Source organism: Sanguibacter sp. 25GB23B1, from assembly GCF_040012415.1.
Lineage (GTDB): Bacteria > Actinomycetota > Actinomycetes > Actinomycetales > Cellulomonadaceae > Sanguibacter.
On the sequence record NZ_JBDYKL010000040.1, the window covers coordinates 1 to 45,989 of the forward strand.

A 45,989-nucleotide genomic window follows, 5' to 3' on the forward strand; every position below is an offset into this window, starting at 1 on the left:
GGCGCCAACCCCGCCCGCGCCGCATACACCGCAGCCGTATACCCCGCAGGACCCGAACCGATGATGATGACCTCGTGGGTGGGCACCTCGTGAGTGGGCGTGGACGCTACGGTCACTGTCGTTCCTTCAATCCGGTCGAGGGGTGGTCTGTCTAGCGTCGTGAACACCAGGACGGGAGCCGTTGTTCCCGCCCGGGGAGACGCCTCAGGACGCAGAGCGTGCGGTGGGCGCTCCCACGTCAGGAGAGCGCGATCTCGAAGAGCTCGACGCGGTACTTGCCCGTGGGCATGGCGGGAAGATCTGTGAACCACAGGACGATCGTCTGCGTCGTGACCGGTGCCGAGAGGGTGAGGACCGTCTCGGGAGCGAGCGGTCCCGAGGCGAGGACAGGTCCCTCCGTCGGTGTGGACGGGTCGGTTGCCCGCACCTCGACGTTGCCGCCGATGCTGTTCGTCGTGAGGAACACGGTCGAGACGTCTGCAGGCTGGGCGAGCGTCACGGCGTAGCCGATACCCGTCTTGTAGCCGCCGAACTGTGAGCTGTTGAACGAGCGCGTGTACCAGGAGGTCGTGGAGTCCCCGTCGATGGCCGCGTCCTGGAGCTCAGGGTGCTCGTTGTTGTCGCCGAGCGGGTCGAGCTGGGCACCCGACGCGATGACCGGGACGACGACGGGAGCCGCGGGCGGAGGTGCGTCCGTCGGTTCGGCCCCGGGCTCGGTCCCCCCGTCGGGCACGGCGTCGGCGTCGTTCTCCCGCGCATCGAAGGAGACGATCGGCGGGACGAGACCGTCGCCCAGCGCATTCTTGGCCCAGAGACCGCCGAAGATGACGACGACGAGCATGAGGACGAGCACGAAGGCGGTCGGGTTGAAGCGGAGGTGCTTCGCACGGTCCTTCGTCGAGACCATCGACTCGAAGGTCCGGTCGATCGCACCCTGGTTCGTCGCGCTCGGCTGTGGCTCGGCCAGGGTGTCCAGGCCGCTGGACGAGCGGACCGTCGCCGTCTCGGCACCGGTCGCTGAGCCCTGAGCGGCGACGGGTGGTGCGTCGGTGGGCGTGAAGGACGGCGGCAGCACGGCGGGAGCATCCACGGTGGGCTGCGCGGCTGCCGCAGCGGCTGCCGCCGACGCCGCCATCGACGTGCGCACGACGGGGCTCCCGCCGACCCGCGGGATACGACCGGTCGCCGGGCGACGCACCGGACCGGCAGGCGGGGGAGTACCCGGCATCGAGGATCCGGCGAGGGTCGAGGAACCGAAGGTCGCGCGGACCGACTGACGCTGCACACCGGGTGCGGGCGGAGGGCCGGGGATCTCCGGGACCACCTTGTCGTCGGCGTTCTGTGGCACGTCGTCCTCATCCCAAGGTTCGAGTTCCTGCACGAGCTGTCCGGGCGTGTGCGGCCCGTCGTCGTTCGGGCCCAGCGTCACGACACACAGCGTGTCGAGGTCGTTCGGTACGTCAGGGACGACGTCCCGTGGTGCCGGTATCGGCTGGCCGGCGCCGAGGAGCCCAGCAGGGACAGGGGCACCGGGGTGCAGTGCGGCGACGTCGAGACCCGCGGCCGGAAGTGTCCCGGTGAGTGCGTAGTGCAGCAGCGCGACGAGCGCGACCGTGTCGCGGCGTGATGCCTCGTCGCCCGTCGGTGCAGCCCCCGCGTGGGTGCCGAGAGCACCGTCGAGCCCGAGGCCCGTGACGCGTACCGCACCCTTGTGGACGCGGATGGCCGACGGGCGGAGCGCACCGTGGTGGACGCCGCGTCGGCGAGCCGACTCGAGCGCGCGAGCCGCGTCTCCGATCACCGCTCGTGCCTGCGCCGCGCTCAACGGGCCCGTCTCGACGAGCTCCGCGAGGGTGCGGCCGAGGTGCGGCTCGGTCACCACGAAGTTCCGCGAGGCGTCGTGGAGCACGTCGAGGACGCGGGTGAGTCGGGCGTCAGACACGAGCGCTGCGCGCCTCGCGGCGTCGAGCGTCAGGGCAGCCGTGTCGCCGTCCACGAGGCTCACGCGCACGGGTCGGTCGAGGATCTGGTCAACGGCTTCCCACGCCCGGACACCGTCGAGGTCGCTCGGGATCTGGTCCTCGAGGCGGTACCGGGCGACGACCAGAGTTCCTCGTTCAACGCTGTCCACGCAAGGGCCCCCGTTCACGCGTCGTCAGGTCGGTTCGGCAATCAGTCGGCATCGCCAACATGGTACGCGTCTCAGGCCGCTCGCCGTCGTGAGAGCTTGCGCATGATCGGCGCGACGAGACCCTGGAGCTCCTCGACGCGCATGATGCGCAGTGCGAGGACGTACACGGCCGTCATGGTGACGCCGACGAGCAGCGTGACGGCGAGCGCCTGGAGGAACGAGTCGTCGGGCTCGAAGCCCCAGACCTTGAGCACCCCCCACCCGATCCCACCTGCCACGGCAGCCGCGATGACGAGCTGGACGTGGAGCCGGAGGATGCGCGGCAGGTCGAGCCCGTCCATCTTCGTCACGAGGCCCCTCATGCGGAGCAGGACCGCCACGAGGTTGGAGAGCGACATCGCACCGGCGACGGCGACCACCCACCATTCGCCAGGCAGGAAGAACGTCGAGGCGTACGCACCGGCTCCGAGGACGATCGTCACGGGGATCTGGATGAGGAAGACCGTCTTGCCGTCCTCGAACGCGAAGTACACCCACTTCATGAGCACCATCGCGCCCAGCGGGACGAGACCGAGGGCCATGGCGAGCATGACGCGCCCGACGACGACGACGTCGTCGGGGCGCAGGCTGGGCACGAGCAGCTTCATGGCCGGTTGAGAGAGGACGACGAGGGCTGCTGTCGCAAAGACTGTGAAGACGCCGATGACGCGCAGCCCGCGCGACACGCTCTCCCGCACGGACGCGAGGTCGCCGCGCGCCGCAGCCGCGCTCATGCCCGTGAACAGCGCGGTCGCGACCGACACGGTCACGAGGGAGTGGGGCAGGAGATAGACCATGAGCGCTTGCGTGTAGGCGCCGTTCCCGGCGACGGCAGCACCGGTATAGCCCTCGGCCAGTGCGGCGCTGGGCGCGGCCGTCGCGATGCTCGTCGTCACCCACACGGCGACCTGGTCGAGGATCACGGCGGCGAACGTCCACATGCCGACCCGCCCGACGGACCGCAGGCCCACCCCGCGGACCCCGAACCGCAGGTGCCAGCGGAAGCCCGAGCGCCACAGCGGCACGATGAGGACGAGCGCCTGGCACACGACGCCGAACGTCGCGACGCCGCCGAGGAGCGCGATCTGCGGTGTGCCCCAGTCGGAGAGCGACGCGTTGGCGTCCTGGCCGCCGAAGACGAGGAGGAACGCGCCGAAGCCGATGATCGAGATGACGTTGTTCATCGCAGGCGCCCACATGAACGGGCCGAACTGGCTGCGGGCGTTGAGGACCTGCCCGAGGATCGAGTACAGCCCGTAGAAGAAGAGCTGGGGGATGCACCAGAACGCGAACGCGACCGCGAGGGACGTCTGCGCGGCGGACCAGCTCGACCCGTTCGTGTAGATCCACACGGCGCCCGATGCTCCGGCCGTGCACAGGACGGTGAGCAGCAGCAGCGCCGCGGTCGTGATCGTGAGGAGCTTGTCGAGGTACTCCTGCGCGTTGTCCGAGCGGTACGCCTTCATGACCTGCGGGACGATGACCGCGTTGAGCACGCCCCCGGCGATGAGTGCGAAGAGGATGTTCGGCACCTTGTTCGCGATGTCGAAGGCGTCGGCGATCTTCCCGGTCGATCCGAGGATGGCGACGAGGAGGACGTTGCGGACGAGCCCCAGCCCGCGGGACACGGCTGTGCCCGACGCCATGATCATTGAGCTTCGCCCCATGGAGCGGGTGCTGACCGGTTGCGCGCTCACAGGGTTCTCCCACTGTCGTCGGGGTGCAGTGGACCTCGAGGATGCTCTGGGTCGACGATCGGCGGCGGCCCGTCGGGTTGAGCGTCGAGGAGGACCGACAGCTCGCCGGTCTGCTCGCTCAGCTCGAGCTGCTCGACCACAGCAGCCGACGCCCGACGGTCGGATCGGCCTCGGTGGATGGTCCGCCAGACACCTCCCGCGAGGAGGAGGACGAGCAAGCTCGTGACGACGACGGTGCCGACGGTCTCCCAGTCGGCGCGGACCCGCACGCCGAAGGTGTACGGCTGGGCCACGACTGCACCGTTCGGTGCGAGGATCTGCACGGAGACGGTGACATCGCCGCTTCCGATGGCCTTGACAGGGATGGTCACGGACGCGTCGGAGCCGGCGGGGACGGTGACCGTCACCGACTCCTCGGCGACGAGGCGAGGGTCGTCCGGCGCGAGCGCGACGACGACCGTGGCGGGTTGTTCGAGAGAGCTGTGGATGTCGACCGGGATCGAGCTGCCCGTGCTGATGAGCGTGAAGTCGCTCGTGCCGAGGACGGTGATCGAGGACGTGATGGCCGCCGCCTCCGTGCGGATGTTCGTGATCGCCTGTGCCCGTCCGGCGCTGTCGGCGCGCCAGCCGATCGAGCTCGTCGCGAGGATCGCCTCGTCGAGCGGCTCGGTGAGAGCGAGCGGGTCCGGGACGACGGTGGCGAACTCGGCGACGTCCGCGCTGATCCCGCGGAGGCTCTCCATGGCTGCGGGGTTGAGCTCGTTCTCGCTCGCGCTGGGCTCGGGAGGGCTCGTGCGTGAGACGCCCGGGTCTGGGCTGGCGGCGAGCGTCGACACGGGCTCGAGCGACGTCCACGGGGCGCTCCCCATGGCTGCGACCTGGGCGTGGGCGATCGCCGGTGCGGCGGACCAGTCGCGGGGGACGGTCACGAGGACGTGGCGCTGGTCACCAGGTCGTTCCCGGGAGATGACGGCCAGCTCGGCGAGCACGCGCTGACGTGCACCGGCCGGCGTCGCCTGCACGGGGGAGGTGAGGAGGGAGCTGAGGGTCGCGTCGGGGACGAGCACCGTGGCGTCGCCGGCGGCCGTGCTCGCCGTCGCGCGTCCGGTCGGCGTGTACGTGAGGTCGGCGTCAGGGACGGAGGCGTCGCTCCCGACGACGACGTTCGGGGCGCCGGCCCGGACGGACAGGTCGATGGTCGCCTCGTCCGGGTCCGTCTCGGCAGGCCAGGAGAGGTCGGTGCGCCACGCGGAGAGAGTCGGGGGTAGCGGGCTCTGTGCCGGCGCGGGCTGGCCTGCATCGGCGTAGGCGCCCCAGTCCTGGTCGAAGCGGGGCAGTGCATACGTCTCGTTCCCGGCGGTCTGCGCGAGGAGGGACTCCACCCATGTCGCCGTCGGATCGGTGGCGTCCGGTGTGGCCGGGTCGGTTGCCTTGACCGACGGTTCGGTGCCGGGTGCACCGCTCGAGGAGCCGTCCGTCGCCGGGTCGAGCCCGGGCGTGGCGAGCTCGGGGTCGACGGCGAGAGTGACCCCGGGGATGTCCTTCGTGCTGGCGAGGAGGTGCGCGAGCCGGCCACCGGGAGCGGTCTCCACGGCCAGCTTCTCCTGCGCGGCCTCGGGGGCGAGGGGATCGACGGGTGGACCGACGACAGGGACGAGGACGCTCACCTGCACCGGGTTGACCGCCGCGTCGTCGACCGGGAACCACACGACGTAGGTGCGGAGCACGCCCAGCGGGTCGTCCGTCGCGGAGTCCGCCGTGTCCCCGTTCACCGAGACGGCGAGCCCCCGCGGGCCCCAGCCGCTCACCCCGGAGCGCAGCCGCATGGAGTCCGCGGGCGCTTCCAGGGGCACGGCGGCCTTCGCCCCGGGTGCGAGCGGGCCGGGGAGGGAGACGGTCGCCAGCTCGGAGCCGATGCCCGTGCCGAGGTCGGCCTCCTCCCACGCGACGAGGGAGTTGCGCGTGGCGAACGGGAAGCGCGACACGCTCAGGGTGACCTCGGGCGAGGTGATCTCTCCCGCGCCGGTGTTCTCGATCTCGACGACGACAGAGAGTGTGTCTCCGGGGCGGGTGACCTCGGGCGACAGAGCCGTGAGCCGGACGTCGACGACTCCGCCGTCCTCGTCGGGAGCGGCCTGCGCGGGAGGAGAGGGGAGGACGATGCCGAGCAGGACGCTCGCTGCGAGGGCGAGCACGGCCAGCGCCGCGCGCACCCGGGCGGCGGGGGACGAGAGGCCGACGCCGGAGGCAGCGTGGGTGCGGGGAGGACGTGTCATCGCTGGGTCGGGCTGTCCTGTCCGGCATCCGTCGGACGGGTGAGGAGGTCGAGCGCGGCGGCCGCGAGGCGCCGTTCGTTGGGGTAGCTCAGCGTGGCAGGGAGGTCGCCGAACGCCACCCAGGCCACGTCCTCCGCCTCGCTGTCGGGGTCGCCCTCGACGGTGAGGAAACCGCCGACCGCCTGCAGCAGGAAGTGGTGGACCACCTTGTGCACGCGACGGTCGTCGCCCGTGAACCAGTAGTCGATGACGCCGAGACGTCGCTGGATCGAGCCCGTGATGCCGGTCTCTTCGGCGATCTCGCGCACCGCGGCCTCCTCGGCCGTCTCGTCCCCTTCGAGGTGACCCTTCGGCAGGCACCACTCGAGCCGGCCGGCGCGGTTGCGTCGCGCGATGACGGCGGCGTGGTGCAGCCCGTCGAGGACCTCGACGACGAGACCACCGGCGGACGTCTCCTCGACGACGGGCAGGTCCGAGGTGAGGGCGCCTCCGTGGACGCCGTGCGCGCCGTGGCCCGTCGGCGGGCGGTGGGCCTGCGGGTTGATCCGCAGGGGGTGACCACCCGGCGGCGCGGGGACCTGTGAGCGGCCCTCGGAGTGCGCGGCAGTGGACATGTCGGCCACTTTATCTTTATCTGGCAGGCTTTGATGTTGTGCCAGAGCCAGAGAGCGTCCCCAACCTTGATAATCCGGTCGACGAGGCCGTCTCAGCGGGTGATGTCGCTGCGGACGTCGCCGCTCTGCAGCGGCGGGCGACTGCCGTTCTGGCCCGGCTCGCGCCGGCGGTGGGTGAGCTCGGGACGATCTTCGCAGCCGCAGGGCACGAGATCTCCCTCGTGGGCGGACCCGTCCGCGACGCGTTCCTCGGCCGGGCGAGCGCCGACCTCGACTTCACCACGTCGGCGAGCCCCGAGCAGACAGAGACCTTGCTCGCGCGATGGGCCGACGCCCACTGGGACATCGGGAGGGAGTTCGGCACGATCGGCGCGAAGAAGCTCGCCACGGCCGACCACCCCGAGGTCGTCGTCGAGGTGACGACCTACCGGACGGACGAGTACGACCCCGCGTCGCGCAAGCCGCTCGTCGCGTTCGGCGACTCGCTCGAGGGCGACCTGTCTCGGCGCGACTTCACCGTCAACGCCATGGCGGTCCGTCTTCCCGACCTCACGTTCGTGGACCCCCACGACGGGCTCGTCGACCTGGCCCGGGGCGTGCTGCGGACGCCGATCGAGGCCGTCCGGTCGTTCGATGACGACCCGCTGCGGATGATGCGCGCAGCGCGCTTCGCCGCACAGCTGGGCTTCACCCTCGACCCGGACGCGCGCCACGCGATCGAGGACATGGCCGAGCGCATCACGATCGTCTCTGCCGAGCGGGTGCGGGACGAGCTGAACAAGCTGTTCGTCTCCCCGCAGCCGAGGCTCGGTCTCGACGTGCTCGTCGAGACCGGTCTGGCCACCCACGTCCTGCCCGAGCTGCCCGGCATGAAGCTCGCGATCGACGAGCACCACCGCCACAAGGACGTGTACGAGCACTCGCTGACGGTGCTCGACCAGGCGATCGACCTCGAGACGGGACCGGACGGTGCGGTCCCTGGACCGGACCTCGTGCTGCGCATCGCTGCGCTGCTTCACGACATCGGCAAGCCCGCGACCCGGCGGTTCGAGCCGGGCGGCACCGTGAGCTTCCACCACCACGAGGTGGTCGGCGCGAAGCTCACCGCCAAGCGCTTGCGTGCGCTGCGCTATGACAAGGAGACGATCAGCCAGGTGTCGCGGCTCGTCGAGCTGCACCTGCGCTTCCACGGCTACGGCGAGGGGACGTGGACCGACTCCGCCGTACGTCGGTACGTCACGGACGCCGGGCCGCTGCTCGAGCGGCTCCACCGGCTGACGCGCGCGGACTGCACCACGCGCAACCGTCGCAAGGCCCAGCGGCTCTCGACCGCGTACGACGAGCTCGAGGCGCGCATCGACAAGCTTCGGGGCGAGGAGGAGCTGGCATCGATCCGTCCCGACCTCGACGGGGAGCAGATCATGGAGATCCTCGCCATTCCTCCCGGTCGCGACGTCGGTGCGGCGTACCGCTTCCTCATGGAGCTCCGGCTGGACCGTGGACCGCTCGGAGAGGACGCCGCCCGCGAGGAGCTGCTCGCCTGGTGGGCTGACCGCGAGGCCTGATCCCGTCGCTCGCTCCATGTTTCACGTGGAACACGACCGTGCGGATCCCACCACGACCGTGTCCAGGAACCATCAGGGCCGACCTCGCCCGCCCAGCGCACCGATGCAGACTGGGCGGGCGATCGGTCCCCCGACACCCCCGCCGTCCCGTTCCGAGGAGCAGGACGCGCTCTCATCCTCGGTGCGCGACGGGCGCCCGGGCAACGCCCGAATCGTTTCAGCACGCCGGTCGTCTCAGCGTGCGGTCCGGGCACCCCACCGACCGAACACGATCGCTGCGACCGCATAGGCACAGGCGATACCGGCGAACATCCCGGGGGAGTAGCCGGAGTCCGGGAGAGTCACCGCAGCGAGAGCGGCGGCCCCGATGAAGCCCGTGTTGTAGAGCACGTCGTACAGAGCGAACGCGCGGCCGCGGTAGGCGTCGGGCGTGTCCCGCTGGACGATCGTGTCCACCGCGATCTTCGCGCCCTGAGCAGCGAGCCCGAGTGGCACCGCGCACGCGAGGAGCGTCACGAGCGTCATGCTCACCGCGAGGACAGCCTGGCTCACCGCAGCCAGCACGAGGCACAGGACGATCCACCCCTGCGGCCCGGTGTGCCGCGCGAGCGTCGGCGTGAGCACGACCGCCAGCGCGAAACCCACCGACGTCGCGACGAGCACGAGCGCGAACGTCCCGATCCCCGAGCCACCGCCTCCCGACACGCCACCGTCGAGAAGGTTCCGCGAGATGAGGATGCTCGCCACGAACGCCAGACCATAGAGGAAGCGGTGCGTCCCCATCATCACGAGAGCGTGCGCGGGAGTCCGGCGTGCCACGAGGAAGCGGCCACCCTCGACCAGCCCTCTCCCGAGGTGTGCGAGCTCGTGCCGGATCTGCGCGGCGTCGGCCAGCCGCTCCGGCCCCAACCGGTCCGCCGCGAAGACGAGCGCGAGAGCGGACGCCGCCGCGAAGAGGACCGCCGCCGCCCCCAACGAGACCGCGTCGTGCACGGTGCCGTCCGAGGTGGCCAGGCCGATGACCAGCCCGACGAGAGCGCCCACGCCCGCGGCACCCGCCCCGAGGGTCGGGACGAGTGCGTTCGCCGTGAGCAGCAGAGGCCCGTCCACCACGCGAGGGAGAGCCGCAGACAGCGCCGCGAGGAGGAACCGGTTGAGCGAGAGATTGAGGAGTGCCAGCACGTACACCACAGGGACCACGCCCCACACGAGGATGACCCCGGCGATGACGACCGTGAGGACCACCCGCACCGCGTTCGCCACCACGAGCACCTGCCGACGACGCCACCGGTCGAGGAGCACCCCCGCCCACGGACCCACGAGCGTGAACGGCGCCAGCAGGATCGCGAACGCCACAGCGATGCTCTCCGCCGTGCCCTGGCTCTCCGGCGAGAAGAAGAACAACGTCGCCAGACCGATCTGGAACATCCCGTCACCCGCCTGGCTCACCATGCGCACGGTGAACAGCCGACGGAAGTCACGCACACCCAGCAGCTCACGAAGATCTCTCAGGGCGCCCACGGGTGAAGCGTACGCACGCGGCACGACGACGCGGCCGGTTGCCCGCGCACGACGAAGGGCCCCGGTCGTGTGACCGGGGCCCTTCGTGGGTGGTGCTGGGGCTACATTCAGCGCTCGATCTCTTGGTCGCGCTAGTCCTGCGTTCGCAAGCTCACTTCGGACTAGCGCTCGATGTCACCACGGATGAAGGACTCGAGCTGCGCACGGCCCTTGTTGTCTTCCATCTGGACCGGCGGCGACTTCATGAAGTACGTCGAGGCCGAGAGGATCGGTCCACCGACGCCACGGTCCTTGGCGATCTTCGCGGCGCGCACGGCGTCGATGATGATGCCGGCCGAGTTGGGGGAGTCCCAGACCTCGAGCTTGTACTCGAGGTTCAGGGGAACCTCACCGAACGCGCGACCCTCGAGGCGGACGTACGCCCACTTGCGGTCGTCGAGCCAGGCGACGTAGTCCGACGGGCCGATGTGGACGTTGCGGTCCGACTTCTTGCCCGCGAGGGGGCCGTCGTCGATGTTCGACGTGACAGCCTGCGTCTTCGAGAGCTTCTTCGACTCGAGGCGCTCACGCTCCAGCATGTTCTTGAAGTCCATGTTTCCACCGACGTTCAGCTGGTACGTGCGGTCCAGCACGACGCCGCGGTCCTCGAAGAGGCGCGCGAGGACGCGGTGCGTGATCGTGGCACCGACCTGGGACTTGATGTCGTCACCGACGATGGGGACACCGGCAGCCTCGAACTTCGCAGCCCACTCGGGGTCGGACGCGATGAACACGGGAAGGGCGTTGACGAACGCGACGTTCGCGTCGATCGCGCACTGCGCGTAGTGCTTCGCGGCCTGCTCGGAGCCGACGGGGAGGTAGCAGACGAGCACGTCAGCCTTGGCGTCCTTGAGTGCCTGGACGATGTCGACGGCCTCGGCCTCGGACTCCTCGATCGTCTCGGCGTAGTACTTGCCGATGCCGTCGAGCGTGGGGCCACGCTGCACGGTGACGCCCGTGGGCGGTACGTCGGCGATCTTGATCGTGTTGTTCTCGGACGCGAGGATCGCCTCGGACAGGTCGAAGCCGACCTTCTTGGCGTCCACGTCGAAGGCGGCCACGAACTGGAGGTCGGAGACGTGGTAGTCGCCGAACTGGACGTGCATGAGTCCAGGGACCTTGTCGTTCGCGTCGGCGTTCTTGTAGAACTCGACGCCCTGGATCAGTGACGTGGCGCAGTTGCCGACGCCGATGATGGCGACGCGGATGGCAGTCATCCTCGCTCCTTGCTGTCTGTGCCGAAGCGGTCATCGCCGTCGACAGTGTGGGTGTTAGGTGATTCGGGTGGTGCTGTTCGTGCTGGTTCTGCGTCCGCCGTCAGGCTGGCGCCCGGGTGTGCTCCCGGTGTCCGGGCACGACGACGGTCGCGCTCGGTGTTGATGAGGCCGTCGAGCCATCGAACTTCGCGTTCGACCTGCTCGAGACCATGTCGTTGGAGCTCCAACGTGTACTCGTCGAGCCGCTCCCGGGTGCGGGCCGTGGTGTCACGGACCGCCTCGAGGCGCTCGTTGAGCCGGCTGCGCCGACCTTCGAGGATCCGGATGCGCGTCTCCGCGTCGGTCTGACCGAAGAACGCGAAGCGGACGTCGAAGCTCTCGTCCTCCCACGCGGCAGGGCCGGACGAGGCGAGGACGCCCTGGAGCTGCTCCTTGCCGTCGGCCGTGAGCGTGTAGACGATCCGTGCCCGCTTGCCCGAGAGGGCGTGGGGCGGAGCCTCGCTCGACGTGCTGCCCACGATGAGGCCGCGGGTGACGAGCGCCTTGAGGCACGGGTACAACGACCCGTACGAGAGCGCACGGAACGATCCGAGCACGAGGTTGAGCCGCTTGCGCAGCTCGTAGCCGTGCAGAGGGGAGTCGTTGAGAAGGCCGAGGATGGCGGTCTCGAGGACCGTGGACTTGCTGCGCATGGCACCTCCGACTCCTCATTCGCTCTTCTCGATGTATCGATCCGATACATCGACACAGTAGGCCTGCAGACCTCGCGACGCAAGAACCACACGTATCGGCCCGATCTGGGCCCTTCGTCCCCGACGTGTGAAGGATCAGGGAGGCTCGTGCGCGGGGCAGGGGGAGGGATGCCCGAGATCTGTCCGGACACTGGGGAAATCTGGACACCACCCCATAGAGTGCACCGTGGGAATCTGGGTCCCGAGCGTCCGCTCACCCGGTCCGACGCAGATCAGCCGCTCTCAGCACCAGAACTCGTGCGCTGGCGGCGATCCGCACGTGTCTACGGCAGGAAGGTTCACAGTGGCGAGCTCGAGCAATCGACCGACGCGCTCCACGGGTCGCGGAGCACCGTCGCGCACCCCCGTCGCGCAGCGGACGGCCGGTACCTCCGGACGCACCCGGGCCGAGGCCGCCGGTACGTCCGCGCCCAAGCGCCGCTTCTTCGACTACCCACGCTCGGGCAAGGGCCCGATCCGTCGCTGGGTGCCGTCGTGGCGCGTCGTGGTCGGCTCGGGCCTGACGTTCGTCGCGCTCGTGGCCGGGCTCGTCATCGCCGCCTACGCGTCGATCGACGTCCCCGACGGGCCGGACGACTTCGCGCTCGCCGAGTCGTCGAAGGTCTACTACTCCGACGGCGTCACCGAGATGGCGACCTACGCGGACCAGAACCGCGAGATCGTCACGTCGGACCAGATCCCCGAGCACGTCAAGCAGGCCGTCGTCGCCGCCGAGGACCGCTCGTTCTACGAGAACTCCGGCATCGACCCCCAGGGCATGGCGCGGGCTCTCTACGGAAACCTCAAGGGTGGCCGGACCACCGGTGGCTCGACCATCACGCAGCAGTACGTCGAGCGCTACTACACCGGCCAGACGACGACCGACTACGTCGGGAAGTTCAAGGAAGTCCTCATGGCGGTGAAGATCGACCGCTCGCAGGACAAGGACGAGATCCTCACCAACTACCTCAACACGATCTACTTCGGTCGAGGCGCCAACGGCATCCAGGTCGCAGCCCTCGAGTACTTCGGTGTCCCTGCCTCGGAGCTCACGCTCGAGCAGGCGGCGCTCATCGCCGGCGTCATCCCGAACCCGACCGGGTGGGACCCGCGCAACGACCCCGAGAAGGCCGAGGAGCGCTGGAACTACGTCCTCAACGGCATGGTCATCAAGGAGTTCATCACCCAGGCGGAGCGTGACGCGCTCGTCTATCCCGTGGCCATCCCGTTCGACCAGGAGAACATGCTCGCCGGCCCCACGGGCTACCTCCTCGACATGGTCACCCGCGAGCTCGAGTCCGACGCGGCGATCGACGAGGAGGCGCTGCTCACCCAGGGCCTGACGATCGTCACGACGATCGACAAGGGCATCCAGGACATGGCCGAGGCCGCCATCGCGGAGATGCCGGCAGACGGGGCGCCCAACCTCGTCAAGACGATCGTGACGATCGACCCGGCGACGGGTGGGTACCTCGCGCTCTACGGCGGCGCCGACTTCACGGTGACGCAGTTCAACGCCGCGACCCAGGGTGCCGCCCAGGCCGGATCGACCTTCAAGCCGTTCACGCTCATGGCGGGGCTCGAGGCGGGCAAGACGCTCAGCGACACGTTCGACGGCAACTCGCCCAAGACCTTCGGCGACTACAAGGTGGCCAACTTCGGCTTCGACGACTTCGGGCAGATCTCGCTCGAGAAGGCGACGGCCAACTCGGTCAACACCGCCTACGTCGAGCTCAACGAGGAGATCGGCCCGGACAAGACGGTCGACGCCGCTGTCCGTGCCGGGATCCCGGCCGAAGGGCTCGAGGCCAACCTGGCCAACGTCCTCGGGACCGCGACGGTCCGCCCGGTGGACATCGCCAGCGCGTACGCGACCTTCGCCGCGCAGGGCATCCACCACGACCCGCACATCCTCGCGAGCGTCAGCAGGGGCGACGCCCCTCCGAGCTACACCCCTCCGAACGTCCCCGAGCAGCGCTTCGAGGCTGCCAACGTGGCCGAGCTCACCTACGCGCTGACCCAGGTGGTCGAGGAAGGGTCAGGCGAGAAGGCGGCAGCGATCGGTGTGCCGATCGCGGGCAAGACGGGCACGTCCCAGGAGAACAAGTCCGCGTGGTTCGTCGGCTACACGCCGCAGTTCGTCACGGCCGTGACCCTCTACCAGTCCGGGCCGAACGGTGAGCAGGAGTCCATCACTCCCTTCGGTGGGAAGTCGGAGATCACTGGTGGATCCATCCCCGTCGAGGTGTGGACCAACTACATGGGCAAGGTGCTCGACGGGCGCGAGGTCGTCGAGTTCCCGGCGCGGACGAAGAAGACGGTCAAGCCGACGCCGACCGCCACCCCGGAACCGACGGCCGAGCCGACGACCGAGGCCCCCGTCGAACCGCCGGTCGTCGAGACGGTCGCGGTCCCCGGTGGTCTCGTCGGACGCTCCCGCGGCGAGGCCGAGGGCGCTGTCCGGTCCGCCGGACTCAACGCCTCGGTCACCGAGGTCTTCGACGCGAACGTCAAGAAGGGCGTGGTGGTCAGCGTCGTGCCTGGTGAGGGTTCGGCTACGCCCGCCGGGTCGACCGTGACGATCGTCGTGTCCAAGGGACCGGACCCGGCCAGCGTTCCTGAACCGGAACCAGAGCCAGAGCCTGAACCGTCGACGGCACCGTCCGGCCAGCCGGCGCCCCCCGCGGGAGGCACGCCGGGCGGGGCCGCCGTGCCCAACCCCACGGGCTAGGCGCGGAACGGATTTCCAGGACCCGCCTTCGGACGGGTACTCTGGTGGCTTGTTGTGTGCCCACTCCCGTCGCCTATCGGCGTGGGGCGCGCACGACAGCAGGCCGGGCACTGCCCGGCCGACACGCACGCACAACCCTCCTGTCACGGAAGTTCCGTGACCGCAGAGTCCGTAGGAGGTGGGTTACACACATGCGTCAGTACGAATTGATGATCATCCTCGACCCCGAGATCGAAGAGCGCACCGTCGCTCCGTCGCTCGACAAGTACCTCTCGGTCATCACGACCGAGGGCGGCACCGTCGACAAGGTCGACATCTGGGGCCGCCGTCGCTTGGCGTTCGAGATTCAGAAGAAGACCGAGGGCATCTACGCGGTGGTCAACTTCACCGCCACGCCCGCGACGTCCAAGGAGCTTGACCGCCAGCTCGGCCTCAACGAGGTCGTCCTGCGCACGAAGGTCATGCGCGCCGACGTCTGAGCACCCGCTCTGACCCCTTGTACCTCGCACGAACACGCACTCACTCCAAGGAGATGGCATGGCTGGTGACACCGTCATCACGGTGGTCGGGAACCTCACGGGGGACCCCGAGCTCCGATTCACCCCCTCCGGGGCGGCCGTCGCGAACTTCACGGTGGCTTCCACGCCCCGGACGTTCGACCGCCAGAGCAACGACTGGAAGGACGGCGACACGCTGTTCATGCGTTGCTCCATCTGGCGTGAGGCTGCCGAGAACGTGGCCGAGTCCCTCACCAAGGGAACTCGTGTCATCGCTTCCGGTCGGCTGGTGCAGCGTTCGTACGAGACCCGCGAGGGCGAGAAGCGCACCGTCGTCGAGCTTCAGGTCGAGGAGATCGGTCCTTCCCTGAAGTACGCCTCCGCCAAGGTCACCCGCGCCCAGCGCTCCGGTGGCAACAGCGGCGGTGGCGGTTTCGGCGCCAGTTCAGGGGCACAGGCCGACGACCCGTGGGCAACCGCAGGTCCGGCCTCCTCGGGCGGAGGCAGCTCGTTCGCGGACGAGCCTCCGTTCTAGTCCCCACCACGTAGATATTCGCTTCCTGGTCTCACCGTGCGCACTCGCACACGGCGCGGCCCGGAGAAGCACCCTGTGAAGGAGCATCGCAATGGCAAAGCCCGTTGTGCGCAAGCCCAAGAAGAAGTCCAACCCGCTGAAGTCGGCCAAGATCGAGACGGTCGACTACAAGGACACCGCCCTGCTGCGCAAGTTCATCTCCGACCGCGGGAAGATCCGCGCTCGTCGGGTGACCGGCGTGAACACGCAGGAGCAGCGTCAGATCGCGAAGGCCGTGAAGAACGCCCGCGAGATGGCCCTGCTTCCCTATTCGTCCTCGGCACGCTGAGAAGGAGGCTGACTGATGGCTAAGCTTATTCTGACCCACGAGGTCACCGGACTCGGTGAGCCCGGCGACGTGGTCGAGGTCAAGGACGGGTACGCCCGGAACTACCTCGTCCCCCGCAGCCTCGCCACGGCGTGGACCAAGGGTGCCGAGTCGCAGATCTCTGCGATCCGCAAGGCACGCAAGGCCCGCGAGATCGCGACGCTCGACGAGGCCAAGGCCACGCGCGACTCGCTGCAGTCGAAGGTGGTGACCGTGTCCGCGAAGGCTGGCAACGGTGGCCGTCTCTTCGGCGCGGTGACGACCGGCGAGATCGCGGCAGCAGTGTCCGCTCTCGGTGGACTCTCCGTCGACAAGCGCAAGATCGAGATCGCTCACCCGATCAAGTCGACCGGGGAGTACACGGTGTCCATCCGTCTGCACTCCGAGGTCTCGGCGAACATCAAGGTCAACGTCGTCGCTGCGTGATCTCACGCTGAACGACTGATCTGCACGACGAAGGCCCGCTCGTCTCCCTCGGGAGGCGGCGGGCCTTCGTCGTGCACAGTGGCGGGAGTGCGGCGTCGCCCGTCCGGCACGGTCTCAGGTGCCGGTCGCCATCCAGGCGCTGCCGCGGGCGCGGAGCCCGGTCGTCAGAGCGCGCGAGAGCATGAAGACTCCCGCGAACGCGAGCCACAACCAGGCCAGGCCCGCGGCACCCTCGGGCGCCCACGCGCGGACCGCCAGCGCGACGGGCGCGTAGGCGACGAGCGTCAGGACGCCGGCGGCCGCGAGGTATCGGCCGTCGCCCGCCCCGATGAGGACTCCGTCGAGGACGAACACCCAGCCGGCGACCGGCATGAGCAGGCCTGCGACGGCCATGCCGAGAGCGATCGCGACGCGGACGTCGGGGTCCGAGGTGAAGAGCAGCGCGAACCACCACCCGCCCGCTGCGACGACGATCCCCAGGAGCGCTCCGGCACCGGTGCCCCACTGGAGGGTGCGCCGTAGGACCGCGCGGGTGGTGTCGATGTCCCCGGCGCCGAGGCGGTGGCCGATGAGCGCCTGCGCCGCGATGGCGAGGGCGTCGAGCGCGAAGGCTGCCAGGCCCCAGACGCTCGTGACGACCTGGTGACCGGCGAGGGTGACGGAGCCGAGGCCCGTCGCGACGAAGACCGTGAGGAGGATCGCGAGGCGCAGCGAGACGGTCCGTACGAGCAGCGGTGTGCCGGCGCGGGCGTTCGACCAGATCCCTCCGACCGAGGGGCCCAGGGTGGCGCCGGCGGCTCGGGCCCCGCGGACGACGACCCCGGTGAGGATCGCGCCCATGGCGAGCTGTGCGATCGCCGTACCGAGGCCGGATCCGGCGATGCCCATCCCGGCGCCGTACACGAGGGCGACGTTGAGCACCGCGTTGGCCACGGCACCACCGGCCGCGACCCACAGCGGGGTGCGGGTGTCCTGCAGCCCGCGCAGCACGCCGGTCGATGCGAGGACGAGGAGCATGCCCGGCAGCCCGGGGGCGGACCATCGCAGGTACGACGTGGCGTGGACGGCGACCGTGCCCTCCGCACCGAGCGCACCGACGGCCCAGGGGGCGGTGACCCAGAGGAGGGCGGCGAGCCCGAGACCGAGCACGGCGGCGAGCCACATGCCGTCGATGCCCGAGCGCAGGGCTGCGACGGTCTGCCCTGCGCCGAGGCGCCGAGCGACGGCGGCCGTGGTCGCGTAGGCGAGGAAGACGCACAGGCCGACGAGGGTGAGGAGGATGGTGGAGGCGATCGAGAGACCGGCGAGCTGCGGTGTCCCGAGGTGCCCGACGACGGCCGAGTCGACGAGGACGAAGACGGGTTCGGCGACGAGCGCACCGAGTGCAGGCACAGCGAGAGCGAGGATCTGACGGTCGACACCGCTGGTCGGGCGGGGCTGTTTCACAGAGTGATCCTGCCAGGTCCGAGGCGTGGATGTGGATCGGGACCAATTGTGAGTCCACAAGCAGAGTGGCGGATCTGTGCGGCTGAGAGGTCGAAACTCGTTTCTGTGAACAGGTTATCCCCAGTTATCCACATGTCTATCCACACTGTGGACGACTGCTGACCTGCCTCCCGCCGGGTTGTCCCCACCCCTGGGGACAACCCTGTGGACGACGGACTTTGCGCGGGTTGGATGCCTGTGCGACGCGGGCGTACCGTGCATGAGCGGCCGACGCTCTGTCAGTAGCAGGGTGTACACCGAAGCCCACAAGAATGCACACGAGATGGGACTTCATGTCGATCGACGAGCTCGAGTCGGACTACAGCGCACAGCGCTCCTCCGGGTCCGCATTTGACCGGACACCGCCGCAGGACGTCGCTGCTGAGCAGAGCGTCCTCGGCGGCATGCTCATCTCGAAGGACGCCATCGCGGACGTCATCGAGCAGCTCAAGGGCACGGACTTCTACAAGCCTGCTCACGAGGCGGTGTACGACGTCATCCTCGACCTCTACGGCCGCGGGGAGCCCGCGGACGCCATCACGGTGGTCGCCGAGCTGACGAAGCGCGGCGAGATGGGCCGCATCGGTGGCGCGCCGTACATCCACACGCTCATCTCCATGGTCCCGACCGCCGCCAACGCGGGCTACTACGCGCGGATCGTCCGCGAACGCGCGGTGCTGCGCCGCCTCGTGCAGGCCGGGACGCGCATCGTCCAGCTCGGGTACGCGACCGACGGCGGTGACGTCGACGACCTCGTCAACAACGCCCAGGCCGAGGTCTACGCCGTCACCGAGGCGCGCACGAGCGAGGACTACCACGTGCTCGGCGACGTCATCGGGGGAGCGGTCGACGAGATCGAGGCCGCCGGGCACCGCGGCGAAGGCATGGTCGGTGTGCCAACCGGCTTTGCTGATCTCGACCGGTTGACGAACGGGTTGCACCCCGGACAGATGATTGTTCTGGCGGCCAGGCCGGCAATTGGCAAATCGACGCTCGGAATAGATATAGCACGTTCTGCTTCAATTAAACACGGTTTGACCTCGGTTGTCTTCTCGCTTGAGATGAGCCGCAACGAGATCACGATGCGCCTTCTTGCGGCCGAGGCGCGGATCCACCTGCAGAAGATGCGCAACGGCTCCATGGGCGAGGACGACTGGCAGAAGCTTGCTGGGACGATGGGCAAGATCTCCGAGGCGCCGCTGTTCATCGACGACTCGCCGAACATGTCGCTCATGGAGATCCGCGCGAAGTGCCGCCGGCTCAAGCAGAAGCACGACCTCAAGCTCGTCGTCATCGACTATCTCCAGCTCATGACGTCCGGCAAGCGCGTCGAGTCCCGCCAGCAGGAGGTCTCGGAGTTCTCGCGTGCGCTCAAGCTTCTGGCGAAGGAGCTTGAGGTTCCGCTCATCGCGATCTCGCAGCTCAACCGTGGCGCCGAGCAGCGTACGGACAAGCGCCCGGCGATGAGCGACCTCCGCGAGTCCGGGTCGATCGAGCAGGATGCTGACATCGTCATTCTTCTGCACCGCGAAGACGCCTATGAGAAGGAGTCACCGCGCGCCGGTGAAGCCGACCTTATTGTTGCGAAGCACCGTAATGGTCCGACCGACGTCATCACCGTGGCTTTCCAGGGACACTACTCGCGGTTCGTCGACATGCAGTCCTGAGAGAGTGTTTGTTGTGGACGTGCAACCTAGTCTGCACGCTCGCGCATCTATGCTGCATGGTTGATTCTTTGCCTGATTGTGCCTATCAGGTGGGGTGCGAGTGTCGAGATGGTGGCACCTCGGTGGCAGCGTAGTGCTGGGGTGGCGGGAACGCAGTGGGACGCAGGTGTGCACCACCAGTCGTGGTGTGGCCAAGATGGTTGGGACGTGTGGGTCCCCACGTGTCGAGGCGGTGGCGCTACCCGGCTGTGGGGCCGCCTTACTCGCCCAGGCGCTCTACCGCCGCTACTTCGAGCTTGGCTTGGGATCGTTCGGCGGCGACGCTAACGAGCGGTCTACGTCGCACGTGGCGCGGTCCAGAAGGTCCCGTTTCCCGCGGTGCGCTCCGGGGTGCCGTTGACGAAGAGGTCGGCCCGGTCCCAGGGGCGCTGTTCCTCGAGGTACTCGATCTCTGAACGCATCCAGTCGTGCCAGAACGCCACGGCCTGCTCGTGGTCGCCGTTCGTTCCGGCGGCGACGTCGCGGGCGATGCCTCGGCGCTCGGCTTTCGTGGCGTCTGACTGGACCCAGATGAGCGCGTCGGTGAACGGGGCGAAGGTGCGGTCACCGGCACCGGTGCCCTCGATGATCACGAGCTCGAGTCCGGACGCGACGGTGATGCTTCCTTCTCGGTCCTTGCTCGCCCAGGCGGGCGGGCGGTAGGTGACCGGTCGCCCGTCGCGCAGCGGGACGAGAATGTTCTTCAGGAGGAGGTGTTGCCAGGCGAAGTACGGCTCGTGCCATGCGACGTCGTCGGTGTGCACGACGGTCGATCTCGGCACGGCGTCGTGGATGGCGTCGGCCAGGGTCGACTTGCCGCCGGCCCCTCGTCCGTCGATCGCCAGCACGAGGGGGCGGGTCGTCGGTGGGCCTCCCAAGGCGCGCACCTCGTCGATCAGCGCCGCAAGAGGCGTCGGCGTCCACGGCCCCGCAGCGGGCTCTTCTGGTCGGAGCGATAGAGGCGAGGTCATGGCGTGCCTTCCGTGGTCACGGGAGCAGCGAGCCAGCCCCCTCGGCGCTACATGTACGATCGTACACATGAACGATCACGCATGGCTGCGTGCCCGCCGGGTGGCGAACACGGGCCTGTTCTTCCTGACCGGCCTCGCGATGGCGTTGTGGGTGGTGAACATCCCCACCGTCCAGATCCGGACGGGGGTGTCGAACTCGACGCTCGGCCTGCTGCTGCTCGCGCTCGGTGCCGGCTCGGTGGTCGGGATGCAGGTTGCCGGGTGGGTGAGTGACCGGTTCGGGAGCCGGCGCACTGCCGGGGTTGCCGTCGTCATCATCGCGATCGCGATCATGGGACCAGCGATCGCGACCACCGGGTGGCACCTGGCCGCGCTCCTGCCGCTGCTCGGGCTCGGCACGGGCAGCATCACCGTCGCCGCCAACGACCAGGCCGTACGGATCCAGGACGCCTACGGGCGACCGATCATGTCCGGGTTCCACGGGTTCTTCTCGATAGCGGGCGCGTGCGGCGCGGGAGTCGGTGCGATCTTCCATGCCCTGGACGTCCCGCTGGGCATCACTCTCGGGACCGCCTCGGTCGGCGTCATCCTCCTCGGTGCCGCGAGCGTCCCCCGCCTGCTGGGGATAGGCGAGCTCGCGGGCACCTCACCGCCGCCGAACGCGGACCTCGACGCGCAGGAGATGCTGGGCGATGAGGAGCCCGTGCTCGGGAAGGCGGTCGCTCTGGCGTCGTTGGCGTTCCTCCTCATGCTCGCCGAGGGCACGGCGACCGACTGGAGCGTCCTGCACGCCGTCGAGCACCTCGACCTGAGCGAGTCCGTCGCCTCGCTCGCCTACGGGACGTTCGCGGTCGCCATGACCGTCGGGCGACTCACGGCGGACCGCGTCGTGGCCCGGGTGGGCCCTGTCGCTCTGGTGCGATGGGGGTCCTTGCTGGCCGGGATCGGCCTCTCGGGCGTGGTCCTGTCGCCCCTGTTCGAGGTGACTCTGCTCGGCTGGCTGCTCTTCGGGCTAGGCCTCTCCGGGATCGTCCCGCAGCTCTTCACCGCCGCGGGGAGGCTCTCGGTGGCGCGCCGAGGCGTGGTCCTCTCGCGAGTCGTGGGCGCCGGCTACGTCGGCCTGCTCGCCGGACCGGCGATCATCGGGTGGATCTCGGACGCGGTAGGCATCAACGCGGCACTGCTCGCCCCTGTGGTCGCCTGCGCGGCCGGGGTGGTGCTGGCCTCCATCGTGCGACCGGCGAACCGTAAGGTACGATCGTACGCATGACTACCGACTACTTCGCAGGCGACTCCCGGAGCAACCACGAGCGCATGCTCGCCGGTGACCTCTACATCTCCGACGACCCGACGATCGTCGAGACCCAGAAGGTGGCCGTCCAGCGCGTCGCCGCGTTCACCGAGGCGTACGACAAGGACCCCGAGGCCAGCCAGGCCCTGCTGCACGAGCTGTTCGGTAGCGTGGGCGCTGAGGTCAACGTGCGTGCTCCGGTGTACGTGGACTACGGGTCCAAGATCCACATCGGTGCGCGGACCTTCATCAACATGGGGCTCACGGCGCTCGACGTCGCCGACATCGTCATCGGCGAGGACTGCCAGTTCGGACCTCACGTCCAGCTGCTCACGCCGACCCACCCGGTGGACCCGCAGCCGCGTCGCGACAAGCTCGAGGCCGCGAAGCCCATCACGATCGGGGACAACGTGTGGCTGGGCGGGGGTGCGATCGTGTGTCCCGGGGTGACGATCGGCGACAACTCCGTCATCGGCGCCGGCGCTGTGGTCACCCGCGACATCCCTGCCAACGTCGTCGCGGTGGGTAACCCCGCGCGGGTCATCCGCGAGAACATCTGAGCATGAGTACCCCTGCCGCTGCCGCCAGCCCTGCGCGATCCCGCCGTCACGACCCCGACCGGCGCGACCACATCATCGACGCCTGCATCGAGGTGATCGCCCAGGACGGCGTCGACGGAACCTCCCACCGGCGTGTGGCGACAGCGGCAGGGGTGCCGCTCGGCTCGATGACGTACCACTTCACGGGGCGCGACGAGCTGCTCCGTGAAGCCCTCGCGCGCTTCGCCGGCACTGTGGCCCAGCGGTTCGCCGAGCGCATGAGCACGGTCCCCGACGGTGATCGTGAAGCGGGGACCCGAGCCGTGATCGACCTCATCCTCACCGGTGTGTTCCCGGACAACAGAGAGCTCGTGCTGACTCACGAGCTCTACACCCTCGCTGCGCGCGACCCCGAGTACCGCACCATCACCAACGCGTGGATGGGTCAGAGCCGCAGCATCCTCGAGCGCGTCTTCGACCCGCTGACGGCCCGGCTCCTCGATGCCCTCATCGAGGGCATGACCATCCACCGCGCACTCGACAGCGCCCCGCACGACGACGGCGACGTCGAGATCGCCGTCCGGCGGATCACCGGCCAGCCTCGGTCGACGATCACCCTGGCCTGACGGTCTCTGCCACTGGTGTGACGCCTAGGGCCTCGGCCCAGGGACGGGCCACGTCGCGGGATCTCCGAGGGGCGAAGGGCGCGGGTCGAGGACTGCGGAGACGACTGCGTCGATGGCGAAGGCGCTGGCCTCTCCGAGGGCGACGTCGGTGGGGTCGAGGAGCCACTGGACCTGGAGGCCGTCCATGATCGCGAGGATCGCGGCGCACGCGTGGTGCACGGTGGTGGGCACGGGCTTGCCGTTGTCCGTGCACACGATCGTGAACGCCTCGGCGACCTGGGCGCGGAGCGTGTGGTAGCGCCCCTCGAAGAAGGCGCGCGCGGGGTGGTCGTCGGTGACGGCCTCGGCGGACAGCACGGCGTAGGCCTGGACGATCCCGGCGCGACGCGCGTTGAGGAAGGCGGTGCGCACGAGGTGGCGGAAGAGGTCGATGCCGTCGGGGATGTGCTGGTCGGCGAGCTCGGCCACGTCGTTCTCGTCGCGGTACCGCAGCACCTCCAGAAGGAGCTGGTCCTTGGAGCCGAAGTGGTGGAGCACCCCCGCGTGGGTCATGTCGACCTGCTCCGCGATCTCGGTGAGCGGCCCGTTGTTGTAGCCCTTGCTCCCGAAGGTCGTCAGCGCGGCCTTGAGGATGTCCTCGCGGCGCCGGAGGGTCTCCTCCCGCATGCGCGGCTGCCGCTTCGTCGACGCCATGGATCCGCCACCTTCTGCTCGCGTCCCGGCGTCCGTGGACGACGCCCGACTCACCGGAATCGTACGCGTGACTGCACGGTCTTGTTTTACTTACTGTCAGCACTGTAAGTTACCGGCATCAGCCCGCTCGACGACGAGGAGCCCTTGTGACAGTGCAGTCCCGCCCCCTGGCAGACGCCCTCTCGGGCGCCCCGGACCTGCGGTCCCTGGTGGGCACGCTCACCCTCAAGGAGAAGGTCCGGCTCCTCACCGGCTCGACCGCCTGGCGCCTCTATCCGCTCGCGACGATCGGTCTCCGGTCGATCGCGATGTCTGACGGTCCGGTCGGTGTCCGCGGGTTGGGCGAGGTCGCGGGGGAGACGTCGGTCCTCTTCCCTGCTCCCAGCGCGATCAGCGCCACGTGGGACCGCGAGCTCGCCTTCGAGACCGGCCGGGCCTTCGCCCGCGAGGCTCGCGACCACGGGGTCGACGTCCTCCTGGCGCCCCAGGTGAACATCCAGCGCACCCCCGTCGGCGGCCGGCACTTCGAGTGCTACTCCGAGGACCCGTTCCTCACCGCCCAGATCGGCACGAGCGTCGTCCGTGGGATCCAGGACCAGGGCGTCGCCGCGTGCGTGAAGCACTTCGTCGCCAACGACTCCGAGACGGACCGCACCACGTACGTCTCCCATGTCGACGCCCGGACCCTGCGCGAGGTCTACCTCGCACCCTTCGAGGACGCGGTGGCGGCCGGTGCCTGGTCCGTCATGGCCGCGTACAACCAGGTCGACGACGGCGTCGAGACCTCGCCGATGACCGGTCACCGTCACCTCCTCGTCGACCTTCTCAAGGACGAGCTCGGCTTCGACGGCGTCGTCGTCTCCGACTGGGTCTCGGCCCACGACACCGTCGGTGGAGCCGTCGGCGGTCTCGACGTCGTCATGCCCGGCCCCGGCGGCCCCTGGGAGGATCACCTCGTCCAGGCCGTCCTCGACGGCACCGTGCCCGAGTCGACCATCGACGACAAGGTGGTCCGCATCCTCCAGCTCGCCCGGCGCGTGGGCGCCCTCGACGAGCCCGCGCAGCCCGTGACGCACACCGGCGATCTTCGCGCGCTCGTCCGCAGCACCGCGGCCCGCGCCACGGTGGTGCTGCGCCGCGACGAGAACGATCCCGTCTGGGACCGCCCAGCTCCGACGTCGATCGCGCTCGTGGGGCCCAACGCCGTCCGCCCGCACGTGCTCGGTGGCGGCAGCTCGACCGTCCACCCCGAGCACGTCGTCACCCCCGCCGAGGGACTCGCCGCGCGCTTCCCTGAGGCGACGCTCACCGTCCTGCGCGGCGGCGACCCGCGCCGGCTGCCCGCGCGCCTCGACCTCGAGGCACGCACAGCGGGGCAGTCCCTCGTGTCCGTGACCCACCTCGACGTCACAGGTACCGAGCTGCGCACCCTCGACCTCGACACCTGGGACGGCTGGGTCCTCGACCTGCCCGACGACGTCGAGCACGTCACCCTCCGCGCCCTCGTCCAGCTCGACGAGCCCGGGGACCACCACCTCGAGGTGGGAACCGTCGGTGGCCACCGCATCATGATCGACGGGCGTCTCGTCTCGGAGGACACCGAGCCCACCGGCGTGGAGGTCATCCTCGACTCGTCGATCAACAACCCCCCGGGGGTCGCCGCGATCGTCCACGTCGACGCACCGCGGACCGTCGAGATCGTCTCCACGCACCTCGTCACCCGGGCCGCCGGCTACGGCAACGTGGTGCGCGCCGAGCTGCGCCACCGTGCGCCCGAGGCGTCAGCCGAGGAGGAGATCGCCGCCGCGGTCGCCGCCGCACGATCGGCCGAGCTCACCGTCCTCGTCGTCGGCACCAACGAGGAGGTCGAGTCCGAGGGCTGGGACCGCACGGACCTGCGGCTCCCGGGGCGCCAGGACGAGCTCGTCGAGCGTGTCCTCGACGCCGACCCGGACGCGGTCGTCGTCGTCAACGCCGGCGCGCCCGTGCTCCTGCCGTGGCTCGACCGCGCGCGGACCGTCCTGTGGGTCTGGTTCCCGGGCCAGGAGGCCGGGCACTCGATCGCCGACGTCCTCGCCGGCGTCGTCGAGCCCGCCGGCCGGCTCCCCTGGACGCTGCCGGCCCACGAGGCCGACGTCCCCGTGCCCCACGCCGTCCCGGTCGACGGGGTCATCGAGTACAGCGAGGGCGTCCACGTCGGGTACCGCGGCTGGGAACGCTCCGGCCGGACGCCCGCCGCGCCCTTCGGCCACGGCCTCGGCTGGACCACCTGGTCCTACGACGCGATCACCGACGCGCTGCCCACGCCCGACGGCGGGCTCGCCCTGACCGTCGCCGTCACCAACACCGGCACCCGCACGGGCCGCGAGACCGTCCAGGTCTACGTCGAGGCACCGGCCGCCGGCACGCAGGACGCCATCGAGGAGCGCCCCCTGCGCTGGCTCGGCGGCTTCGCCCACGCGGAGGTTGCCCCCGGCGCCACCGCCCACGTACCGGTCACCATCTCGCGTCGTCAGCTCGAGACGTGGGACACGACGACCGACAGCTGGGTCCTGCCCGGCGGCGAGTACCGCCTCCGTGCCGGACGCTCCGTCCGTGACCTCCGCCTGGACACCGCGGTCCAGGTGGGAGTCCTGTCCCCCTGAGAGAAGAGCCCGCGGACACCGGGACGTCGACGACGACGCCCCACCACCCCACCGCACGACCCGCCCCCGCGACCAGCGGGAGCACCTCACAGCCAAGGAGACGTTCCATGAGGGTGAAGACCTCAGCCGCCGCGATCGGGATCGCAGCAGCGCTGCTGCTGACCAGCTGCTCGTCCGGAGACGGCACCGCCGCCGGCCCCGGAGAGGGCGTCGCACTGACGATCGCCAAGCCGGACGGTGCCATCGCCACCGAGTCGAACAACCCGTGGGTCGGAGACTCCTCCGGCCTCAAGCTCGGCTACATCAACTCCATCCTCGAGCCGGTCGGCTTCGTCAACACGGTCGACCCCACCGCCGAGATCCGTCCGTGGCTCGCGTCCGAGATCGTCTGGTCCGACGACTACACGTCGGTCGCGCTCACGGCGCGCGAGGGCGTCCTGTGGAACGACGGCACGGAGTTCACCGCCGAGGACATCGAGTTCACGTACCAGCTCCTCAAGGACACCCCGGCACTCGACACCGCGGCGCTCGGCATGACCGACGTCGTGCGGGACGGCGACACCGTCACCGTGACCTTCGAGAACTCGATGTACGTCAAGCAGGACAAGGTCCTCCACAAGTACATCGTGCCCAAGCACGTGTGGGAGTCCGTCGCGGACCCGACGACCGAGATCAACCTCGAGCCCGTCGGCACCGGCCCGTACACGCTCTCGCAGTTCACCACCCAGAGCGTCGAGCTCACCGCACGGGACGACTACTGGGGCGGCGAGCTCGCCGTGCCGACCCTCTACTACGTCTCCTACAACGACAACACCGCGCTGACCACCGCCCTCGCCAGCGGGGAGGCGGACTGGGCGCAGGCGTTCATCCCGAACGTCGAGTCCGCCTACCTCGAGAAGGACCCCGAGCACAACGTCTACTGGGCGCCTGCGGGCCTCGGCATCGACACGATGTTCGTCAACAACAAGACCGCGCCGTTCGACGACGTCGCCTTCCGCAGCGCCGTGAACATGGTCCTCGACCGGGAGAAGCACCGCACCATCGCCCGTGAGGGCGGCGTCCCCGCCCTCACGTCGGTGACCGGCCTGCCCACACCGGTGGGCGACAGCTACATCGCCGAGGCCTACGCGGACGAGGTCTACGAGGTCGACGTCGACGGTGCGCGGGCCGTCCTCACCGAGGCCGGCTACACGTGGGACGGCGACACGCTCGTCGACCCCTCGGGCGCGCCCGTGACCTTCGAGCTGACCGTCCCGCAGGGCTGGAACGACTACGTCACCGGCATCAGCCTCATCGCGGACTCCGTCAAGGAGCTCGGCGTGGAGGCCACCGTCACGACGCCCGACTCCGACACGTGGTGGGACGCCAAGGGGAACGGTGACTTCCAGGCCATCCTGCACTGGACCGACACCGGCGCCACGCCCTACGACCTCTACAGCGACGTGATGGACGGCCGGTGGCTCAAGCCGCTCGGCGAGACCGCGGACTTCAACTTCGGCCGCTTCGACAACCCCGAGGCCACCGCCGCGCTCGAGGAGTACGCCAACGCGACGGACGACGCCACCCGCGCGACCGCCCTGGAGACCGTCCAGCGGATCTTCGTCGAGCAGGTCCCGACGATGCCGATCGGCACGCGTCCGTTCATCTCGGAGTTCAACACGCGCAACTACGTCGGCTGGCCGAGCGACGAGGACGCGTACGCTCCGGCCGACCCGACGCAGCCGATCTCGGTGCTCGTCCTCACCGAGCTCGAAGCGGCCGAGTGACGCCGGAGCACCACTGAACGACGCAGCACCAGCAGCACCCGCGCTCGGCATCATCGTCGACGCCGAGCCCACCCCTGACACCGGGAGCACGAGTGACCCACGAACCTCTGCTGACCATCACCGACTTCAGCGTCGTCTACGACGTCGACCCGCCCGTCGAGGCCGTCCGCGACGTGTCCCTCACGGTGCGCCGCGGCGAGATCCTCGGCCTCGCCGGCGAGTCCGGCTGCGGCAAGACCACCCTCGCCTACGGCATCCAGCGCCTCCTCCAGCCGCCCGCCGTCATCACCTCCGGATCCGCCGTCTTCCACGACGCCTCGGGCGAGGACGTCGACCTCAACACCCTCGACGCTCGCCAGATGCGGGCCTTCCGCTGGGCCAAGGCGTCGATGGTCTTCCAGGGCGCGATGAACGCGCTCAACCCCGTCCTGAACATCGGTCGCCAGCTCGGAGACGTCTTCTCCACGCACCGGCCCCAGATGAGCCGCGCCGAGCGGACCGAGGAGAGCGCCGGGCTGCTCGACCTCGTCGGGGTCGGTCGGGACCGCCTGCGCTCCTACCCGCACGAGCTCTCCGGCGGCATGCGCCAGCGCGTCATGATCGCCATGGCCCTCGCCCTCAAGCCACAGCTCATGATCATGGACGAGCCCACCACAGCTCTCGACGTCCTCGTCCAGCGCGAGATCCTCCAGCAGATCTCCGAGCTGCGCCACAAGCTCGGCTTCTCGGTCGTGTTCATCACGCACGACCTCCCGCTCCTGCTCGAGATCTCCGACCGCATCGCCGTCATGCGCGAGGGCCGGATCGTCGAGCTCGACACCGCCGAGAACATCTACCACCACGCCCAGCACGAGTACACGCGCCGCCTCCTCGGCTCCTTCCCGAGCCTCACCGGCGACCGTGGTGCGTTCGTCCGAGGCTCCGACGGCACCTCCGAGCAGGGCCGCGTCGTCACCGCAGGAGAGGCAGCCCGATGACCACCCTCGAGCTCAAGAACGTCACCAAGCGCTATCACGTCCGAGGATCCGGAGACATCCTCGCCCTCGACGACGTGAGCTTCACGCTGACGTCCGGACGCACGCTCGCCCTCGTCGGGCAGAGCGGGAGCGGGAAGTCGACGATCGCGAAGATCCTCACCCAGCTCGAGCGCGCGACGTCGGGGGAGATCCTCCTCGACGGCGCCCCGGTCCCGCGCCGGGGGCGCGCGCTGCGCCGGTACCGCCAGCAGGTGCGCATGGTCTTCCAGGACCCGTTCGCCTCGCTCAACCCGTACCACACGGTCCGGCACCACATCGAGCGCCCGCTGCTGCTCGACCACGTCGTGCCGCGGGAGGAGGTCGAGGCCGAGGTGGTCCGGCTCCTCGAGCGTGTCCGGCTCGAACCGGGGAGCACCATCGACCGGCGCCCGCACGAGCTCTCCGGCGGGCAGCGCCAGCGCGTCGCCATCGCCCGTGCCCTCGCGTCCCGTCCTGGGCTCCTCGTCGCCGACGAGCCCGTCTCCATGCTCGACGTGTCGATCCGGCTCGGGGTGCTCAACCTCCTTGCTGACCTCCAGCGGGAGTCCAACCTCGGGGTCCTCTACATCACGCACGACCTCGCCACGGCCCGTCACTTCAGCGACGAGATCATGGTGCTCCACCACGGAACGGTCGTCGAGCGCGGCCTGGCGGACGACGTCATCCTTGACCCGCAGCACCCCTACACCCGAGCGTTGCGCGATGCGTCGCCCGATCCGGAGAAGCACTTCTCCGGCCGTGGCTCCGCCGCGCGGACGAGGAGCTGACACCGTGCGATTCTTCCTGCGCCGCGGCGCGTTCTACCTCTTCACCGCCTGGGCGGCCATCACCATCAACTTCTTCCTGCCCCGGATGATGAAGGGTGACCCCGTCTCGGCCTATCTCCAGAAGAACCAGGGCAAGATCAGCCCCGAGGCGATCGACTCGCTGCGGGTCCTCTTCGGGCTCGACTCGGACGCCCCGCTCTGGAGGCAGTACCTCGACTACTGGGGCCTGATGTTCAGCGGTGACCTCGGCCGGTCCTTCTCCAAGGGTCTCGCTCCCGTCGCCGACGTCATCGCCGGCGCCCTCCCGTGGACCGTCGGCCTCGTGGGGATCGCCACGATCCTCGGCTTCTTCCTCGGCACCTCGCTCGGCGCGCTCATCGGCTGGCGGCGGGGGAGCCGCGCCGACGTGATCGTCCCGATCGCGACGTTCTTCTCGACCGTCCCGTACTTCTGGATGGGGCTCATCGCCATCGCGCTCCTGTCCTCGACGCTCGGATGGTTCCCTGCCTCGCACGCCTACAGCAAGGGAGCGCGGCCCGGCTTCACGCTCGAGTTCATCGGCGACGTCGTGCAGCACGGGGCGCTCCCCGCCCTGACGATCGTCCTCGCATCCCTCGGCGGCTGGGTCCTCGGTATGCGCAACATGATGATCACGGTCCTCGACGAGGACTACGTCACGGTCGCCCAGGCCAAGGGCCTGAGCCCGCGCCGCGTCATGGTGAGCTACGCCGCACGCAACGCGGTCCTCCCGCAGCTGTCGAGCTTCGCGCTGTCGCTCGGGTTCATCGTCGGCGGGACGCTCGTCATGGAGCTCGTCTTCTCCTACCCCGGGATCGGCAAGCTCCTCCTCGACGCCACCACCGCGAAGGACTACCCGCTCATCCAGGGCCTGTTCCTCGTCATCACCCTCGCGGTGCTCGTCGCGAACATCCTCGCTGACGTCGCCTACGCCGCTCTCGACCCGCGCACGCGCCAGACGGAGGCATGACCATGACGTACACGACCCCGGTCGCGACCGGAGAGGCCACCCTCCAGGAGGCGCCGTCACCCGCTCCCGGGACGTCGGGTGCTCGGCGCGCGGCCACCCGGTTCGCCCAGTCCTTCGCGATGTTCCGCAACGGCAAGTCGATCACCGGCCTGTGCATCCTCGGGTTCTTCTGCCTCCTTGCGGTCTTCGGAGACCTCATCGCGCCGTACGGGTCGCTGGACAAGGACTTCGAGGCGCTCAAGCAGGCCCCGTCCTTCCGGCACCTGCTCGGGACCACGCACATGGGGGAGGACGTCCTCAGCCAGATCGTCTACGGCACGCGAGGCGTGCTCGTGGTCGGCTTCCTCTCCGCCATCATCGCGACGATCATCGCGGTCGCCGTCGGCGTGACGGCCGGCTACGTGGCCGGGTGGCGCGGGGAGTCGCTCTCCGCCCTGACGAACGTCTTCCTCGTGCTCCCCGGCCTGCCGCTGATGATCATCGTCGCGTCCCAGTACGAGAACCCGAGCCTCTTTCTCATCTCCGGGGTCCTCGCGCTCACGGGCTGGGCATGGGGCGGCCGGGTGCTGCGCGCGCAGACGATGTCGCTGCGCAACCGGGACTTCGTCCAGGCCGCGCGGGCCAACGGCGAGCCGCTGCACCGCATCATCCTCGTGGAGATGCTGCCGAATCTCACGGCGATCATCGCGTCGAGCTTCGTCGGCACGGTCACCGCGGCTGTCCTCGGCCTGACGACGCTCGCCTTCATCGGTGTCATCCCCATCACCAACCTCAACTGGGGGACCATCCTCTTCTGGGCGCAGCAGAACGGCGCGTTCCCGGACTTCTGGTGGTGGTACGTGCCCGCCGGCCTGTGCATCGCGTTCCTGGGCACGGCCCTCGCGCTCATCAACTTCGGCATCGACGAGTACGTCAACCCCCGCCTGCGCTCCGCCGGTGAGCGGGCCCGGGCGTTGCGCAAGAAGGGACTCACGTCGTCGAGCGGCGTCACGGCCGTGTCCGCGCAGGCGGCTGTGACGAGTCCCGCGGAGACGGCACCGCACAGAGCGCAGGACGCGCACTGAGCACGCGGGACACCTACGGGACGGCCGCCTCGCGGTCGGCCTGATGGTCCGTGCCCGCCGCCAGCGCGGAGACGACGGGGCACGGTGCGGACGGGTCGAGGCACTGCTGACTGAGCAGTGCCTCGATCGCGTCGCGCGTGCGGTGCAGGTCGACGATCCGCGCGTCGATCTCGTCGAGCTTCCCTCGCGCGGCGACGGCCACGGAGCGTGCGTCGACCGTGCCGGACCGCAGACCTGTGGACAGCTCCGTGAACTCGACCAGCTCGGCGAGCGTGAAGCCGAGCTCCTGCCCGCGGCGCAGGAACCGGAGCTGTCGGAGCGCCGCGTCGTCGTAGTCGCGATACCCGCTCGACGTGCGGGAGGGAGCCGCGAGCACCCCGCGCCGCTCGTAGAAGCGGACGGTCGAGACCTTGACCCGTGCTCGTGCGGCGAGCTCAGCGATGCGCATGGGTCGAGACTAGGACGCCGCCCGCTCGTGCGGCGTTCTCGCGGTGCCCCTGGACGATCGCGACGGCCTGCACGACGCCCCAGGCGACCTCCAGGACGAGCATGACGAGCACGATCGGCGATGCCCCGTGCACCAGCGCGGTGACCATCCCGAGCGAGAAGAGCGCGCGTGCCCCCACGTCCGCCGCTCCGGCGGCCAGCGAGGGACGGACGATCCTGAACGCGGCCCAGACCGTCACGACGCTGCCCATGAGGTTGGCGAACATCACCGTCATGGGGTCGGTCGGGTCGGGCAGGGTGCCGGTGAGGCCGAGCTCCGCGTGCAGCGCGCCGAGCACGTCGAAGATCGACACGGCGGTGAAGGAGAAGGCGAAGCCGGCTGTGACGACGAGGTCGTAGCCGGCGGAGATGCGGACGATGCGCAGAGCGTTCGGGAGTGTCATGACGCCACCCTCGACCCTGCACCGTGGTGCAAGGTCAAGGGTGGCGTCTTGGTCGAGAGCTGCGACCTTCAGGTCAGGGGTTGCTCACCAGGTAGCTGGGGATGGTGTCGGTCCCTTGTGCCACATCACCCGTGTCGTTGATGACGTGGTTGATGATCCCGTTGCCACCGAGCGAGACCGTCAGCATGTTGTGGAAGCGGACACCCGGTGCGACCGGAGCCTCGATGCCGCTCTCGGTGACGATGGTCGGGTCGACGTTGTTGAACGAGTAGGCCCCGATTCCCCAGGCCTCGTGCTTCGTGACGTCGTCGCCCACCTTGTACGAGGCCCACCCGAGGGTGTCCCCGTTCATCCATGCCGCCTGGTTCGGCGGGTCGTACGCGAGCTCGCTCTGGTAGAAGATCGTGCGTCCGCGCTCGCCGTTCCACACCGTGTTGTGCTCCTGGTAGTGCTCGACGAACAACCCGTAGGCCAGGACGTCGTCGCCGTTGACCACGAAGCCGTTGGCAGAGGTGTTGACGTCCCAGCCGATACCCTGCCCGTGGTCGCCGCGCCAGGACCAGATGTGGTCGATGATCGTGTCGTCGCTGTTGACCTCCATCGCGGTGGTGACCTTGCCGCCCACCGCGCCGCCGACGCGCAGGAACACGTCGTGGACGGAGATCGGGTTGTCCTCGTGCGACGCGGAGGAGCCCGGTTCACCGACCTGGAGCAGCACCGGCGCATTCGTCGTGCCCGCGTCGAAGAGGAGGCCGGCGATCTTCACGCCGTCGACGTCCGCGACCTTCATGGGCACCACGCCGTCGTCGTTGATGATCGTGGCGTAGCCGAGCCCGAGCACGACCGTGTCCGGGCGGTCGACGGTGATCGTCTGGTCGACGTGGTAGACACCCGGGGTGAAGAGCAGGTGGAGACCCTGGTCGAGCGCCTGGTTGATGGTGGCAGCGGAGTCGGCGGGGTCGGCGACGAAGAACTCGTCGAGCGGGATCGACGTCCCGGGAGTCTCGCCGTCCGCCCACGTGGTGCCGCGGGTTGCCGTGGCGAGCTCGGGGACGAACACCGCGTAGTCGTCACCCTCCGCGTACAGGTAGGGCTTCTCCCGCACGAGCGGGCTCGTGTCGAGCACCGTGTGGGACGGGTTGGGGAAGCTCGGCGGGGGTGACCCCTCGACGCCCGAGAAGAGCATGTTCCACACGGACCCCTCCCAGGCGCCGAACTCGCTGTCGCGGGAGAGCCACTGCTGCTGGCTGTAAGAGCGCACCGTCCCGTCGACCTTGGTGTCCGCGATGAACCCGCCGCTGGACCACCCGTAGCTCGAGGGTGCGAGGCTGAGGTCTCCCTTGACGTGGATGCGCCGGAAGGGCGCGGCCTGGGACACGGCCCAGCGGGCCTCTCCGGTGTGCGGGGTGATCGAGAGGTTCTCGGCGGACCGCCAGAAGTTCTGGGTGGCGTTGCCGTCGAACCACTGGGCGTCGACCCACACGCCGCCGTTGATGTTCACGTCGTCCGGGTTCTGGCCGAGCCCGTTGATCGACGTGTAGAAGCCGATGTTCGCGTGGACGTCATAGCTGCCCGGCTTGAAGAGGAACTGGTAGCGCCCAGGCCCGAACTGGTCGGACTCCTGCGCGGTGAACGCCGTGTCGAGCGTGGCCTGGATCTCGCTGGTGGGCATGGTCGGGTCGAAGACGTAGACGTTCTCCCCGAGGTCGCCGCCACCGGGGAGGACCGGGCCGTCCGTCGTGGTCGTGGTGTGCACCTCGAGCTCCCAGAGCGAGTAGCCGTACCCGGTGGCCCGAGCAGCTCCGCTCATCCGCAGGTAACGTCCGGTGCCCTCGACGTCGAGGGTCTGCACCCCGCCCGTCCCGTCCGTGACGGTGTGGATCGTCGTCCACGTGGCACCGTCCTCGGACGTCTGGATGTCGAACGCCTTGCCGTAGGCGGCCTCCCAGCGCAGCACCACGCCGCAGATGTCCTGCGAGCTGCCGAGGTCCACCTGCAGCCACTGCTGGTCGCTGGCGGAGCTCGCCCACCGCGTGCCGGCGTCACCGTCGACGGCCGCGGATGCTGGTGTCCCGCCGTTCTCGGCGGATGAGGCGGTGGCGGTCGTGCCGAGTGCCGCGTTCGTCGTGCCGCACTCGCCTCCGCCGCCCGGCGGTGGCGTGACGGCGCCGCCGAAGACCTTGAGCTCCCAGAGCGAGTAGCCGTAGCCGGTCGCCCGCTCGACACCTTGCATCCGCACGTAGCGTCCGTTGCCCTCGACGTCGAGGGTCTGCACGCCACCGGTGCCGTTCGTCACGCTGTGCAGGGTCCGCCAGGTGGTGCCGTCGTCGGAGGTCTGGAGGGTGAACGCCTTGCCGTACGCGTTCTCCCAGTCGAGGACGACCTGGGAGATGTCGACGCTGCTGCCGAGGTCGACCTGGATCCACTCGGTGTCGGTGAAGCCGCTCGACCAGCGCGTGCCGCCGTCACCGTCGACGGCCAGGGCCGCCGCGATACCCGCCCCCTCGGAGGACGACGCCGTGACCGGCTTCCCCTGCGAGAGGAGCGTCGCTGCGGCCTCCGCCGCCACGACGGGTCCGGGGTCGAGCGCGGTCGTCACCTCGCCCGTGAGCATCTGTGCTGATGCTCCTGGGACGACCAGGCAGGTTCCGCTGAGTGCGACCGCGAGGGCCAAGGGGGCCCAGGAGGTTCTCGTTCGTGAGTTGAGTTGCATGTCCTTCTTCTCTGTCGTCGTTGACATCGGTCTGGTGGTGGATCAGAGACGGGGCGCCCGGCTCAGGGAAGCTCGAGGTTCCCGTCGAGCACGCCGCCGCGGTGCGGCTTGTACTGGTCGTAGCCGCTCGGGTCGCACTGGAGCCCGCCGTTGATGCAGTGCTTGACGAGGGCGTCCAGCGTCGCGGGGTCCCAGGCATTGATGAAGTCGAAGTGCCACGAGCTGTCGGCGCCGCTGACGAGGCGCACCTGGGACATGTCGCCGCTCTTGGGCCATCCGATCTTGAACTCCAGCATGGGGACAGCGACGGGGTGGGAGAGGGTGCACTGGCCGTCCACGGGGTAGGCCATGTGGCTCGTGTGGTCAGGGGAGTCGAGGTTGACCCCGTCCCAGCAGCTCGGTGCCTGGTAGCGCAGGTTGAGCTGGCTGCCCTCGGCGCAGAAGGACGGGATGCTGTAGGAGTTCGAGACGTCGCCGCACTCGTACCCTTCGACGGCCCCGGGGGCGTCGCGGAACTGCGCCTCGGTGGCCATCATGTTGCCGGCGAGGATCTTCAGCCCGAGCGGGAAGGGCTTGACCTTCTTGTAGTCGACGATCCCGGACTTGTAGTAGATCGTCTCGGCGATGTTCGGGACGACAGGGGTGTCGCCGTCCATGAGCGTCGGGAACCAGTAGGCCGAGAGGTCCGCCGGGACGGTGCAGGTGGTCTCCCCGGCGGCCTGCAGGGACGTGAGCGTGGAGTGAGCGTCCGTCGAGGTGTTCCCGACGAACGTGTGCAGGTGGGAGCGGCCCGGCTGTCCTGGGAAGACGATGGGGTCGTCCGGTGCCAGGTGCGAGGTGGTGCAGTTCGCCTGGAACTCGTGGTGCGTGACCTCGTCGTCGAAGTCGGGAACCTCCGGGTCGGTGCTGGCCGCCCCCCCCGATCCGTAGACCTCGAGCTCCCAGAGCGAGTAGCCGTAGTCGGTCCCACGCTCGATGGCGACGAGCTGGACGTACCGGCCGGACGCGGAGACGTCCACGGCCTGTCGCCCGCCGGTACCACCGGTCACCGTGGCGACGGTCCGCCAGGTGACCGCGTCGTCGGACGTCTGGATGACGAAGTCCTTGCCGTACGCAGACTCCCAGTCGAGCACGATCGTCGTCATCGTGGCCGGTGCGCCGAGGTCGATGCGGAACCACTGGTCGTCGGCGGCGTTGCTGGCCCATCGGGTCTGCGGGTCGCCGTCGACCGCGTAGCGCGGCCCGAGGTTGTCGGCTTCCGAGCTCGAGGCGATGGCGGCCTTGCCGGTCGAGATGAGGGCGTCGTCGGCGGCGCCCGCGGTGGTGACGGGGCCCGCGACGGCGGCGAGCACGAGAGCGGCGGTCGCGAGCGACGAGCCGATGAGCGAGGTACGGGCCCGGCGTGGTGACCGGGGGGGTCGGTGAGGACGTGTCAGGGCATGGCGATGCATGAGGCCTCCTGTGGTGTCGGTGAAGAACCGGGACGAGCGGACAGGGTCAGCGCGTCTGATAGACGCCGACCTCGTAGAGCGAGTACCCGTATGCGGTGCCGCGCTCGGTGAGGTTGAGCCGCACGTAGCGGCCGGATCCTGTGACATCGAGGCTGTCGATGCCACCGTCGGCGGCGGTCACGGAGCGGACGGTCGTCCAGGTGGTGCCGTCCACCGACGTCTGGACGTCGTACGACGTGGCGTGCGCGGTCTCCCAGACGAGCTGGACGTGGTCGAACGACTGCACGCTGCCGAGGTCGACCTGGAACCACTGCGCCGGCTCCCACGCGCTGGCCCACCGGGTCGCGGCGTCGCCGTCGGTGGCACGACCGGGCGTGTAGTCGGCCCCCCACGGGTCGAATGACGACGCGGTGGCCGGCTTGCCCTGAGCGAGGTTGGTGCCGTCGACCGCGGGAGCGACGACGCGGAAGGACTTCGTCTCGACCCCGACGTTGCCCTTGCCGTCCTCGACGAAGACATAGGCCTTCCACACCCCGAGCGTCTGCGGCGCCGTGAGCTGGAGCGCGCCCGACGGAGTCGTCGTGAAGGTCGCCGCCGCCAGGCCTCCGGCGTCGTTGATGTACTTGCTGTTGAGGAAGACGAAGCGCTGCAACGGGTCGCCGTCGGGATCCGTGACGTCGACGTCCAGCGTGACCGTGGCGCCGGCCTCGATCGCTGTCGAGCCCGGGATGGTCATCGAGGTGATGCGCGGCGGGGTGTTGGCGCCGGCGGGCACGCCCCACGCCTGCGCGAGGGAGTAGTAGCCGAGCCGCTTGTTGTCGCCCGGGATGACGTTGAACCACACGCCGCCGAAGTCGCCCTCGATCCCGTAGTGGAAGAACGTCGCTCCGAGGCCCACACCCTCGTGGTCCGTGATGCACTTCCACGACTTGACGTAGGCCTGGCCCTTCTCGAGGTCGGTCGGCTCGTCCGGGACGCCGTTGACGTCGTCGGGAACCTCCCACTCACCTGCGGCTCCGCCCTCGGTGACGATGTAGGGCTTGTCGAACCCGCCCGCCGTCCAGGTGTCGCGGATGTTGCACACGTCGCCGTAGGAGTTCACGGCGAGGAGGTCGAGGTCGGGGGCGTTGTCCTTGAGGTAGTCCCACGCTCCGGTCCAGGCGTCCGTCGAGGTGACCGGGTGGTTCGGGTCGATCTGGTGGATCGCCTGCGTCACCTCGTTCACGTACGCCGCGTACGCGTTGCGGTTCGCCTCGAGCTGCTCGCCCGAGTAGCAGTTCTGCAGGCCGAGGAGCGACTCGTTGCCGACGTTCCACATGAGGATCGCCGGGTGGTTCTTGTAGGTCTCGACCCAGCTGAGGATGTCTGCCTTGGTGGTGGCCTTGTAGTCGGCGTCGGTCGTGTAGTCGATGCACCCGCCGGAGCCGGGGCCCCCTCCGGGCAGGAGCCAGAAGCCGCTCATCACGCGGACACCGTGGGCGGCCGAGGCGTCGAGGAGCTGCACCGTGTCGGCGCCCGTGCCCCAGGTGCGGATGGTGTTGGCACCCATGGCGACCAGCCCCGGGAGGTAGTGGTTCGCCGTGCTGAACGACGGACCCCACGTCATGCCCTTGACCGTGAACGGCTCGCCGTCGACCTCCAGGCCCCAGGCTCCGTCTCCGCCGGTGACCTCCACGACGCTCGGCGTGGTGAACGGCCCAGGCTGGTTCGGGTGGCCAGGGTCGACCGGGCCGGGATCGATCGGGTCCGTCGGGTCAGGCGGGTCGGTGGGGTCGGTCGGGTCGGTGGGGTCGGTGGGGGTGTTGGACCCTGGCGTGCCGTACACCTGGAACTCCCAGAGCGAGTAGCCGTAGCCGTTCGCCCGCGCGGTGCCGAGCATGCGGACGTACCGACCCTCGCCGCTGACCTCGAGCGTCTCTCGGCCTCCGGGGGCGGCGTCCGTCGCGTGGACGGTCGACCACCGCATCCCGTCGTCGGACACCTCGATGGTGTACGCGGTCGCTCTCGCGGTCTCCCACTCGAGGACGACCTTGTCGATGGTGCTGACGGAACCGAGGTCGACCTGGAGCCACTGAGGGTCGCTCCGCTCGCTGGACCAGCGAGTCGTCGGGTCGCCGTCGACCGCGGCCGAGGCGGGCGTGTAGTCCGCGTTCTCCACGGAGGAGGCGGTCACGGTGCGGCCCTGGGACAGGAGCGTCGACGGATCGGCTGCGGTGGCGCTCGACGTCGCGGCGGGCACCAACAACGTCGACAGTGCGAGCGCAGCCATCGCGACGAACGACGTGCGGACACGCGAGCTACGCCGGAGCCCGGGACGTGTGCCTCGTGGAAGGGAGGGGTGTGGATATGCGGACTGAGACCTCATGCGGTCGTACCTCTCGCGTCGCGGCGTGCTCCTCGTTGAGCAGTGCCAGGGAAGCGAGCGCTCTCACACCGCAGGGGGAAGATGTGTGTGAGAGCGCTCTTACAACCGCAGTATTCAGTCGTGCTGAATAGGTGTCAAGCGGACGAGAGGTGCGCTTTCGCTCGCAGGAGGCGCCCTCACGCACCCGAGAACGGGACAGATGGTCGATCTGAGCATCTCGGAGACGGCCAGTGTAAGAGCGCTCTCATGATCGTGCTACGGTCGGTTCATGCAAGACGAACTCGTGGCGACGGTCCCGCCGACCCTCGAAGACGTCGCCCGGTCCGCCGGCGTCTCGCGCGCAACCGTCTCTCGCGTGATCAACCAGAAGCACCGAGTGGCCCCGGGTACCCGCGACGCAGTCATGAATGCGGTCGTCGCAACCGGATACGTTCCCAACCGGGCGGCTCGCTCGCTGGTGACGCGCCGCACGGGAACGGTCGTCATCATCGTCGCCGGTACGGACCGCAACCCGGTCGAGGGTTGGGAGGACGGGGGCCAGGACGTCGGCAGCCTCTTCGACGACCCCTTCTTCGGCCGTGTGGTCGGTGGATTCATCCGGACCCTGCGCCCACGGGACGTCCACCCCGTCCTCATGCTCGTCGACACGGCAGAGACGCGAGACCAGGCGCTCTCCTTCGTGCGCCAGGGCAACGTCGACGGCGCGCTCCTCGTCACCACCCGCCCCGACGACCCGCTGTCTCAGCTGCTCATCGACACCGGGCTCCCCGCAGTGCTGTTCGCACGGCCACCGCGGTCGATCCCCATCAGCTTCGTCGACATGGCGAACCACGACGGTGCGCGGTTGGCAGCCGACCACCTCGTCGCCCGGGGATGCCGGTCGATCGTGGCGATCGCAGGGCCTCAGGACGTGCCAGGTGCCCAGGACCGCCTCACCGGGTTCCGTGACGCGATGGCTCGGCACGGCCACGCCTACATCCCCGTGGCTGCCGGGAACTTCACGGTCCCCAGCGGCGAGGAAGCCATGCAGGCGCTGCTCGACGAGACCCCCGACCTGGACGCGGTGTTCGCGTCCAACGACCTCATGGCGTTGGGAGCGTTGCACACCCTGCGGGCTCGCGGTCGCCGAGTCCCCGAAGACGTCGCCGTCATCGGGTACGACGACACCGCGCTGGCCGCGCTGTGCCGCCCGGCCCTGACGACGATCCGTCAGCCGATCGAAGAGATGGCTGCCGAGATGGCGCGGCTCCTGCTCGAGCACATCGCCGATCCGCAGCGACGACCGTCGTCGGTCGTCTTCGATCCCGTCCTCGTGGTGCGTGACTCGGCGTAGTCGAGGGGGCTCGGTGAGCCTGCTCGGATGTCCACCCGTTGACCTCGCCCCTCGCGCGTCGAGCGCCCCGCGGTTCCGCGAGGCGCTCGACGTCCTGCTGGGCTGCTGGTCAGAAGGAGTACACCTCCATCTCGGCGACCTGCGCGGCAGGCCACCCGCTGTTGGCGGTGACCTCGATCTGCACGTGCTGCTGCTGCGATGCTCCTGGGAGCAGCGCGGTGACCCGGTTGTCGTCCACCGCGGGGTCGAACACGTACTCGGTCGCAGGGACGGCAGTGGTCCACGTCTGCCCGTCCGTGCTCGTGCGGATCTCGATGACCTGGGTGCGCGTGCCCCACCCCGGTGTCACCTGGAGCACGATGCGGGCCAGGTCGCTGGGCCGGCCGAGGTCGACAGCCAGCGTCTGCGGGAACGAGTCGTTCGTGCTCTCCCAGTAGGTCGTGGTGCTGCCGTCCACGGCGTTCGTACCGCCGCAGCATCCTGGTACCTCACCGCTGGTGACGACCGGGCGGGACGCGGCGAGGTTCCCGTCAGGGCTGTTGAGGACGTCGCCGCGTAGATACACCTGGTACCGGCCGGCCGGCGTCCCGTCCGAGATCGTGAGTGCTCCGACGCGCTCCCCCCGCGGGGTCGGTGCGAACGCGATGGTGGCGACGCACGAGGCGCCCGGGGCGAGCTCGGCGTCGCACGTGTGGTCGAGCGTGAAGGATCCTGTGATGCTCACCGAAGCCAGGCGCACCTGTTCGGCCGTCGGGTTGGTGATGGTCACAGCCTGCGGATCGCTCAGGGCGACGTCGCCCTCGGTCGCGAACTCCAGGGTTTCTCCGAGGCCGGTGACCTCAAGAGGTCCCGCTGCCGGGTACCCGCAGGTGGAGTCCGCCCAGCCCGTGTTCTTGCCTGCGTCGACGACGGTGAAGCCCGATGAGCAGTCGTACACCCCGCCGGTGCCCAGGCCTGACGCCGAGGTTTTGCGGAACGAGGCCGATCCCGAGGCGTTGAGCTGCAGGGCGAAGGTTCCGGCACCGAGGATGGTCGTGTCGTTGAAGACCGCACCTGTCACCGACTGGTCGAAGAACTGGATCGCCGAGTAGGAGCTGTCCTCGATGATGTTGCCGCGGACGTCGAGCGCGGCCGTGAGCGGCGAGTCCCCGGCCCAGAACCACAGCGCCCCGTTGCCGATGTGAGTAAACAGGTCGAGGCTCCCGGTGCGCAGGAGGTGGTTCCTGCTCACGGTCGTCGTGCCCTCGTGGGCCAGGGCGCCGAACCGGTTGGCGATCTGGATGCCGCCGCCCTGCGTGAGGGTGTCCGTGACGAGGTTGCGCGAGACCGTGATGTCACGGCCGCCGTAGATGGCGATGTTGTTCGCGAGCGTGGGTGCCTTGACCGTGTTGCGGGTGTAGGTGTTGTCGGCGTTGATCTGGCCGAGCGACCACATGGCCAGCCCGTCGTCGCCCGTGGTGCGTACGTAGGTGTCGCTGACGGACGAGTTCGTGACCCCGGTGACGAAGTTGATGCCGTCGGCCGTCTGGTCGAGGATCCGGGAGCGAGTCACGGTGAAGTCGTCCATCGGTCCGGTGACCCAGATCCCGACCTTCGTGTGCTGCATCCACACCTTGTCGACCGTGGACCGGCTCAGAGCGCCGCCGATGGCGTTCTTCGGATCGGTGTCGTTGCGCTCGCGCACCTCGCCGAAGATCGCGAAGTCGGACAGGTGGACGTCGCTCGATCCGCCCTCGGTGGCCTCGCGCCCGAAGACACCCACACCGTCGCCGGTCAAGGTGCTTCGCCACTGTCCTGCGCCCCGCAGGGTCACGCGGTCGACGAGGAGGTGCCGCGTCACGAGGAAGGTGCCTTCAGGTAGCCACACCGTGCGCCCTGTCCCGGAGGCTGCGTCGAGCGCCGCCTGGATGGCGTCGGACGAGTCGTTCACCCCGGTCGGGTCCGCGCCGTACGCGACGACCGACTCGGCGCCGCGGGGCATCGTCGTCGGCGCCGCGACCTTCTCGAAGTCGACCACGTCGACGACGTACCAGGGTGCGACGTCCTGTTCCCCGACCTGGAGGCGCACAGCGGTGCCGGCCGGGTACGTCTCGCCGAGGAGCACGCGGCTGTCGTCATACATGTGGCGACGACCGCCGTCGGCGGGGTCGTTCGTCCACGGGAACTGCCCGTAGTACCAGGAGTACCGTGATGTGAGGGCCAGGGACTGGATCCGCTGCCCGTCGACGTAGACGCCCAGGGTCGCGTCGATGCCCGCACCGTCGGCGGAGTCGGGGATGCTGTAGCGGAGGTTGAGCGCGTTCGCCGGCTTCGTCAGGGTGAACTCCACGTACTCGCCCTGTGTGTCGAGCTGGACCGCCTGGCGCCCGATCGCCTCGGCTGCGAGCGTGCCGTAGGCGCGGTCCGGTCCGATGACCGTCCCGTGCACCTGTGCATCCTCCGCCTCGTGCTCGATGAACGGGACGCGTGCGCCGACGCCCCCGGGAATCGCCGGTGCCGACTGCAGCCGTGCGGACGGCGGGGGTGCTGAGGGTGGCGCGGCAGCGGTCGCCGGCACCATCCCGATCAGCAGCGACGCCGCGAGCACGCCCGCAGCCGCTGTGGTGCGACGGGCCGGATGGTTTCTCCAGGTCATCTTCGTCTCCTCGTTGAAACGTGGTGTGCTGAAACGTGGTGTGCTGACGTGTCGCGCCGCGGACCGGTCGGCCCGCGGCGCGAACGGGTCGATCAGAGGGCGTCGTCGGGTAGTCGTTCGAGGATTGCTCCGAACAGGTTTCCGGGCAGGTCCAGGGCGTGGAGTGCCTCGACCCGGGCTCTGCCGCGGAGGTTCCGGGCAGCGGCGTAGGCGGACTCTTTGAGGCTGAACGCGATCTGGGCTCGGTCGAGCACGTCGAAGACCGCTTCCCCTGCGTCGGGGACGCGGAGCTGGATGCCCGTGAGCTCGACGACGAGGCCCTCCGAGAGGTCGACGACGCCCAGGTCGACGCGGGTGGCCGCTCCGAGCTCGCTCGGGGAGGGGCGCTGCTCGACGGCCGTCGGCGCCGTGGCGTCCGGGCGAGCGTCGGTCCCGACCGATACACCTCCGATCGATACACCTCCGATCGATACCCCGTCGACCGACGACGCCCCGGCGACGTCGAGCATGAGCCGACGGCGCGGTGGCGCGGCGGGGCCCCGGGGGGGATCGATGCGGAGGCTGGCGTCCGCCCTGCCCTCGCTGTCCGACCGCCACGTGAGCGTGAAGGCCGTCTCGTACCGGTCCGCGAGCTCGACGTGGGCCCCACCGTCGTCCTCGTGCAGCAGGGCGCGCCCGTCGCCTCCGGGGACGAGCCGGACAGCGAGGGCCGGAGCGCTGCTCGTGACGTCCGCGGTCGAGTCGGCAGCAAGAGTCAGCACCGATCCGGCACGGGCGAGGACCGGCACCTCCTCGAGGTCCCGGTGGAGGACGACGGTCCGCCCGCCCTCGTAGCGCAGCCCCGACACCACGTCGAACCAGGTGCCCTCGGGCAGCCACGCGCGGACGTCGGCGAGGCCGGTCTGCTGGTCGGCCGGACGCGTGATGGGAGCGACGAGGAGGTCGGCGCCGAAGAGGTACTGGTTCGGCACCTGATAGGCCTCCGGTGACGACGGGAAGTCGTGATACATCGGCCGGGCCACACCGACACCGTCGGCGTGCGATGCCCAGGCCGCCGTGTACAGGTAGGGCACGAGCTCGTGGCGCAGGCGGAGGTACCGCCCCATGACGCGCTCTGCCTCGCGACCGAAGCGCCAGGGCTCCTTGGAGTTGAACGGGCTGCTCGACGAGTGGAGGCGGTTGACCGGCGAGAGGGCGCCGAGCTGGACCCACCGCGTCGCGAGCTCGTCGTCCTTGACGCCGTGCATGTGCCCGCCGATGTCGTGGCTCCACCAGTGGTAGCCGATGTTCGCGGCCGTCGCGGTGAAGTACGGCTGGAAGTCGAGGCTGGCCCAGCTGACGATCGTGTCGCCGGAGAACCCGACCGGGTAGCGGTGGGACCCGACCCCGGCATAGCGGGAGAAGGTGAGCGGCCGCCGGCCGTCGCGTCCGGAGTCGAGGTAGTGGAGGTGGTTGAGCATCCACAGGGGATCGATCCCGGGAACCTTGGACGCGCCGCCGGACTGCCAGTCGAGCCACCAGAAGTCCACGCCGATGGCCTCGTGCGGGTGGTGGAGCCGGGCGAGATAGGAGTCGACGAAGGTCGGTGACGTGATGTCGAAGGCGATCCCTCGACCGTCGTCGGGATCGCGCCCCAGGTCGCGTGCCATGTCGGCGTACGCGTCCTCGTGCCGTCGCACGCCGTCGGCTGGGTGCACGTTGAGGCTGACGGCCAGCCCGCGGTCGTGCAGCGCCGCGAGGAACGCCTCAGGCTCAGGGAAGAGCTCCCGGTTCCACGAGTAGCCGGTCCACCCGCTGCCCAGCGCGGGATCGATGTCGACGAGGTGCCAGTCCATGTCGATCACGGCGACGGAGAACGGCAGGCCGGTGGCCTCGAACCGGTCCATGAGCTCGAGGTAGGAGTCGGCGGAGTAGCGGTGGAACCTGCTCCACCAGTTGCCCAGGACAAACCGCGGGACCAGAGGGTTCGGTCCGGTGAGGCGGAAGAAGTCGGCCAGCGCCGCGCGGTGGTCGAGCCCGTAACCGAAGAAGTACAGGTCCTGTCCGCCGGTCGGGCGGGGGCGGACCTCCCCGTCCGGGGTGAGCACGGCGGTGCGGGAGTCGTCGACGACGGAGAACCCGTACGTGGCGAGCAGCCCGGGCTCGAGCGGGCACGCCCCGTCGATCTCGTCGAGCGTCCGCGCTGTGCCACCGAGGTTGCCCGCCCCCGGCGTGCCGGGCGAGAGGTCGTCTCCATAGCGCCACGTGGTGGTGTGTGCGGACTGCGCGCGGTGGCGCAGCGTGATGGACAGGCCCCCCGGCGTGAGCGCCTCACCGTCGTAGCTGACGTGCAGGTGCTCGGTCCACAGCTCCAGACCGTTGCCGTGCCGCTCGATCGCGAAGTCCGGCACCTCGAACGCACGGCTCTGCACCGTCTGCGTGGGCAGGTCCGTGAACGTCTCGTCCGGGTGCCGCTCGATGCGCACGAGCCGGCTGGTCAGGACGGTGATCCGGTACCCGGCGCCGGTGACCACGGCCCCCGGTCGGGCCTCAGCGAGGCCGTCTCTCTTGCTGTCGCGCGTCATGACGCTCATCCCTTCACTGCGGCGCTGGCCGCTCCTGCGACGAACCGCTTCTGGAACACGAGGTAGACGACGAGCACCGGCACGACGGAGATCGC

35 protein-coding genes are annotated in these 45,989 nt (G+C 69.5%); 17 read left to right on the top strand and 18 right to left on the bottom strand.

Annotated elements, in window-relative coordinates:
* The 5 genes from ABKW26_RS17535 to ABKW26_RS17555 all read right to left on the bottom strand — a co-directional run.
* Positions 1–116: FAD-binding protein (locus ABKW26_RS17535; RefSeq protein ID WP_348595376.1), on the bottom strand; the 116-nt coding region annotated here is incomplete at its 3' end.
* 122 nt (positions 117–238) lie between these two features.
* Positions 239–2,131, bottom strand: coding sequence for a hypothetical protein (locus tag ABKW26_RS17540; protein ID WP_348595335.1), 1,893 nt, complete (start codon positions 2,129–2,131; stop codon positions 239–241).
* Between the two features lie 71 nt (positions 2,132–2,202).
* Positions 2,203–3,816 carry a lipid II flippase MurJ gene (locus ABKW26_RS17545; protein ID WP_348595336.1) on the bottom strand — a complete coding sequence of 538 codons (1,614 nt, stop codon included), beginning with the start codon at positions 3,814–3,816 and terminating at the stop codon, positions 2,203–2,205.
* A 47-nt stretch (positions 3,817–3,863) separates the two neighbouring features.
* Positions 3,864–6,143: a DUF6049 family protein gene (locus tag ABKW26_RS17550; protein WP_348595338.1), complete on the bottom strand. Its 2,280-nt coding sequence runs from the start codon at positions 6,141–6,143 to the stop codon at positions 3,864–3,866.
* Positions 6,140–6,757: an NUDIX hydrolase gene (locus ABKW26_RS17555; RefSeq protein WP_348595339.1), complete on the bottom strand. Its 618-nt coding sequence runs from the start codon at positions 6,755–6,757 to the stop codon at positions 6,140–6,142. The genes ABKW26_RS17550 and ABKW26_RS17555 overlap by 4 nt, the downstream gene beginning before the upstream one ends.
* A gap of 125 nt (positions 6,758–6,882) precedes the next feature.
* Here ABKW26_RS17555 and ABKW26_RS17560 point away from each other — a divergent pair, with 125 nt between their 5' ends.
* On the top strand, positions 6,883–8,322 hold the full coding sequence (locus ABKW26_RS17560; RefSeq protein ID WP_348595377.1) for a CCA tRNA nucleotidyltransferase: 1,440 nt from the start codon (positions 6,883–6,885) through the stop codon (positions 8,320–8,322).
* Positions 8,323–8,556: 234 nt separating this feature from the next.
* Here ABKW26_RS17560 and ABKW26_RS17565 read toward each other — a convergent pair whose 3' ends face one another.
* The 3 genes from ABKW26_RS17565 to ABKW26_RS17575 form a co-directional block, all read right to left on the bottom strand.
* Entirely contained in the window at positions 8,557–9,843 is a 1,287-nt protein-coding gene (locus ABKW26_RS17565; RefSeq protein ID WP_348595340.1) for an MFS transporter, read from the bottom strand.
* 161 nt (positions 9,844–10,004) lie between these two features.
* A complete protein-coding gene (locus tag ABKW26_RS17570; RefSeq protein ID WP_348595342.1) occupies positions 10,005–11,099 on the bottom strand; it encodes an inositol-3-phosphate synthase in 1,095 nt (364 codons plus the stop codon).
* The gene (locus tag ABKW26_RS17575) at positions 11,096–11,791 is read right to left on the bottom strand and encodes a PadR family transcriptional regulator (protein WP_348595343.1); all 696 of its coding nucleotides are present in this window, start codon (positions 11,789–11,791) and stop codon (positions 11,096–11,098) included. Before ABKW26_RS17575 ends, ABKW26_RS17570 begins: the two co-directional genes overlap by 4 nt.
* A 343-nt stretch (positions 11,792–12,134) precedes the next feature.
* Here ABKW26_RS17575 and ABKW26_RS17580 point away from each other — a divergent pair, with 343 nt between their 5' ends.
* The 5 genes from ABKW26_RS17580 to rplI all read left to right on the top strand — a co-directional run bounded on the left by ABKW26_RS17580 (position 12,135) and on the right by rplI (position 16,386).
* Positions 12,135–14,561, top strand: coding sequence for a transglycosylase domain-containing protein (locus ABKW26_RS17580; protein ID WP_348595344.1), 2,427 nt, complete (start codon positions 12,135–12,137; stop codon positions 14,559–14,561).
* A 191-nt stretch (positions 14,562–14,752) separates the two neighbouring features.
* On the top strand, positions 14,753–15,040 hold the full coding sequence (gene rpsF / locus ABKW26_RS17585; RefSeq protein WP_348595345.1) for a 30S ribosomal protein S6: 288 nt from the start codon (positions 14,753–14,755) through the stop codon (positions 15,038–15,040).
* A gap of 58 nt (positions 15,041–15,098) precedes the next feature.
* Positions 15,099–15,593, top strand: a complete 495-nt coding sequence (locus ABKW26_RS17590; RefSeq protein ID WP_348595346.1) for a single-stranded DNA-binding protein — start codon at positions 15,099–15,101, stop codon at positions 15,591–15,593.
* Positions 15,594–15,684: 91 nt separating this feature from the next.
* Positions 15,685–15,921, top strand: a complete 237-nt coding sequence (gene rpsR, locus ABKW26_RS17595; RefSeq protein WP_098455707.1) for a 30S ribosomal protein S18 — start codon at positions 15,685–15,687, stop codon at positions 15,919–15,921.
* A gap of 15 nt (positions 15,922–15,936) precedes the next feature.
* Positions 15,937–16,386: a 50S ribosomal protein L9 gene (rplI, locus tag ABKW26_RS17600; RefSeq protein ID WP_348595347.1), complete on the top strand. Its 450-nt coding sequence runs from the start codon at positions 15,937–15,939 to the stop codon at positions 16,384–16,386.
* A gap of 114 nt (positions 16,387–16,500) precedes the next feature.
* On the opposite strand, the gene ABKW26_RS17605 is transcribed toward rplI, so the two are convergent.
* A complete protein-coding gene (locus ABKW26_RS17605; protein ID WP_348595348.1) occupies positions 16,501–17,832 on the bottom strand; it encodes an MATE family efflux transporter in 1,332 nt (443 codons plus the stop codon).
* Between the two features lie 332 nt (positions 17,833–18,164).
* Between ABKW26_RS17605 and dnaB the strand changes: the two genes are divergently transcribed.
* On the top strand, positions 18,165–19,538 hold the full coding sequence (gene dnaB, locus ABKW26_RS17610; RefSeq protein ID WP_348595349.1) for a replicative DNA helicase: 1,374 nt from the start codon (positions 18,165–18,167) through the stop codon (positions 19,536–19,538).
* 335 nt (positions 19,539–19,873) lie between these two features.
* On the opposite strand, the gene ABKW26_RS17615 is transcribed toward dnaB, so the two are convergent.
* Positions 19,874–20,548 (bottom strand): hypothetical protein, encoded by a 675-nt coding sequence (locus ABKW26_RS17615; protein WP_348595350.1) that lies wholly within the window; start codon positions 20,546–20,548, stop codon positions 19,874–19,876.
* Positions 20,549–20,615: 67 nt separating this feature from the next.
* On the opposite strand from ABKW26_RS17615, the gene ABKW26_RS17620 reads away from it, so the two are divergent.
* From ABKW26_RS17620 to ABKW26_RS17630, 3 genes are read left to right on the top strand one after another with little or no spacing between them, the layout of a single operon-like run.
* The gene (locus ABKW26_RS17620; RefSeq protein WP_348595351.1) at positions 20,616–21,818 is read left to right on the top strand and encodes an MFS transporter; all 1,203 of its coding nucleotides are present in this window, start codon (positions 20,616–20,618) and stop codon (positions 21,816–21,818) included.
* Complete coding sequence (locus ABKW26_RS17625; RefSeq protein ID WP_348595353.1) at positions 21,815–22,399, top strand: sugar O-acetyltransferase; 585 nt, start codon at positions 21,815–21,817, stop codon at positions 22,397–22,399. Before ABKW26_RS17620 ends, ABKW26_RS17625 begins: the two co-directional genes overlap by 4 nt.
* A gap of 2 nt (positions 22,400–22,401) precedes the next feature.
* Positions 22,402–23,004 (top strand): TetR family transcriptional regulator, encoded by a 603-nt coding sequence (locus ABKW26_RS17630; protein WP_348595355.1) that lies wholly within the window; start codon positions 22,402–22,404, stop codon positions 23,002–23,004.
* Positions 23,005–23,028: 24 nt separating this feature from the next.
* On the opposite strand, the gene ABKW26_RS17635 is transcribed toward ABKW26_RS17630, so the two are convergent.
* On the bottom strand, positions 23,029–23,697 hold the full coding sequence (locus tag ABKW26_RS17635; protein WP_348595356.1) for a TetR/AcrR family transcriptional regulator: 669 nt from the start codon (positions 23,695–23,697) through the stop codon (positions 23,029–23,031).
* A 146-nt stretch (positions 23,698–23,843) separates the two neighbouring features.
* Between ABKW26_RS17635 and ABKW26_RS17640 the strand changes: the two genes are divergently transcribed.
* The 6 genes from ABKW26_RS17640 (at position 23,844) to ABKW26_RS17665 (ending at position 31,943) form a co-directional block, all read left to right on the top strand.
* Complete coding sequence (locus tag ABKW26_RS17640; RefSeq protein ID WP_348595358.1) at positions 23,844–26,342, top strand: glycoside hydrolase family 3 N-terminal domain-containing protein; 2,499 nt, start codon at positions 23,844–23,846, stop codon at positions 26,340–26,342.
* A gap of 107 nt (positions 26,343–26,449) precedes the next feature.
* Complete coding sequence (locus tag ABKW26_RS17645) at positions 26,450–28,108, top strand: ABC transporter substrate-binding protein (RefSeq protein WP_348595359.1); 1,659 nt, start codon at positions 26,450–26,452, stop codon at positions 28,106–28,108.
* A gap of 92 nt (positions 28,109–28,200) precedes the next feature.
* Positions 28,201–29,085, top strand: coding sequence for an ABC transporter ATP-binding protein (locus ABKW26_RS17650; protein WP_348595360.1), 885 nt, complete (start codon positions 28,201–28,203; stop codon positions 29,083–29,085).
* Complete coding sequence (locus ABKW26_RS17655) at positions 29,082–29,891, top strand: ATP-binding cassette domain-containing protein (RefSeq protein WP_348595362.1); 810 nt, start codon at positions 29,082–29,084, stop codon at positions 29,889–29,891. Before ABKW26_RS17650 ends, ABKW26_RS17655 begins: the two co-directional genes overlap by 4 nt.
* A 4-nt stretch (positions 29,892–29,895) precedes the next feature.
* Positions 29,896–30,879 carry an ABC transporter permease gene (locus ABKW26_RS17660; RefSeq protein ID WP_348595363.1) on the top strand — a complete coding sequence of 328 codons (984 nt, stop codon included), beginning with the start codon at positions 29,896–29,898 and terminating at the stop codon, positions 30,877–30,879.
* A 119-nt stretch (positions 30,880–30,998) separates the two neighbouring features.
* Positions 30,999–31,943, top strand: coding sequence for an ABC transporter permease (locus ABKW26_RS17665; RefSeq protein WP_348595378.1), 945 nt, complete (start codon positions 30,999–31,001; stop codon positions 31,941–31,943).
* A 13-nt stretch (positions 31,944–31,956) separates the two neighbouring features.
* Here ABKW26_RS17665 and ABKW26_RS17670 read toward each other — a convergent pair whose 3' ends face one another.
* The 5 genes from ABKW26_RS17670 to ABKW26_RS17690 all read right to left on the bottom strand — a co-directional run bounded on the left by ABKW26_RS17670 (position 31,957) and on the right by ABKW26_RS17690 (position 39,266).
* Positions 31,957–32,391, bottom strand: coding sequence for a MerR family transcriptional regulator (locus tag ABKW26_RS17670; protein WP_348595364.1), 435 nt, complete (start codon positions 32,389–32,391; stop codon positions 31,957–31,959).
* Complete coding sequence (locus ABKW26_RS17675) at positions 32,378–32,833, bottom strand: hypothetical protein (RefSeq protein WP_348595366.1); 456 nt, start codon at positions 32,831–32,833, stop codon at positions 32,378–32,380. Before ABKW26_RS17675 ends, ABKW26_RS17670 begins: the two co-directional genes overlap by 14 nt.
* Before the next feature lie 73 nt (positions 32,834–32,906).
* A complete protein-coding gene (locus ABKW26_RS17680; RefSeq protein WP_348595368.1) occupies positions 32,907–35,447 on the bottom strand; it encodes a discoidin domain-containing protein in 2,541 nt (846 codons plus the stop codon).
* Between the two features lie 161 nt (positions 35,448–35,608).
* Positions 35,609–36,997, bottom strand: a complete 1,389-nt coding sequence (locus tag ABKW26_RS17685) for a DUF1996 domain-containing protein (protein ID WP_348595370.1) — start codon at positions 36,995–36,997, stop codon at positions 35,609–35,611.
* Between the two features lie 46 nt (positions 36,998–37,043).
* Positions 37,044–39,266, bottom strand: coding sequence for a discoidin domain-containing protein (locus ABKW26_RS17690; RefSeq protein ID WP_348595371.1), 2,223 nt, complete (start codon positions 39,264–39,266; stop codon positions 37,044–37,046).
* Positions 39,267–39,630: 364 nt separating this feature from the next.
* Between ABKW26_RS17690 and ABKW26_RS17695 the strand changes: the two genes are divergently transcribed.
* Positions 39,631–40,695 carry a LacI family DNA-binding transcriptional regulator gene (locus ABKW26_RS17695; RefSeq protein ID WP_348595373.1) on the top strand — a complete coding sequence of 355 codons (1,065 nt, stop codon included), beginning with the start codon at positions 39,631–39,633 and terminating at the stop codon, positions 40,693–40,695.
* 109 nt (positions 40,696–40,804) lie between these two features.
* Here ABKW26_RS17695 and ABKW26_RS17700 read toward each other — a convergent pair whose 3' ends face one another.
* Together ABKW26_RS17700 and ABKW26_RS17705 are read right to left on the bottom strand one after the other, a co-directional pair.
* Positions 40,805–43,330, bottom strand: coding sequence for a glycosyl hydrolase family 28-related protein (locus tag ABKW26_RS17700; protein WP_348595374.1), 2,526 nt, complete (start codon positions 43,328–43,330; stop codon positions 40,805–40,807).
* 92 nt (positions 43,331–43,422) lie between these two features.
* A complete protein-coding gene (locus ABKW26_RS17705) occupies positions 43,423–45,894 on the bottom strand; it encodes a TIM-barrel domain-containing protein (protein WP_348595375.1) in 2,472 nt (823 codons plus the stop codon).
* Positions 45,895–45,989 lie beyond the last annotated feature (95 nt).

Excerpts from the sequence above, each read along its gene's own strand:
- ABKW26_RS17590 (WP_348595346.1), top strand. The coding sequence starts at position 15,099 with ATGGCTGGTGACACCGTCATCACGGTGGTCGGGAACCTCACGGGGGAC.
- rpsF (WP_348595345.1), top strand. The coding sequence starts at position 14,753 with ATGCGTCAGTACGAATTGATGATCATCCTCGACCCCGAGATCGAAGAG.
- ABKW26_RS17550 (WP_348595338.1), bottom strand. The coding sequence starts at position 6,143 with ATGACACGTCCTCCCCGCACCCACGCTGCCTCCGGCGTCGGCCTCTCG.
- ABKW26_RS17645 (WP_348595359.1), top strand. The coding sequence starts at position 26,450 with ATGAGGGTGAAGACCTCAGCCGCCGCGATCGGGATCGCAGCAGCGCTG.
- ABKW26_RS17630 (WP_348595355.1), top strand. The coding sequence starts at position 22,402 with ATGAGTACCCCTGCCGCTGCCGCCAGCCCTGCGCGATCCCGCCGTCAC.
- ABKW26_RS17570 (WP_348595342.1), bottom strand. The coding sequence starts at position 11,099 with ATGACTGCCATCCGCGTCGCCATCATCGGCGTCGGCAACTGCGCCACG.
- ABKW26_RS17675 (WP_348595366.1), bottom strand. The coding sequence starts at position 32,833 with ATGACACTCCCGAACGCTCTGCGCATCGTCCGCATCTCCGCCGGCTAC.
- ABKW26_RS17685 (WP_348595370.1), bottom strand. The coding sequence starts at position 36,997 with ATGCATCGCCATGCCCTGACACGTCCTCACCGACCCCCCCGGTCACCA.
- ABKW26_RS17635 (WP_348595356.1), bottom strand. The coding sequence starts at position 23,697 with ATGGCGTCGACGAAGCGGCAGCCGCGCATGCGGGAGGAGACCCTCCGG.
- ABKW26_RS17665 (WP_348595378.1), top strand. The coding sequence starts at position 30,999 with ATGTTCCGCAACGGCAAGTCGATCACCGGCCTGTGCATCCTCGGGTTC.
- ABKW26_RS17705 (WP_348595375.1), bottom strand. The coding sequence starts at position 45,894 with ATGACGCGCGACAGCAAGAGAGACGGCCTCGCTGAGGCCCGACCGGGG.
- ABKW26_RS17700 (WP_348595374.1), bottom strand. The coding sequence starts at position 43,330 with ATGACCTGGAGAAACCATCCGGCCCGTCGCACCACAGCGGCTGCGGGC.
- ABKW26_RS17620 (WP_348595351.1), top strand. The coding sequence starts at position 20,616 with ATGAACGATCACGCATGGCTGCGTGCCCGCCGGGTGGCGAACACGGGC.
- ABKW26_RS17575 (WP_348595343.1), bottom strand. The coding sequence starts at position 11,791 with ATGCGCAGCAAGTCCACGGTCCTCGAGACCGCCATCCTCGGCCTTCTC.
- ABKW26_RS17545 (WP_348595336.1), bottom strand. The coding sequence starts at position 3,816 with ATGGCGTCGGGCACAGCCGTGTCCCGCGGGCTGGGGCTCGTCCGCAAC.
- ABKW26_RS17655 (WP_348595362.1), top strand. The coding sequence starts at position 29,082 with ATGACCACCCTCGAGCTCAAGAACGTCACCAAGCGCTATCACGTCCGA.
- rplI (WP_348595347.1), top strand. The coding sequence starts at position 15,937 with ATGGCTAAGCTTATTCTGACCCACGAGGTCACCGGACTCGGTGAGCCC.
- ABKW26_RS17555 (WP_348595339.1), bottom strand. The coding sequence starts at position 6,757 with ATGTCCACTGCCGCGCACTCCGAGGGCCGCTCACAGGTCCCCGCGCCG.
- ABKW26_RS17670 (WP_348595364.1), bottom strand. The coding sequence starts at position 32,391 with ATGCGCATCGCTGAGCTCGCCGCACGAGCACGGGTCAAGGTCTCGACC.
- rpsR (WP_098455707.1), top strand. The coding sequence starts at position 15,685 with ATGGCAAAGCCCGTTGTGCGCAAGCCCAAGAAGAAGTCCAACCCGCTG.
- ABKW26_RS17615 (WP_348595350.1), bottom strand. The coding sequence starts at position 20,548 with ATGACCTCGCCTCTATCGCTCCGACCAGAAGAGCCCGCTGCGGGGCCG.
- ABKW26_RS17625 (WP_348595353.1), top strand. The coding sequence starts at position 21,815 with ATGACTACCGACTACTTCGCAGGCGACTCCCGGAGCAACCACGAGCGC.
- dnaB (WP_348595349.1), top strand. The coding sequence starts at position 18,165 with ATGTCGATCGACGAGCTCGAGTCGGACTACAGCGCACAGCGCTCCTCC.
- ABKW26_RS17690 (WP_348595371.1), bottom strand. The coding sequence starts at position 39,266 with ATGGCTGCGCTCGCACTGTCGACGTTGTTGGTGCCCGCCGCGACGTCG.
- ABKW26_RS17695 (WP_348595373.1), top strand. The coding sequence starts at position 39,631 with ATGCAAGACGAACTCGTGGCGACGGTCCCGCCGACCCTCGAAGACGTC.
- ABKW26_RS17680 (WP_348595368.1), bottom strand. The coding sequence starts at position 35,447 with ATGCTCACGGGCGAGGTGACGACCGCGCTCGACCCCGGACCCGTCGTG.